The following is a 57157-nucleotide window of genomic DNA, read 5'->3' as shown; positions in this document are numbered from 1 at the left end:
CACCTGTCCACGTTGACCGTCCGTCACGAGTTGGCCTGGGTCCTGGCCCGCAGGGGCCGTTCCAAGGACGCCGCGGCCCTTTTCGCCGAGGTCCTGGCCGTCCGCCGTCGACGCCTCGGCGAGGACCACCCCGATACGAGGGCGACCACCCTCGCTCTTGACCGCCTGAGCCAGGGCCGTGAGGTCGACGCGCGTCATCTCGTCTGAACGGGGTGTGCTTCGGCTGCCGACCTGCTGTCCTGGCTGTCCGGGACCTCTTCGTGGAACGAGTCGAATTTCAGGGGGCGTTGCACCGTGTCGATATCCGCTCAGCAGCTCTTGGCGGCGATGGACGATCTCGGCCTCACCGAACGGCCGGTCATGGTTCACTCGTCCCTCCGGTCGTTCGGCGAGCCCGTCGAAGGCGGTGCGGACGCGTTGCTGGACCTCTTCCTCTCACGCGGGTGCACCGTCCTGGTACCGACGTTCAGCGAATCGCAGTTCGGCGCGGTGCCCCCGGCCACGATGCGACCCAACCGCAACGCGATCGACTACGCAGACCTGCCCGCCGACGCGCCGCCCGTTCAGCAGGTCCCCGAGTACACGGTCGACTCCACCGTCCTCAACGTCGGCAACGGCGTCCTGCCGGCGCGACTGCTCGCCCGCCCGGACGCCGAGCGCGGGCTCCACCCGCTCAACTCCTTCGCCGCGCTCGGGCCCTGGGCGCGTGAACTCGCCGCGGCTCAGAGCCCGGCCGATGTCTACGGCCCGATACGTCTGCTGGCGGAGCGCAACGGCGTGGTCCTGCTCATGGGGGTGGGACTGAATCGGATGACAGCGCTCCACCATGCGGAACAGTTGTCCGGCCGCAGGCTGCTCGTTCGCTGGGCACGCGACGCCGACGGCCGAGTCCTCATGGTCGAAACGGGGTCCTGCTCCGAGGGGTTTCCCCGGCTGGAGCCTTCCCTCCGGCACCTCACCCGCACCACGCAGGTCGGGCGATCCCGGTGGGCGGTCCACTCGGCGAAGGATGCCCTCACCGCCGCGAGCGAGGCCATGTCCGCCGACCAGATGGTGACCCGTTGCGGGAACCGGGCCTGCCTCCGCTGCCAGGACTCGATCGCCGGCGGCCCCACCGGCCCCGCCCCCCTCGGCTGACCGCGCCACCCCGCACCGTACGAAACCCGGATGACACAACGCGTGATCCGCCACCTGTCGACCTGGCGCGGCGCTGCCGGGTGGCGCACGGTCGGCGGGCCTGTTTCGCTGGGAGTGACACCTCTCGGTGCATGGATCGAGGCTCGATCATGAATGAGACAGGCGCACTGCGACGCCGCCTCCAACAAATGCGTGAAGAAGCCGCCGCGACACAGGCGAGAGCCGAGCGGACCGGCGATCCTGAAGAGCGCGGTCGGCTCGAGCGGAAAGCTCAGCAGCTGAAGTTCGACAGCGAACAGGAGAGCATGATGGCCGCCGGGGACATCTACCCCGCGGAGTAACGGGGTACGGCAGTTCCGTACGGTCGAGCCGGTAGGCGACCGACCTCGGTGCTCGAGAGGTCGGCCAGGTCCCCGATCCGCCTCAGCGACGGGCCCTCGCAGAGCGACCGCGGCCGGCCCCCTCTTTGGCCGACGCTTGCGGGACGGCCCGTGTCGGCGTCTCCGAAACCCTGGCGAGGTGGGCGTGTGCCCGGTCGAGCAGCGGGGTGGGCGCGGGGTGCGCCTGGAGTGCGGGCAGCAGGAGGAGCCACAGGTCGTGCAGCCTCTCCTCGATCTGTTCCCGGCCGTCCAGGGCGTCAGAGACCATGTGGAGTCCGAAAAATGCGTACACGACAACGTTTCCCGCTTTTCGGGGGATCACGGACGGGGTGAGTACGCCCTCGCGCCCGGCCTCTTCCAGCAGGCCGACCACTGTCTCGATCCAGCCCTCGAACGGAGAGGGGAGGGAGGCGTCGACGGACTTGCGTTCGGCCCAGAGCCGTGAGCCGCCGCGTACCACGACATCGTCCCGGAAGGCGCGGGCGACCGAGAAGCTCAGCGCGACAAGTTTCTCCAGGGCCGGGATGTCCGCCTCGCGGTGACGTCTGATCAGCGCGGGCCAGGTGTCGAACAGTTCCTCCATCACCGCGAGGGCGAGATTCTCCTTGCACGCGTAATGGAAGTAGATCGCGCCGCTCGTCCGGCCGGAGAGTGCGCTGATGTCGCTGATACTCGTGCCCGCGTAGCCCCGCTCCTCGAACAGTTGGGCAGCCGCCTCCAGAAGAGAACGCCGTGTTGCCTTTGCCCGTCCCTGCACATGCACCCCGATGCCGCGCCGTCCCGTTACAGCACGGAAATCTAGTCCATGAAGCCGTCGTGATCGAAAAGACGGAGTGCGGACCCGAAGGGTTTGAGTTCTTCTGGTCATATGGAGAATTCGGTGGGTGTATTCACCGGTGAATCCCGGCTGAGCTGGTCACGGACCGTGCCTCGTGAACTGGTGCACCGCAGGTCGGCGGCGGAGGTGCTGCTCACCGACGTACGTCCCGGCAGAGGGCGGGATGTGTTCGACGCGGCGGCCTCCTGGCCGAGATCACATCCCACGTTTCCCCGGGACGGTGCTGACCTGCACAGTCCGCTGATCGTCATCGAGACGATGCGCCAGCTCGGTATCTATCTGCCGCTGCGTCATTACGCGGTGCCACCCGAATTCCGGCTGCTGATCACCGACCTGTTCTTCCGGATCGATCCGGCCAGGGAACCCCGCGCCACCTCGAATTCCACGGACGTGACCTGCCGCGCGCGAGTGACCGGCGTACGCAACGGGGCGGACGGCACTGTCACCGGACTGCGTATGGAAATCTCAGTCCGGGCCGGCTCTGGGGTTTTCGCACAGGCGGGCGGCGGAGCGCGCTTCCTGAGCCCGGAGCGGTACGCCGCGATACGCGGCGCCGGGGCGACCGCGTTTCCGCCCGCGCCCACCGGTCCCTGTGACCGGCCGGACACCGCGCGGATCGCGGTGGCCGACCCGCGCGATGTGATGATCGCGGTCGACGACGGCGCCGTGCGGCTGCGGCCGGCCGATCCGCGGCACCCCTTCTTCTTCGACCATCCCTCGGACCATGTGCCGGGCATGGTGCTGCTGGAAGCGGCGCGGCAGGCCGGCGCGCTGGCGAGCGACGGCCGGTGCGTGCGCCCTACCGCCGGTCGGCTGAAAGCCCTGAGCTTCGCCGAGTTCGCGCCGCCCGCCCGCGTGCTGGCCGTGCCGCACCACCGGACCTGCGGTTTCCGTGTCCTGCAAGGGGGGCGGTACGTCGCTTATGGGGCCCTGGAGTACCGGTAAGCACATTTTCATACCTATGTGTCACTCCTTGACTACATTTCGTAATGCTTCATACCGTAGTGATCGTTATGTTCCTGAGTGGGTCCGGAGAAACCTTCCTCCCGCATGTCCGCCTACCGGGAACCGATCCCGCCCCCGGGACCGGCGGCCGACGCGACGACCGCGCCTGACGGCACGGTGCTCGGCCCTCCGCCCTCCGCGGGCACTGCGGAACGGAACAACTCGCATGACCTCTGAACGAGTCCTCTCCTGGACCCCCTCGGCCATCGTCTTCGACTGCGACGGCACCCTCATGGACACCGAAAGACACTGGCAGGACGCGAGAGAACACGCGCTCGGCGAGTTCGGGCTCACCTCGGCTCCGGGCTTCGCGGACCGCGCCAAGGGACTGCACTACACCCAGTGCGGCCGGCTCATGGCCGAGGAGGCCGGACGGCCCGACCTGGCGGCGGACCTGACCGGCAGCCTGCTCCGGATCTTCCGCGACCTGGTCGCCGAGAACCCCGTGACCATGCCCGGAGCCCGTGAACTGGTCATGACCGCCGCCACGTTCGCCCCGCTGGCCGTGGCGAGCAACTGCCCGCGCGAGGTCGTCGAGTCCTGCCTGGACACGGCAGGACTGCGTGACCACTTCGACCACATCGTGGTCCCCGGCACCGGAATCCGGCCCAAACCGCAGCCCGACGTCTACCTGGCCGCCGCGCGCCACTGCGGGACGGACCCGGCCGACACACTCGCCGTGGAGGACTCCCTGTGCGGCGTCGAAGCCGCGTCACGGGCCGGCATGCGGGTACTCGGCGTCGGCCCCTGGCCCGGAGAGCGGACCACGGCCATGGTCGACCTGTGGGTCACCTCCCTCGCCGAACCGGACCTCTCACGGTGGGCCGACGCACGCATCCCCCGACAGACCACGCGCTGACGCCCTGCCGGGGGCGAGGTGGGCCCGCCCCGCTGCCGGCAGGCAGTTGCAGCCGTGACCGCCGACTGGGAGGCCTCAGACGCTCGGCTTCCTCCCCTGTGAACAGGGGAGGAAGCCGAGCGCCGAAACCGGTTCGCTCGCCTTCACACGGTGAATCCGTCGAGGGTGCTGTACTGACCGGACAGCTTGGTCACCACGATGGTGTGTCTGCCTGAGGAGAGCAGACCGGACGTGTACACCGCGACGTTCGCATGTCGTACGCCGTCGCTCGGCAGTGTGGTGACGACCTGCTGCGGTCCGCCGTCGATGCTGATGCCGATGTTTCCCTGGTCGGTGTTCTGCTCGCCGTACACCGTGACTCTGGTGCCGGTGAAGGTGAGCGACGCGGTCGACCCGTTCGACGTCGCGTAGTGGACGTCGTTCCGATGGTCGCCGTACGAACGGCCGTCCGCGTACGCGTATCCGCTGTAGGTGATCGCGCCGTCGTCGTCGTTGAGCCGGATGGACCCGGGGACCTGCGGGGTGACGGAGATCTGCCCGGCCGAGGTGCCGGCCGGAATCGGGACGATCATGAATCCGCTGGACAGACGGGTCACATCGGCGACCGGGGTGGTGCCGATGTACACCGGCGTTGCCGGGCCGAAGCCCTCGCCGGCGACGAGGACCTCCGTCGCGTTGGCCGTGGGCGATACGTAGTAGATCTTCGCGGGGACGGACGGGACCGGTGTGAAGGAACCGGAGCCCGCGCCCGCGCCGCGCAGCAGGGCGTTGGGGAGGTCGGCCGGCCTGGGGTTCGCCGGGATGGTCGTGTTGCCACTGGCGTGGGTGTCGACGGGCTGGGCGCAGGGGTACGACTGAATGCCGGCGGAGAAGTAGTTGCCGGTGATCCAGAAGTGGCCGGTCGGACTACAGCCGCCGTGTGACTTGTCACCGGCGCGGAAGGCGATGTTCCCCTGCCAGTTGATCCATTCCGAACCGGCGTCGTTGTAGTAGGTGAAGTTCGTCGTGGGGCCGTTGTAGGCGACGTTGCCGGTGACTTGAAGGCCCTTGGCCAGCGTCTGCACCGGGTCGATCGTGCCGTCCGTCTTGTACACGTACTGCGCCTGGTGTCCCTCGACGTACACAGCGCCGCCGTCGCTGCGGACGGACAAGTAGTCGTGGAGGATGTTGTTGCTGATCGTGTTGGAGCTGTTGATGTTCGTGGTGTTCTGCGGAGTGGTCGCCTGGTTGACGTGGCCCTGGATGACTCCGGCCGTGATCCCGGTGTAGGGCAGGTCGTACAGGTTGTTCCGGGTGATGGTCGTGTTCCGCGAGAACAGCAGGGTGATACCGCTGGCCGAGGGGTAGTCGGTGCCGATGTGGTGGATGACGTTGTCCGCCACGGTGGTACCGGTCAGGATCTCGTTGGTGCCGATGGTGGCGGTCTCACTCGCCCCGTTCGGGGTGCAGTTCTGCTTGATCCCCGCGGCGTCGGACGGGTTGGTCGGGAGCGGGTCGTAGGTGCAGCCGAGCAGGAGCGCGGTGGAGGCGATGTCGGTGAACTCGTTGCCCTGGATGAGGGTGTTGGTCGCTCCGTACATCACGCCCAGTCCGGCTCCGCCGAGTCCGGTGAACCGGTTGCCGGTGAGCGTGATGTTCTTGGAAGCGGTGATCGAGACGTTCGCCAGGGGCTGGGTCAGCGATCCCCAGGGGCAACTTCCCGCGGGGTTGGAGAAGTTGCACATGCCCTGGTTGTTCGCGGCGGTCATCCGCAGATTGCTCTGTACGTCGGAGAACCCGGCACCGGTCGAGGGCGCGTTCCAGGTCGCGTGCGAGAACTGGAGACCGCTGAAGGTGATGTCGTGGATGGGGGTGGCGAGAGTACCGGCGCCCCGGACCAGCGTTTCGAGGCGCGGCAGTTCCACGGTGAGGGAGGACATCTGCTGGCCTGCGGAGGGTCGGTAGTACAACGTGCCGCCGGGGCCGTCCAGGAACCACTGCCCGGCACCGATCAGGGCCTGCGCGTTCTCGATGCGCGCGGGCATGGTGTTGGGCGACATGGACGGCAGGCCACCGCTGGCCTGCGAGTAGGACGCGCGGGCCGTCACGTTGGTCCAGCACGGCTGGCTCATCCTCAGCGCGCCGGACGCGGCGGTGAAGCTTGCCACGCGGCATCTGGAGTCGGTCCACGGCCCGTTGCCACCGGGGTAGCCGAACTCCACTCCCGCGACCTGGCTCGCGGTCAGCGAACCGAACCACGCCATGGCCGCCGGGTCGCCGGAGATCGTGTAGCCCGTCGACGTGCCGGTCCACGAGCCCCGGAATCCCAGGCTCGCCGGCGTCGCCTGCGCTATCGGGGCCTTACGGCCGTCGACGTACAGCTGACGGCTGTTGCTGGAGCTGGGTACCGGAGCGGACCACACCCCGCTCGATCCGCGCTGCGTCCAACCGGTGACCTGTGAGGCCCCCGAGATCACCGGATGCGCCCCTGGCGCGGACCTCCACACCACCGGGTGGCCGGGCGTGCCGGAGTCCGCCGGGCCGAGGGACCAGGTCTTCGACAAGCGATACGCGCCGTCGGCCAGCAGTACGGTGATGTCTGCGGAACCGTCCGCGGCGAGATGGGTTCGAACCGCCTCCTGGGCACCGGACAGGGAACACGGCGCCGAGGAGGAACAGGTCGAACCGGCCCCGGACGGCGACGCGTGGAGCGTCACGGAGGCGGCGGTGGGGGCGGCGGTGGCGGGCTGGGCTACGGGTGCCGTCAGAATCAGACCGAGAGCTGCTGCGATCGGGCCGACGCGGCGCAGCAGCCTCCGCGTGATCGAACCTTGTGGTGACACGGGCGGGTCCTTCCCATGTACGTAGGCGAGATGGTTCTGAGCGACCGGAGGGTTGACGTGCAGGGCCGGGCCGGGCAGCGCGCATGTTCGTCGAGGGCGTCGGCGCCCCAAGGAGCCGCACACATCCTATGTTTGGTGAATGGTCGGGCTGCCCCCTCTTCCTGTCAAGGGCCTGCGCAAGCATGGCGCACCAACGCTTCTGTTGCGGCAAGGGTGTTGAGCGTGCCGTCGCCACCGCACGCATACAGCCCCACCCGAAGTGCCCACAGGCATCGATTCATCGGGTGTCTGACTTGTCGGCTCAGGCTATGCCGTGCCCGCGCCGACAGCCTCCACCGCGGCGGGCTCGTTGTCCCGTTGACGTTCGGTGGGCGTGGTGGCGGTACACGTTCGCGAGTGGCGGCGGACACCCGCGTCCCCGAAAGTGCCGTTGGCGATTCGACCGGTACGCGGGTCGGTCGGGACCGCGGGCGTCGCGGATGGCGCGTCTCATTGCTCGTGGACGAGGACCGGCACGCCGGGAGCGAACGCTTCGACGGCGGCCTGAAGGCGCTGGGGGTCGAGGCGCCAAAGGTTGATGGGTCGGCTGGCGAGGAAGAGCTCATGCTCGACCTGAGGAGCGAGTTCGGCCGTCTGATCCGGCCGAAGTCCAGCATTCATGCCCGGCAGAAGCGGTGCTCCCGCCCGTCGCTGGACACCGACGTAGTCCATCGACGGGCCGGCCATGCGCTGCTGCCACACCACGAACGACGTTATGTCACCCCACGGCACAAACGCCGTCTGCACCTCGTATCGGGCCGGAGCGCCGCCGAGCAGCACACCCTCGCCGTCGACGCGGAATGCGACCAGACGCTTCCATCCGGCCCCCGACAGCAACTGAAAGAGGGATCGGGTGAAGTACGCCTCGTACACGACGTGATTCGAATCAGGCATGGCCAGAGGCTATCGGGACGACAGCGCCCGTACGGAAATGGAGGCAGCGGGGAGTGCCCGCCAATCCGTCCGCCGGAGCCGTCGGGACAGAGCGGGATCACCGGGTCTCATGGCCCCTTTGACGACAAGGGCGCCCAGGTGTACCGGACGCGCACGCCCAGGTCGTGGAGCCAGGCGACCTCACGCAGCCGGAGTTCGTGCGCGGGCTCCGGGGCGATGGTGCTGGGCCAGCGGACGAGTACCGCGGTGACGTCGCCCGTCTGTGCCAGCTGTCTCACCCGCTGCCACCCTCTGCGCCGGGCCGGGTCGGGTTCACCGTACGTATCGGTGACAACCTCGGCGATCGCCAGTCCGCGCTCCCGGGCGTATGCGTGGCCTTCTGACTGCGCGCGTTGCGTGGCTCCTCCTGGCGCGCCCCGGGCTCGGTCGGCGCACACGTACAGCACGACGGGTGGAGCGGCTTCCTCGTGGGGAGTCATGGGCGCCTTCTGCAAATGGATCGGGGAGGAGGGGTCCCACCGCGCGAAGGGAACTCAGCGGTGCCGTGCGATCGCTGCTGTTGGACGGAGCAACTCGCCCGTAGGCGGCCAGCCAGTCCTGGCCACGCCCATCCGGGCCGTCGCTGCCGGGACCGACGCCGTGTGCCGGCGTCGCCCACAGCGTCAGAGGTGGGCCGTCAACTCCACCCAGACGACCTTGCCTCCGGCCCACCTCGAGCGCGCGGATCCCCAGCTGTACGCGAGCTGCTGAACGAGCAACAGCCCTCGTCCGCTCTCCTCTCCGGGGCCGGCACGCGTCTCGGGCGGGCGCACCGGGGTGTCGCCCTCGTCGTGGAGTTCGATGCGCAGGCGCCGCTCGTCGCCGGTCAGGGTGAGGCCGCACAGGACATGACCGCTGCTGGTGTGCAGTACGGCGTTCGTCGTCAGCTCGGAGACCAGCAGTACCGCGTCGCAGCATGTGTCGCCGGGCAGCTTCCACGCACGGAGCCGGTCGCGCACAGTGTCCCGGGCGGCTCTCGCGCTGGTGGGCAGGGCGGGCAGGCCGAACCAGTACTCCCGGCGCGACACGGTCCCGGCTAAGGAGGAGGTCGAGGCCCGGGCTGGGGGCGTGGACAGAGTCACGGTTGTCGCCTTCCAGCGCCTTCCGGTGGCGGGGCGCGGTGGGGGGTGGGGGGATGCGGGACGCAACTCGAGCGGTGCAGAGGTGTACGCCGAGACAGTCACGCGGCAGCGGGCCGACGACGGCATGACAGCACATGCCCTCTCCGGACCGGATCTGCGCGTCACTGCTGTGACTTGACCGCTCACACGTCCACTATGCGCGTGCTGACGCTCAGGCTGCAACCGACTCCCTGATAATTTCAGCGGTGCTTGTATCACCCTGGCGTCGACATCAAGTCGCTGTCAGAATGGCCCTATTGACGGTCCCTCAGGAGGTTGGGCGTGAGCGAAGCCCGTTCCGGCACCAGCGCACCGACAGTCCTGCGCATGATCCTCGGCCGTCGGCTGCAGGAGAAGCGGCTCGCTGTCGGTGCCTCGCTGGAGGACGCGGCGAAGGCTCTGCGCGTGACCACCCTGACGATCCGCCGGCTGGAGAAGGCCGAGGTCGCTCTGAAGCCTCTCTACGCGGAGAAGCTGCTGGAGACCTTCGGCGCGGACCGCCAGGAGATCGACGAGTTCGTCGACCTGGCCGAGCAGGCCAACAAGCCCGGCTGGTGGCACTCCTATCGCGATGCCGTCCCCAGCTGGTTCACCGCCTATGTCAGCCTGGAGGCCGGCGCCAAGACCCTACGCACGTACGAACCCCAGTACGTCACCGGTCTTCTTCAGACCCCCGACTACGCGCACGCCGTGCTGCGCGGCGGGTTGCCGAACGGCAGCGAGGAGGAGCTCGCACGCCGCGTCGAGCTACGTCTGCGCCGCCAGAGCCTGCTGGATCAGGAGGACGCCCCCACGTTGTGGGTGGTCATGGAGGAAGCCGTCCTGCACCGGGTGGTGGGCGGCCCCCGCGTGATGCGAGAGCAGCTTGAGCGGCTCCTGGACGTCTCGGAGTTGGCGCACGTCAGCCTCGACATCGTGCCCTTCACCGCGGGTGCGCATGTCGGAGCGTGTGCCCCGTTCACATATTTCCGGTTCGAGGAACCCGAATTACCGGACATCGTCTACAGCGAACTCCTCTGCGCCTCGGTCTACTTGGACCAGCGCGCGGACGTCGTCTCCCATCTCGAGGCACATTCCCGCATGGCGCTGCTGACGTCGTCCGCGGACAGCAAGGCGCTCCTGAACCGCATGCGCAAGGAGTACTCATGACGATGACCGACGAGGGCGTCTACAACGGCATGCCGGCACACAGCCTCGGGGAACAGGGCTGGGAATGTCCCTGGAGCGGGCCGAACGGTGGTCAGTGTGTCGAGACGAAACAACTCGCCGACGGCCGCGTGGCCGTACGGCAGTCCGCCGACCCGGCCGGCCCGGCGCTGATCTACACGCCGGAGGAGATCACCGCGTTCGTCCGCGGAGTCAAAGAGGGCTTGGCCGATCACTTGACCGCCGGGTGATCCGACGGTGAGCGGAAGGGACGACGGCACCGTCCCCGTCCCTGGCCTGCGGGCCGACAGACACAGGCATGAAGGGGAGAACATGACCAACAGGCAGGCCGGCCAGGATCTCGACACGAGCAAGGCGCACTCGGCCCGGATGTACGACTACTTCCTCGGCGGCAAGGACCACTTCGAGATAGACAAGGAGGCGGCCCTGGTCGCCGCGCAGGCCCACCCCGGCATCTACGTGACCGCGCGCGAGAACCGGGCGTTCATGCAGCGGGCCACCCGGGTCCTGGCGCAGGAGTACGGCATCCGCCAGTGGCTCGACATCGGCACGGGCATCCCGACCGAGCCCAACCTGCACCAGATCGCCCAGTCCGTCGCGCGCGACGCCCGCGTCGTGTACGCGGACAACGACCCGCTCGTCCTGAAGTACGCCGAACGCCTCATGCGCAGCACGACACAGGGACGCACGGCCTACGTCCAGGCCAGCGTCACCGACCCCGATGCGCTGATGGCGGCCGTGGAGGACGCGGGGGTGCTGGACTTCGACCAGCCCATCGCCCTGTCCCTCAACGCGCTCATGCACTTCATCACCGACCCCTACGACCCGTACGCCATCGTCCGCCGGCTCCTCGACCCGCTCCCGGCGGGCAGCGCCCTCGCGATGAACCACTGCACGCCGGACTTCGACCCCGTCACCTGGAACAAGGTCGCGGAGGTCTACACGAAGTCCGGGTCGCCGGTGCAGTTCCGTTCGCACAGCGAAGTCCGCCGCTTCTTCGACGGACTCGACCTGGTCGACCCCGGTATCTGCTGCTGCCACCGCTGGCGCCCCGCCGAGCCCGCCACGCACGGTGCCGAGATCACGGACGCACAGATCAGCCTGCTGGCAGGCGTAGGCATCAAACGCTAGCCGGAGCCCGGCGACTGGGCCTGCCACGGGCTGCCGGGGCCTGGTGCGCGGGGTGGCGGCCGGGCAGGCTAGTTTGCTCGGATGAGTCTCCTTGATGATGTGGCCGAGCGCGACGGCTGGCGGTGCTGGGTGTGTGACGAAGCGGTCGACCCCAACGAGTCGGTGAACGACCTGAGGGGCCCCAGCGTCGACAGCCGGACTGCCGACCGGAAGGCCAAGGTCTCCGAGCGGCTCGCGCACCGCGGATGCAACTCTCGCAAGGGCGCGGTCAAGGTGGTCATCGCCTGGCCGGACCGCCTCTACGTGGTCGAACCCGCGCCGCTGATCACGGTTGCCGGGAGGCTGGAACGCAAGGGGGGCCGCGAGATGGTGGGCCGTTGTCCGACCAGGCGGGACGCCCAAGAGGCGGCGGATTGGCTGGTGGACCGGTTCTCCCGACTCGTACCGGGGCTGCCCGTGACCGCCGACATCGAGCCGGGCGGCGGCCAGTTCCTCGTCACCCTGGCCACCGGCCGCCGCTGACCAGGAATCACCCGCGCACACTCACGTCGAGCTGAACAGCTACGGGGCGATGTCGCCGGTCGCCGCAGCCATGACGGGGGCCGAGCGGGAAACACAGCGCGTTGCTCCGCGGCCTGGAGCACGTCGCGCTCCCGCCGTCACTCCTTCACGCCGTGGCCCACGCCCTGTATGACAAGGGCGTACGTCCCCATGGGCCGACGGAAAGTCCGCGAAGGTTCGATGTCGCCTACGGCGTCAACAGCCGGGGCATGTCGGCGACAACGTCCACGGTGCGGACCGCCTCACCGGTCGTCTGCGCGAAGATCCAGAAAGAGCCGATGCCTTGCGCACTGCCCAGGTGAAGCTCGCAGCCTCGGGCCGTACCTGGCGATGACCGAGGGTCGGACGGTCAAGTCGAGCGGCGCCTTCTTCGGCAAGGGATGGGGCACAACCTCCAGAGTGGACCTGGCCGATGTCGTCGCCGCCGGGGAGCAGACAGCCAAGAGCCCGCGGAGCATCGCGCGGAACCGTCGATGCCCGGAGCGCTGGCGCGGCCCGTATCGGTGGCCAGGACATCGCGGGAGAGCCGGCGGGAACACGCGGCGTCGGACACGGCGTGGACCGTATCGACACGACGCAGATTCCCGAGCCCGGTCTGGTCGGTGTTCGTCAGGGATTCTCACCTCAAGAACTCGGCCAGCGTTTCACGAGCCGCCGGTGACAGCCGCTCCCGGTCCAATTCGCTCAAAGTGAGAAGGAGGGTCTCTGTCCGGCCGGGTGGACGATACGGGTGACTCCGGATCCGTGGGCATGTGACGTTTCGAGGGTGGGGTGCGCTGGGTACGACGGGCCGCCCATGAGACGGGTGCGCCGCACGTGAACTACTGAGGGGTGGGGCATTTGAGCCCGCGTACGTCGCACGCGTACCGAAGTCTGAGCATGAAGCGCCGGGTGTGGCTGACCCTCGGCGTCGTCGTTCTGGGGGGCGCCGGAGTGGTCACCGTCGCCATGGCCGATCCGCCGGAGAACCCGGGCAAGGCCGGCGCCGAGAAGCGGTCGGCGAAGGTTCACACGGTCCAACTGTCCAAGGGTGGGGCCAGGGAAAGGGAGCTGCCGAGCACCAGCACGGAGCCGTTCTCTCTCGTGGGCATCGGCTGGGACGGCGCCACGGCCGAGATCGACGGCACGGCTCAGGTGCGTACCCGGGAGGCGAGGTCCGGCAAGTGGTCCGGCTGGCAGTCGCTGGAGCTGGACTCGCACGGACCGGACGAGCCGGAGGGCAGGGCGCGTGGCGCCTCCGAGCCGCTGTGGGTCGGGCCGTCCACCGCGGTGCAGGTACGGGTGGAGTCGGACAAGGGGCTGCCCAAGAACCTGAAGCTGCACATGGTCGACCCTGGAGTGAGCGCGACCGAGGCCAAGAACCCGGCCGACCCGGTCCTGGACAACGCCGCGTTCGCGGTGGAGGAGACCGCGACCCCGGCGCCGAGCGACACCACGTTGCCGGGCGACCCGGTTACGCCGACGGGCGGTGCCACCCCGGCCGAGAGCGTCACGGCGACCGGCGACCCGGCCTCGACGGAGTCGGCCACGCCGACGGATGTCCCGACGGAGAGCCCCACTCCGACGGACACCGCGACGCCCGGTCCGAGCCCGACGCCCACCAAGCCGACAGCGCCGCCGTCGACCGTGAAGCGCCCGCCGATCATCGACCGCGCGCAGTGGGGCGCGGACGAGACGATGGTCGCCGACCCGGCGGAGTACATCGACAAGGTTCAGGCGGTCTACATCCACCACACCGTCGGCTCGAACAACTACAGCTGCGCCGAATCGGCCGCTCTGGTCCGCGGCATCATGACGTACCACGTCAAGACGGAGGGCTGGAACGACCTCGGCTACAACTTCCTGGTCGACAAGTGCGGCCGGATCTTCGAGGGCCGCGGCGGCGGCGCCGACCTGCCGGTCAAGGGCGCGCACACGTACGGCTTCAACAGCTACTCCACCGGCATCGCGCTGCTCGGTGACTTCGAGGGCGACGCCGCCACCGGCAAGGCCGCCGGGCGGCCGACCACCGCCGCGCAGCAGTCCGCCGCCCGTGTCGCCGCCTGGAAGCTGGGCCAGTACGGCGGCAACCCGAAGGGCTCCGTGACTCTCGTCGCCCAGGGCGACACGGGCAAGTACACCGAGGGCCAGCAGGCCACGATGAGCGTGATCTCCGGCCACCGCGACGCGTTCGCCACCGCGTGCCCGGGCAAGAACCTCTACGCGAAGCTCCCCGCGATCCGCGATTTCGCCGCCGGCCCCGGCCGTAACTCCGCCATCCCTAGTGCCGACTTCAACAGGGACGGCATCAACGATCTGGTGGCCGGGCTGCCCCGGGTCGCGAGCAGCGACGGAAGCGTCACGGTCCTGCCGGGTACCACCGACGGACCGAGCTCCGCGGCGCGGAAGACCATCAACCAGAGCAGCCCCGGCGTCCCCGGGACCTCCGAGGCCGGCGACCTCTTCGGCTCCGCCAACGCCTGGGGCGATGTCAACGGCGACGGATACGCCGACCTGATCGTCGGCTCGCCCGGTGAGAACGGCACCACCGGGCAGACCGACACCGGCGTGGTGGCGGTGCTCCACGGCCCCGGCCTGAACAGCGGCACGGGGTACTGGACCAACGCGACCACCCGGGCCGCCGGCGAGAAGCTCGGCGCCACCGTCACCTCCGGTGACTTCAACGCCGACGGCAACGCGGACATTCTCTCCGTTGCTCCGGGCAAGCCGGGCCGCTGGTGGGCCTGGGACGGCAAGTCCGGTGCGGCCAAGTCCGGTTACCTGAACTCGACGGCGTACACCGCCGCCACGAGCTACACCTCAGCCGTCAGCGGCGACTTCAACAAGGACGGATACGCGGACGCCGCCGTCGGCTTCCGCGATCCGGGCGGTGTCGGCCGACTGCTGTGGCTCAAGGGCTCCGCGACCGGGCTCCAGCGCGTCGGTGTCCTGGAGGCGCGAGGCGGCCGTTCGCTCGCGGCGGGCGACCTCAACGGCGACGGCTACACCGACCTCGCGGTCGGCCAGCCGAGCACCACGGAGTCCGGGCACACCCTCAAGGGCGGCGCGGTCACGGCCGTCCTCGGATCGGCGACGGGACTGACCTCGACCGGACGCAAGACGTTCGGCCAGGACACCACCGGCGTCCCGGACACCGGCGAGACCGGCGACGACATGGGCGCCTCCGTCTCCGTGGGTGACGTCAACCTCGACGGGTACGACGACGTCCTCGCCGGCCTGCCGGGTGAGGACATCACCCGAAGCGGTGTCGCCCAGACCAACGCAGGACAGGTCATCCTGCTGCGCGGTTCGTCCACAGGCCCGACCGCCACCGGCTCGGCCGCGTACCACCAGGACACCGCGGGTGTGCCGGGTACCACCGAGTCCAACGACCGCCTCGGCTCGTCCGTCTCGCTCACCGACCTGTCGGGCTACAGCCGGGCCGATCTGGCCATCGGCGCCGACGGCGAGGACGCCAACAACGGCACAATCCTGCAGTTGGACAACAGCAGTACCAGCGGCATCGTGACCAGCTCCGGCATCTTCTACGGCACCACGGCCCTGGGCGCACCCGCGGGCATTCGCATCGGCCAGGTACTGACGCCTTAACACCGGACTCACCTCGAACAGCCGCAGGGCCGGATCCGGTCACCGAGAAAGGATGTTGGCCTTCGCACCCCGGTCTCCGCGACAACACACGGAGACCGGGGCTGCATCGTCGCGCTGACGAAGGGCGTGTCGGCCACGAACTCGCCCGTGAGAACTGCCGTCGTGCGCGCCCCCGGTGGGTCTTCCGTCCCGTGATCCGAAGGACGACGCTATTGCCTTCGCCAGCCAGGCGGATCAGGTCCATCGGCCCCTGAGTCATCCTTGCCCCTCACGCCGGTGCGGATGCCGCGTAACCACTGTCGCAGGTGAGCCACGTCATGGGTCTGTGTGTAGGACCCTCAGCGACGGCTCCCAGCTTCGCCTGCTGCCGGCACGGTGTGGACCGACTTCGTCAGTCGGTCGGCCCGGTGGACCGACGGCCGGTCATCCGGCCCACGGGTCGATCCCCTGCTCCAGGAGGCGTTCTTCCTCGCTCCCGCTGAGGAACAGCGCGGGATGCCTGCCCACCCCGTCGGCACCTGCCGGCCCGTGCCCGGGGAACTGAACATGCCGAGGTTACGACCGGCCGGGGTGTTGGAGATGAACGTGTCGACGGTGATACCGGCGCTGCCGTGCGGGTTGGTCCCCTGCGCGTAGACGGCGAATCCGGTCGGTACCGTCCGGCCGCCCCGGTAGCGAGGTGTCACTCCGCCGGCCGGTGCCCGTCGAGTTCTACGGAGCCGACGGGGTTACCGCCGCCGAAGGCGTAGCGGTTGCTGGTGTACGGGTCGTTGCCGAGGTTCATGTCCTCAAGGGCACCGTTGTACATGTCCCGGCTGGTGAACCGGTTGAGCCCATAGTCCCGGAATCCCATGTCGTAGGTGCCGGACTGCGCGTCCCAGCGCTTGGCGTTGAAGCGGTAGGGGTTGTACGCCTCCTTGGTCGTGTCGGCGACTTCCGGCTTGTCGATGCCGGTGAACTCGTCCTTGTCGTCGGAGCCGTATGCGGTGTAGCCGTAGGTCGACTTGGTGTCGCCGTCCTTGTCGGTCAGGGTCTCGACGTCTGTGTGCGAGTTGTAGCCGTAGAAGCCGTCCTCGCTGGTCCCGTCGGAGTTGTGCTTGACCTGGGAGAGACGCTCGCCCCACGGGCTGTACTGGTAGGACTTGGTGAGTTCCCCGGCGACTTCGTCGTCTTCAACGCACCTGTATCGTCCGCCTTCTGGGACTCCACGATGTGGTCGAATCCGTCGTAGACACAGCGCTCAATGACCTTCCCACCCGCGGTGACCGACTCCTGGCGGCCGAACGGGTCGTAGGTGTAGTTGGCGGTCGAGCCGGCCGAGTTGGCGGTCAGCAGCCGGTTGCGGTCGTAGCCGAAGGTCGTGGAAACGCCCTTGACCGACTGGCTGATGACATTGGCGTTGTCATCGTGGACATAGGTGTCGGTGCCCGCGCCCGTACCCGTCTTGACCGACTTGGCGAGCCGGTCGGCCGGGTCGTAGGTGTAGTCCGTGGTGGATTCGAGGTACGCCGCGTGGTTGTCGGCGTTCATCTTCTTCGCCACGTCCTGTGCCTTGTTGCCGTTGGCGTCGTAGGCGTAGGTGTGTGAGGAGACGAGAGTGCCGGAGCCCTTCTTCTCCGTCGTCGACTTCAGGGCGCCGTTCAGGTAGTAGGTGGAGTCGACCATGTTCTTGTTGGCCTTGGTCTCCTGGAGCTTCTGGCCTCGGTCGGTGTACGTGTACGAGCTCACCTTCGGGGAGACATCGGCCGCGGTCTTGCCAACCGACACCGTCTTGACCTGCTCCCTCAGGTCGTAGGTGTACTTGGAGAACTGGTCGGGGTGGGTGACCGTCTCCGACCGGCCGTTGACGTCGTACGTGTACGACGTGGTCTTCTTCTCCGCGCCGGCCAGCGCCTCGGTCACCTTCGCGACCTGGTTCAGGCCCGTGTAGGCCAACGTGTAGGCGTCGATCTTCGCGCCGGACGAGGTGTCGTCGATCGAGGTGAGGTTGCCGTTGACGTCGTAGGCGTAGGCGAAGGCGTTCTTCTCGCTGTCGGTCTCACCGCTGGTGCCGCGCACCAGCTTGACCGCGTCCGCGACGACCGCTCCCCCGCTGTTCTGGTCGAGCCTGAGCTTGCTGTCCTCGCCCTGCTTGAGGGTGTGGTCGCCCAGGCTGACCCAGGTGCCGGTGTTCGCCGTCTGGTCCTTCGTCGCCGAAGGCTCGGTCGTCGTGCCGTGCGTGAGGGTGTACTTGGCGGTGGTCGCGGCGCCGGTCACCTTCGGGTACTTCACGTACGCCGTGTACGTGCCGTCCTTGGGGATGTTCAGCGTCCAGGTGAAAGCGTCCGTGCCGGTGCCCGCCGCGTGCGTACGGTGGTTGTAGCCCTGCTGGCCGGTGAGGTCTCCCGTCGCCCATGTGCCGGTGGTGGAGGTGTGCTGGGTGTCGGAGTTGTCGACCAGAACGACCGACTTGCCGACCGGCACACCGTCGTCGGACTTGGACTTGAGTTTGCCGTCGGGGTAGTACGACCACGCCATGGTGCGGTCCCAGGAGCCGCCCGCCGAGGTCAGCGTGCGAGCCTACTGCCGGCCGAGCTCGGTGTAGTCGTAGGTCGTGCTGATGTCCCACGGATCGGGTACGCAGTTGCAGTTCCAGGTCACCCGCGCCGTGGTGGCCGAGAGCCGTAGCATCCCGGGGACAAACCAGGCACGAGATACATCCGCTTCGGGTCGCCCTCATAAAGACTGACGCGTTGGGCGACGCGGAGGTCCTGCGATACGGGTGGGGAAGCCCTCCTGTTCTCTCGGTCCCCGACCCGACCCGATCGGATCAGGTTCGATCAGGTCAGCTCAGGTGGAGCTTGAGCTGATGGTTGTGTTCTGTGTGCTCGACCACGACTCCGGTGACCGCCTCACCCAACTCGGGCCAGATCACCGTGTAGCCGTCATCGCCGTGACGCATTCCCGCCACGTCCGCGAAGGCGCAGCTCAGTTGCACACCCTCGACCGAAATGAAGATCCCGAAGGAAGCGACCTCGTCCACCGTGCCGCGCACCGTCGACCCGCGGGGGAATTGCTGTTTGATGGCAGCCCATTCTTCGCTTGCCATCCGTACCACGTCCTGTCGTATGAGCGTCGGCTTCCGGGCATTCAGCAGGATGCCGGCGGGGCGGTCCGTCGCACAGAGCCGCCGGCGACCATCGATCCGTCAATGAAGCGGCCCTGACGTCGCACCCAGCGAGAACCGCCGGGAGCCCTATCCGTTCAACGTTGTCAGCCAATAGGCGCGTTGTGCTCAGGCCCGGTCACCCCATGGGTCGATCCCCCACTCCATGCCCCGGGCCGTACATCTCCAGATCAGTCATAGCTCTCGGCGCCCCGCCGCCTCCCCCGCGTCCCTTGAGACAGGCTACGACGTCTGTTTACCGGTGCCCTGAGCGTTCTCCGAACTCCTGCCTCGCGAGGGAGAGGCCGCCGGGGGACTGTTCGACTGCCCCGGCGCGGCTGTCTTGGCCGGCTTCTTGGGCGCCGAAGGAACGTGCTCGTCCGTATCGGACAACGTGGCGCAGTAGGCGTCAACGGCGCCCTCTCCGCCTGCGGCGTCCGCCAGTTGCTGGAACGCCGTACCCCGGTGCTTGCCGTTGCCCCTGCTCCACGCGTGGCACAGCGCCACTTGACTCCGGGGTACCGGATCCTGCGCCGAAGCTGAGGCCGAGGGCTTCGGTGACGGGGTGCTCCGGCCTGTCGCGCCGGGTGTGGTGCCAGGGGTACGCGGGGCATCCACACCTGGCCGAGACGCGGTGCTCTCGGCAGGGCCTTCGGCGGGACGGGACGGATCTGGGAACACGTCGGGAACGGCCGCCAGTGCCAGCCCGCCGAGCGTAGCGGTGGCGAGGGCTGCCCCGAGCGCCGCCTTCAAAGAGACAAAGGCCGCGAATCGGCGCCGGGCCGGGCGCCAGTCGTCGCGCCTTCGGCGACGCCGCGTCGCGACGCCTCGGCCTGCGACGGTGGCTTCTCGGAATGCCGTGAGCGCCCTCTCGACCCCCCCTGGCTCGACGTTGCCCCGAACAGCATCCGCGAGCGCCTCGATCTCGGGCGTGACGAGTGTCGCGTCCGTCGCTTCCGCCTTGCGTTTCATGTCTCGTCCTTCAGCGTGCCCGACGCGGCGGTCGCCACGTTCTCTGCCGGGCTCCCCGAGGTCAACTGCTCGGCCAGCCGCTTCAGCCCCCGATGGGCGGCCGTGCGCACGGCGCCCGACCGCTTGCCCAACACCCGTGCCGTGGAAGGTCCGTCCAGCCCCACCACCACCCGTAACAGCACCGCTTCCGCCTGGTCCGGCGGCAGCCCGGCGATCTGTCCCAGCGCCCACCGCGTCGACATCGACTCCAGCACCGCGTCCACCGTGTCCGCCCGCCCCGGCAGTTCCAGCACATCCTGCTCGATAAGCGCGATCTGGGGTCTTCGCTTCTGCTTACGAAGGTGGTCCAGCGCCCGGTTTCGCGCGATGGTCGCTGTCCAGCCGCGAAATCCCGCGCCGTCGCCCCGAAAACGCCTCAGGTCCCGGGCGATCTCCAGCCAGGCGTCCGAGGCGACATCCTCCGCGTCGTTCCCGACCAGCCCGCGCAGGTATCCGAGGAGTCCTGGATGCACGAGCCGGTACGCCGCCGCGAAGGCGTCCTCATCCCCCTGCTGAGCAAGCGACACAGCAATCCCGAGCTCCACGTCTGACGCATGCGTACGACGCTGATCCCCACCCCTACCCACACATGCCTCTTCGGTCGCCCAGCGTTCTTTCCCCCTCCTCACAGCGCCGTGGCGCACAGAAATGTCACAGCATGCGCAACTTTCGCTTCACCGGCCATCACGACCCTGAAGACCGACTCATCGCGCGGCCTTCATCGGTACGCGGCCGTGCAGCAGGAAGTACATCTGCTGCACGGATTCCTCCGGCCCGGCCGCAAACCGTTTGGCCACCTTTCCAATCGGATTCCACACCCGGCCGTCGGGCATCCGAACTCCCACCACTTGGCCGAAGAGCTCCCGCTGCCCCCTGTCGAAATCCACCCACTCCGCACCGGCCCGCCTTACGAACACCTCGCCCGCGTACGCCCCGAGCCAGAACAGCTCGCGCGCCACGCTCCCCTGCTCCGGCCCGGCGCCGCGGAGCCCATCGGTGATCCGGTCCACCACACGCAGGCTCGCCACGGAGTAGTCCAGAGGCAACCGGTTCCGCACCGTGACCCTCCGTATGAACTCAGCCACCCCCACGCGCATCTCACCGGCCGACAAGAGACGTCTTCGTTCCCCACCCGGACCCACCGCAGCCCCCAATATTCCTTCGCTTCCGAGAGCCTCACGCGGACACCCGGCAGGGAACCCATTTCATTCCCTCCCCCAACCAAGCGAGACGGCGTCCTCAAACGTCACAGTGACAACCGGCGAAGAAGGCCCCGACCAAGAAGGCTATGAAGACGACCGCCGGAGGTAAGCCCCGCTCCGCACAGCGGTCTCAGTCCAGCGCACCGAGTGCCTTGTCCGGCTCGGCATCGTGCACAGGGCGGCACCCCGCCGCGCGTGAGCGCCTCGACCGCCTGCTCTTGGGTGATCGCCTGCATGAAGAAGGAGTTCCAGCACTGCGTGGTGTGGACCAGCACGGGAAGAGCGTGCTTCCCGCGATGCCCGGCCCCAGCAGGCCCGCGAGGGGATCACGCCCGCCAACCTGGCGGTACTCAAGAACGGCCGCGCCAAGGCGGTGCGCTTCGCGACACTCGCCGCGCTCTGCGACCGGGGAACCGGCCAACTTCCACACGTATTGACGGACGTCTGGGCGTGCCGAGGTCCGGCTGTAGCACCTGATGGGCATTGACACGGTTCTCGTACTCGCCGCGGGCCTTGCGCTGTGCCGGGATGGTCGGGGCGTCTTGGGTGCCGTCGAGGGGCTGGCAGGCGAGGAGTTGGCGGTGGACCCCACCGAGCTGGACGACGCCGAGCGGGCCGCGCTCGGCCACGGCGTGACGGTACGGCGCGGCCATGGCTACACGCTGCGCGTCACCGCCTCGCCCGCGGGCGCCGAGGAAGTCGGCGACCTTGCCAGGCATGTCGAGGGAGACGGGCAGGATGTGGTGGAGGTGAGGGTTATGGCGGGGGTGCTGTCGGAGTCGACGCCGAGCAGGCGGCGATCTCGGGCCGGGCAGCCTAGACTCGACGGGCGACCTTGCGAAGGAGTTGCGCGGTGGGCGACGAGTTGTTCTATCGACCGAGAAACCCCCTGGTGAGCACCGTCGTTGCGTACTTGGGCGGGCCGTCGCCGAGCCGCAAGGCTGACCCGGCGGTGTCTTTCGACGCCAACGGAGTCGAGTACCACGAGTCGTACGGACGTGGGCCCTCTACTCGCCTGAGGTGGGAGGAGGTCCGTGCGGTCGCGGTTCTGCCCGGGCCGATCAGGGACCGTCGGGCGCTGTGTGTGTACCCGCTTCACGAGCTACCGGCACCCGATATCTCAGCGGACGCGCAGTGGACCGGTACCGGGCCGGCTCTCGCGAGCGCTTTCAGGATGTGGTTCGGAACACCGATCTCAGTGCACTGGCATCACGTGCGAGGGCCATCGCTGGGGAGACTTGCCAAGCGCCTGCCGGCCTGGACGGAAGGCCGGATAGAGCTGACTTGGGGACGCCCGGTCTGAGGCGGTGCGCACCGCGAACGTACACGTCCAATCCACCACCGCCGTTGTCCGCCGCGAACAGGACGTCCAGCCGAGGCGCCCGGCCCGTACGGCCGTGTTCGCCGTCATGAACCCTCGCCCTCGGAAGTGCGGGGGTGTCCGGCACCTGGGCAAGCCTTCCGCGACCACAGCCGCGCGGCGGCTTGCCCGACGGTCGACGACGGCCGCGCAGAGGTGGGGGGGGCGGTGACCCCTCGATGGTCGCCACCCAACGGGCCCTGGCCGCCGCATCCCTGCTGGCCTCGGTTCCGGCGGTTCGAGGAGCGGATGCCCGAGGGGCTGACGGACAACCAGTGGACGTGGCCGCTGCGCCGGCATCCGTGGCGGAAGCATCTGCGGCTCTACCACCCTGCCACCTGTGACGCGGATTTCCAGGTTCTGCGGGTGTGTGACCGGACGGGCTGGGACGCGGCGGTGCTGTCCTGGAGCGTCTGCACGAGGTGCCGCCGGGGTCATATCGCGAAGATCTCCATCGCGGAGCACTGGCAGCGTCAGGGTCTGGGCAGGTAGTTGGTCCTCCGGGCGATGCGCGGCGCGGAGCCCTATCACTGGACGACTACCGGGCAGTCGTCCGACGCACAGAAGTTCTTCCCCCGGTCTCGCCTGGGAGACGCTGGTGCTGCCTTCACGCCATGAGAGCCCGTCTACGACCACATGAGGGCCGCCCGCTACGGCTGTCCGACACCGCGCTTCGAGCGCCGGCAGACCAGCTCCGCTGTGTTTTCAGCCCGTCGTACGGCCCTGGGCCTTCGAGGTGAGGTCGCTCAGGTTCGCCGGCCGCGTTCGGGCCCGACCTGGTCGTGCAGCCGCTGAGGGGTGGCACGAGCACCAAGGTCACCGCCGTCTGCACGGACGTCGCCGGCGCGAGCACGCGGTTACTCGACTCCTACGAGGGGCTTGGTACGGAGCGGTTCCCGCACCGTTTCAGCGGTTGCGTGGGGTGACCAGTCCGGATTCGTAGCCGAGGATGACGAGTTGGGCGCGGTCACGGGCGTGGAGCTTGGCCATGGCCCGGTTGATGTGAGTTTTCGCCGTCAGCGGGCTGATCACCATGCGGTCGGCGATCTGGCCGTTGGAAAGTCCCTGCGCGACCAGAGCGACTGCCTCGCGTTCGCGGCCGGTCAGCCCTTCCAACTCCGTGGCGGCGTCGGTGTGGAGGGGCTGGGTGACGTAACGGTTGATCAGCTTGCGGGTGATCGACGGTGCGAGCAGGGCGTCGCCGCGCGCGGCGACGCGGACGGCGTGCAGGAAGTCCTCCGGCAGAATGTCCTTGACGAGGAATCCCGCGGCACCGGCGCGCAGTGCGTCGAAGACGTATTCGTCCAGGCCGTAGTTGGTCAGGATCACGACGTGCACCTTCGTCAGTGCCGGGTCCGCGGCGATGCGCCGGGTCGCCTCGATGCCGTCGACCACGGGCATCTGGATGTCGATGAGTGCGACATCGGGCAGGTGTTCTCTGGCGAGGGCCAAGCCCTCCTGGCCGTCGGCGGCTTCGGCCACCACCTCGATGTCGTCCTCAAGGTCGAGGAGTGCGCGGAACCCGCTGCGTAGGAGCGCCTGGTCGTCGACCAGCAGGACACGGATCATGACGTGCGGTCCACGGGGAGTTCGGCGTGGACGGTGAAACCGCCCTCGCCGCGCGGTTCGGCGCGCAGCCGGCCGCCGAGGGCGGTGACGCGCTCACGCATTCCGAGCAGCCCGACGCCGGGCACGTGGGCCATGCCGGGGGTGGCCCTGCCGTTGTCGTCGATACGTACGGTGAGGGTGTCCGGACCGTTGTCGATCCGTATCGACGCCGTAGCCGCTGCGGCGTGACGGGCGATGTTGGTGAGCGATTCCTGGACGATCCGGTAGATGGTCCGGTCCACCGCCGCCGGCATGTCCTGTCGTGGGCCTTCGATCGTCAACGTCGCGTCAAGTCCGGTCCTCCGGGCCCTTTCCACCAGTTCCGGGATGTCGTCGAGACCATGCGGCGGGGCCTTGTCGTCGTCTCGTAGCGCCTCAAGGGTCGCTCGCAGTTCGCGGGTCGCCTCACGGGCGGCCTGTTGGATCGCCAGCAGGGCCTCCGGTATCTGCTCGCCGCGTCGCCGGGCCACGTGGACGGCGACTTCGGACTGCACCTTGATGATCGAGATCTGGTGGACGAGTGAGTCGTGCAGTTCCCGCGCGATGTGCAGCCGTTCCTCGTCGGCGCGGCGCCGCGCGGTCTCCTCCCGGGTGCGCTCGGCCTCCTCCGCCCGCCGTTCGGCCTGCCGCAGTGCTTCTCCCGCGGCGCCGGCCGCGATCAGCCAGGCGATTTCGAGGGCGCCCCGGGCCTGCGCGAATGCCTCGCCGGTGTCGTGCAGACCCGACGCCAGGGCTGCGAGGGGCAGAGCAGCCAGCAGCGCCACGGACGCCGCCACTGTGACGGTGCGATGTCCCGCCCGCACCGCGGCGTACACCGCGAACAGGAACGCGACGGCCGGCACATCGAAACCGGCCGCCTGATAGCCGACCGCACACAGCCCGGTGGCGGCCAGGACCGGAACCGGAGCCCGGCGGCGCGCGGCCAACGCCAGGCCACCGGCCGCCAGAAGGACATGGCCGAGCAGGGTAGGACTCGTCGCGGAGTTCTGCCCGGATATCCCGGTGGCCAGCAGCGTCGCCGCCACGCCACCGGCGATCGCCCAGTCTCTGACACCGGCCGGGACACTGGGCCGTCCTGTGCTCATGCGCGCACCGTAGCCGGATGCCGGCGCAGGCGAGTCCCGCCCGGGGATGAACGGTCGCCTACCGCGCTCGCGGTAGTTCCACGGCGCCTGCGGCATCCGCCTCAGCCAGGAGCGCCGTCCGCGGCAGCGGGAAGTGTCTCCAGCCGCTGGACGACCGAAGGGGGACCAGCCCACAGGCTTGAGCGACGTCCAGTCGTGAACGAAGGAGCACCTCATGTGGGTCCGATTTGCGCTTTCCGGGTCCGAGGCCGTGCACGTCGCGGCCCAACCGGTCGCCGACGCCGGTGTTTACGCCATGAGCGCCGGGCGACTCGGGGCCACCGTGGCCGCGCTGGTGGGGCTGACCGGCGTGGTCGTCGGGGGGCTGGCTCTGGCCCGCCCCGCCGGTCGTTTCGGCACCGGCGCAGGGCGCCTCGGGGCCGTCGTGGCTCTGGTGGCGGGACTGATCGCCATGACCCTCGGGGGGCTGGTTGTGGCCACCTCCGACAGCGGTATCGGCACCGGCAACGGGCGCGGCGGAGCCTTCGTGGCCCTGCTGGTGGGGTTGATCAGCACGGCCCTCGGCGGACTGGCCCTGGCCCGCTCCCGCCGCGCGGTCGACCGGCTGAGCGGCTGAGCGGCTGACGGGCTACGGGCGATAGCGCGGGACTGCCGCACCCGGGGCGCCCACAGGGCGACCAAGCCCGGGAGGCAGTCCCTGGCCAGGACCGCAAGGCGCTCAAGGAGGTGGCACGCGAAGTCCTCGGCAACGACGCCCGTGACGGCCTGATCCACAAGAGGAGGAACGGGAGCAGAAGGAAGAAGGAAGAAGGACGGCGCGCTTACAGACCCGCGAGGCCGGCACCTCACGGATCCGAACGCGAACCACGACGTGAGTGCGGCTGTGCGGGTCTACGGCCTGTGGGCGGCCACGGCGCGGCGGACCGCGAAGGCGGCGGCTCCGACAGCCAGCACGGCCGTCCCCGAGATGACCGATTCCAGCGGCAGGGCGAAGGCGAGCACCAGGCAGCCGGCCAGCCCGAGAGCGGGGACGATGCGGGCGGGGCGGCCCTCGTCCGGGGTGAGGGTCCAGGCGGAGGCGTTGGCGATGGCGTAGTAGGCCAGCACTCCGAAGGACGAGAAGCCGATCGCCCCGCGTACGTCGGCCGTCGCGGCGACGGCCGCCACCACGGCACCCACCGCGAGTTCCGCCCGGTGGGGCACCTTGAAGCGCGGGTGTACGGCGGCCAGGGCGTGCGGCAGGTGCCGGTCGCGGGCCATCGCGAGCGTGGTGCGGGAGACGCCGAGGATCAGTGCCAGCAGCGAGCCGAGCGCGGCGACCGTCGCCCCGGCCCTTACCACCGGCACCAGCCAGTCGGCCCCCGCGGCCCGGACCACGTCCGACAGCGGCGCGCTCGCGTCCGCCAGCCCCTTCGGTCCCAGGACCGTCAGGGCGGCGACCGCGATGACGGCGTAGACGACGAGCGTGATGCCGAGCGCGATCGGGATCGCCCTGGGGATGGTGCGGGCCGGATCACGGACCTCCTCGCCGAGGGTGGCGATACGCGCGTACCCGGCGAAGGCGAAGAACAGCAGCCCCGCTGCCTGGAGCACGCCGCCAAAGGTGCGTCGTCACCGATGACCAGCCGGCCCGCGTCCGGCGCGCCGGAAGTGAAGGCTGCGACGGCCACCGCCGCGAGCACCGCCAGGACGACGGCCACGATCACGCGGGTCAGCACCGCGGACTTTTGCACCCCGGCGTAGTTCACCGCGGTCAGCGCCACCACCGCGGCGACCGCCACCGCGTGCGCCTGGCCCGGCCACACGTACGAGCCGACGGTGAGCGCCATGGCCGCGCAGGAGGCGGTCTTGCCGACGACGAAACTCCATCCGGCCAGATAACCCCAGAAGGCGCCGAGCCGCTCGCGCCCGTACACGTAGGTGCCGCCCGAGGCCGGGTAGCGGGCCGCGAGCCGGGCCGAGGAGGTGGCGTTGCAGTACGCCACCACCGCGGCCAGGACCAGGCCGAGCAGCAGTCCGGAGCCGGCGGCATGCGCGGCAGGGGCGAGAGCGGCGAAGATCCCCGCGCCGATCATCGAGCCCAGGCCGATCGTCACGGCATCGGACAACCCCAGCCGCCGCCCCAACTCCTGCGGCATCCCCTCGCCGGTCGACGGCCTGCCCATCAGCTCACCCCTGTTGGCCCGGCCGGCTCTTACGGCTCTCGATACCGGCAGACGATATCCAACCCTGCCGAGCGGGGAACCCGGTCCGGCGCCGGACCCTGTTGGTGCTGCGCGAGGCTCCGGTCTACCCCTCCCACCTGGCCGACGCCCTTGGCATCCCACGCATCCGCCTGTCCAACCACTTGGCATGTCTGCGGTCGAGCGGCGGCCACCGCGTGGCGTGACCGTACGCCGGCTGGCCCCCAGGACACCCCGGCGCTCGCGGCACCGGAGCCGGACGCCGGTTGGTTACACGCCAGTTGGGGTGAACCGGTCGGGCTCGCGGCATCCGGTCCGGGCTGGGGCGCCTTCGCAAAGGCCGCATCCTCACCGTGGCCTGTACGTCCTTCCTCGGCAGCGTGCATTCAAGTGGAATGGACAGGCGGCCGTCGGTGAGCAGGTCCGGCTCCAGGCCGTGACTGGCTTCGAGGCTGGCGAGAAGCCGGGAGATCGCTGCCGCGTTGCGGGTCTCGGAGCGGTCGGTGGAACGCTGACGGCGCCAGTGGCGCGAGGAGGGCCTGGCCGGCCCCGGCTGTCAGACGTGCAGATAGCGCGGCTGGAGCGGGAGTTGGAGTGCGGTCCGCTGGCCCACGGGTGGGCCGATCAGCGGTGGACGCTGGCCCGGGTGAAGACGATGATCGGCCGTGTGTTCCACGTCTCGTACACGGTGGAGGGTACGTGGCGGCTTCTGAGGCGGCACGGCTGGTCGTGGCAGCAGCCCGCCCGGCGGGCGATCGAGCGCGACGACGACGCGGTGGAGCTGTGGAGGCGGGAGGTCTGGCCGCGGGTAAGAGCACCGCGGCGGTGAACAACGCCTGGGTGGTCTTCGAGGACGAGGCCGGCCAGTCGATGACGCCGCCGCGTGCCAGGACCTGGGGCCGCCTGGGCGTCACCCCGGTCGTCCGCGTGCGCGGACGCGGTTCGGGTCGGGTCTCGATGGCGGGGATGACCTGCTACAGGCCCGGTGAGCGGTCTCGTTTGATCTACGCGGTCCGTGAGTACCGGGGCCGTAAGGACGAACCGAAGGGTTTCGGCTGGAAGGACTACCGCGACTTGATCGTCCGTGCCCACAACCAGCTCGGCGGCCCGATCGTCCTGGTGTGGGACAACCTGCGCATGCACCTGGTCGCGCCGCTACGGGAGTTCTTCGCGGCCAACACCGCCTGGCTCACCGTCTTCCAGCTACCGGCCTACTCACCGGACCTGAACCCGCAGGAGTGCGTCTGGTCGCTGGTCAAACGCGACATCGGGAACCTCGCTGCCGTGGACCTCAGCCAGATCACCCGAGTCGTGAAGCGTCGCCTCAAAAGGATCCAGTACCGACCGGAGCTGGTCGACGGCTGCCTGACGGCCACGGGTCTGATGCTGGAGGGCTGACGTGCTTCAGTCCTCCCAGTTCGCGTAGTTACCCATCGCGACGTCGTCACACAGCGTTTCCCATAGCCCGTTGTGTGCGAGCGCGGTGTCATCGAGGGCGGCCAGGAGCCCGCGGAGGTCGCCCGCCGCCTCGTCGAATCCTTCCTCCTCGCCTTCTTCGTAGAACGGGAAGCGGGCGATGGTGGCCGCGACGCACCGGTGGAAAGCTTCGAGGTCCCTGTTCACGTGATTGGTGGTCGAAGACTCGGCCATAGGGATGTGCACGATGCGGCGCGAAGCCACTTCGATGGCGATGTGTCCAAACAGGCCGCTGGTCCCGAAGACGACCAACCCGCTCTCGTCCATCCCGCCGAGGACTGCCGCCTCGGCCAGCGGTTGGTACTCATAGCCGATCAGCCCCGCCGGTACACCGCTCTGTCGCAGATCGGCGGCGATCTCAGCGGGCACCATCGGTGAGCAGCCGATACGGAGCACAGAGTACTGAGGCAACGGCAACGGCGGCAGGTCTCGAATCACGCGGACATCATCCTCGTACTTCCGCGTCATGGGGAAGCCGCGAGCCGACCCCACCACCGCCCAACAGACCCCGACATCACGGATTCAAGTTCAGTAGTATCTGGGCTGCCTTCAGACCGCCGTTGGACGTTGGGAAGTGAGCCGGTATCACGCTCGACCACCCATGGGATCCGCGCCCACGCAGCAGCTGCGGGGAGAAGGGAATATGGCAATAAGTCCGACGGGTGAAGAGACAACCGCCCGCCCTCACTGATGAGCCCGTCACCACCTCATCCTGAAATGATCAGTAGGGCACAATGGGCCCGTTATCGTCTGTCGGTGAGAGAGGTGCCAATTGAGTAGGTTGCTGGACGCTTGCGAGACGACAGTCTCCCCGAGTTATCGCCTGTTTGGGCTGGTGGACACAACTGTCGACGCATTCACTCCGGATGCAGATCGCTCCAACTGGCTGCTCCCCGCCCCCGGCATGGTGTACCTGCAGGTGCCCTCCGAGGTGATCAACGCATTCATACGTCTGGAATCCTGGTCCACCGCACCTCCGGTTCCTTCTGCCCGGTGGTCGGGTCGCGAAGAGGCAGAGGTAGTACTCCCCGAGGGGGAACTAGGCATTGCGACGATCGACAACGGGGTGGCGAATACAGATCTGGTACTGCCTTCACCGGGTACGTACAAAACGCGGTGGCAGTGGGCATTCAACCCCGAACGCGGCCCTTTCACCTCTCCTTTGGCAGGCCCTCGAAATCCCTTGGCGGCACCTGCCGGCCACGAAGCTGAGCTGAACGGAAAGGATCAGTTCTGCCTGGTACAAATCTGGCGAGTGGGTGCCGGAGTTGAGATGGAGTAACCGGACTGCGGGGCCGCCCCTGGTGGGCCGGCCCCGCAATTTACTTCACCTGAACACGAGAATCACTCAGTCACCAATAGTGACCGTGAAGGCTTCCCAGTTCAGGATCCGGTCGCTGTGGTACCAGGCACCGAGCCGACTGCCCGCTTCCTGGTTCTCCGTCGAGTCGATGTACCGGACCGAGAAGTCATCGCGGTACTCGTCGCCCTCATATTTGTATCGCGCGGCCCCCTCGGCGGTGGACGCGAAGGGATATTCGTCGCAGTCCTTCCCCTCCGCCGGCCCACCGGGCACCGCAGCGCTGTTGCAGGTGGAAGAGACAGTGCTGCGGTTGGCGTCGTAGCGTTCCGCGTACGTAGCCCCCGCTGACCTCGTGATGCGGTGCAACGGCTGCAACGGTTCCCCGCCGGGCAGCTTCTTGCCGCTCTTCGTCGGCACGGTGTTGCCCGGATTCTTGCGCGCCTCGTCGATGTGCCTGGCCACTGCCTCGACTCCGGTGTATGCCACCGGCGGCCCGGCATGGCTTGTGTCGCTCTTGTCGTAGCGGAAAGAAGGCGTTGCGTCGGGGAAGACAGAACCGACCTTGGCCCAGGGGTTGTAGGCAGCGCTGTCGAAGCGGATCTCTCCCTCTTCGCCCTCGGTCGGAATGAACTGGCCATAGCCGGGGAGCGTGAACTCGAAGGTCGGCGTGAACTTACCTACAGCTACCTGCTCACCGCCCTCCACGCTGGGCAGGTGTGGCGTTGACGACCACAAGTCGAATTGCGTGTCACCGTTGATTTTCCACTGCGTGGGAGAGTCTTCACGCTCTTCATAAAGTCCGGAATAGCAGGCTTCGGCCTCGTTGGCGTCAGCATTTCCGGCATTCCATGACCCTTCGCACGGCAAGGTCGCCTTCAGCTTGGCACCGGGCTTCGCGAACTCCCCGCCCAGCCAGTGGACGTCGATGTTCAGATCGAAGTCGGCGTGGCGAGTGTATTCACTGCCGTCCAGACCGCCGATCTTCCCTCTGCCGATCAGGGTGTTCGTCGCGATGAACTCTCCCTGCAGGTAGCACCCCGGCGGCCACAGACCGCACTTGATGGCCGGCATGAGCGTCAGGGTCTCCTGGCAGTAGGAGAACCGGTTCTTGATGTAGCCGGCGGCGTTGTCCGAGTCATCGGCGTTGGAGCATTCGTCGACGTCGGCGATGTATTCGTACTGGTCCGCGGGCTTCCTGCCGCCAGCGAATTTCGTACTGGGTGTGGTGTAACTGCGCTCCCAGACAGCCCTGGTGTTCTGGGCCGCCGGGGCGGAGGGGCCGCGGGTCGGCTTCAGACCGAGGGCTTCGAGGTTGCCGTCCCTGGCAAAGACCTCCTGCACCTTGCTCGGGTCGGCAATGATCTTACGATCTGTGATCGTGTAGGAATCGCCTGGCTGAAGCGAGGTGGGCTGCCCGGCGGCAGCCGTTTCGACGACGAACTGGGTCCAGGGGGACCAGTTGAGGTTGTAGTGGGTGCCGTCGTAGGCGTTGGTGCGAAATTTGTACGTCCTGCCGTCCTCGAGCTGTCCGGCCGGGACGGTGACGGAGGCCGGTGTGCCCGGCGCGACGGAGCCGGACACGAGCAGGCCCTCGCCCGCCGGGGTGGTGATGGGGGTGTCGGTGGCGGCGTCGTAGACCTGGAAGGTGCCGCTGACCTTGTCACCGTCCGCGTCGGTGAAGGTGTCCCGCAGCGTGGGGGTGAGTGTGTTGACCCCCCAGACACCCGCGTACGACTTGAACGGCGCGCCGGCCTGCCGGTCGGTGCCGTCAGAGGGGCGGTAGTTGTAGGTGACGGACAGCTTGGGCTGGTTGGCCGTGTTGTTCGCGGAGTTGACGCGCTTCCACGCCCGGGTGTCGTCGGTGGTGGCGCGTAGGCCCATGTGGCCGCGGGTGGCCTTCGCGGACGCCCAGGCCTGGACGAGGGTGTCGACGTCGGCGTTGATCCAGCCGTCCGGCTGGGCGGCGCAGTCCGGGGAACCCTTGGTCTCCGTGGAGGAGTGGTACTGCGCGTTCCAGGTCGGCTGAGACGTCCAGCGCGAGGACGTGGAGGGGGCACTGGTGTCCCAGACCGTCCAGGACTGGGCGGTGCAATCGGTGTTGCCGGAGTGGAAGTTCCACAGCGACAGGTTGGTGTCCACGATCAGCGCGTCCTGGATCGGGGTGGTGTTCCAGGTGATGAAGGAGCGTGCGGTGCGCGGGGTGCCGTCGGGGTTCTTGGTGCCGGGGTTGCCGAGGTCGAGTTCGACGTCGCTGGACCAGTCGACGGTCTCGCCCTGCTGCACGTAGGTGTCGAAGGTGTTCGACAGGGCGGAGGTGGACGGGTCGACGGTGACCGGGTACTTGGTGTCCGGGTCGGCGAGGTAGTCGGCGTCCGGGGTAACGACCAGGTCGATCTTGCCGGTGCCCCTGTTGACGACCTTCATGTCGACGCGAGTCCGGTTGGTGTGCTCGCCGGAGGCCTTGTCGACCGAGGCATCCCACATGACGGGGGCGGGCATCGTGGCCCGCTCGGCGCCGGTGCGGGCGTCGGTGAAAGTGACCGAACCGTCCTTGTTCGCCTTCGCCTTCAGCCCTTTGGCCTCGACCGGGAGCGTGTAGGTGTAGGCGCCGGTGGGCCGCTCGGCGAGTTCCACGAACTGCTCGAAGCCGGTACGGGTCGCCTCGACGATGACGTCCGCGCCCGGCACCGCGTTCCTGTAACGGGCACGGGCACCGTCCAGTTCCGGCTTCGGCAGACCCCCCTTCCACCTCAGCGTCACCGCGCTGTCGCCACTGCCCAGGGTGACCAGATCACGGGCGGTGTCCTCCTGCCCGGCGCGCAGCGACTTCGGCAGAGTGCCGCTTCTGCCGCCCAGACGCAGGCCGTTGGGGTGCGCCTTGGAGACGACGCTTCCGTCGGCCGCTTCGGCGAGAGTGGCGTCGGCCTTCTTCCACGTACCGTTCTTCCAGACCCGTTCCGGGCCGGCGGTCAGCTCGGTGGTGAGGGTGCCGTCCGGGTTGGCGACGGTGTAAGTGGTGGGAGTCGTCTCGTCGGTGACGACGGTCTTCTTCCCGGTCTTCTCCGCCCGGGCGATGGCCCAGGCGATAGAACCCTTCGTGTGCTTGGCCGCCCAGGCCAGGTCCGACTCCCGGATCTCCTGCTCGGAGGGACCAACCAGCTTGGCCTGCTCGGTCCGCGGCTCGGAAACCGGTGCTGCTGACGCGCTGCCGCCTGCCACGAGCGCGGCCTCGGCAACCAGGAGAAGCGCCGCCCCAGCCGCGAAGCGCGCCCTGCGACGTGACGCTTGCTGTCTGTGTGAAGACACGAAAGCGTGTGTCCTTCCCTGTAGAGAAATGCGACACATGTACGAGCGCAGGACACTACTCAGACACAGCGAGCAGACACAGGCAGTTACCGGCCGTGGCTCATAACCACCCCATCAAGCCCGCGAGTTGAAGCGGAATTCTTCTTCCAAACGCGTTAATGATCACACCAGCCGTCCCCACCGCGCCGCCCACGGAGCTGTGGCTCTACCTGGGCGCCCCCGGCAGCTTCAATGCCGGGGGCGAGGCGTTCGTCGTGAGGCCGGCTACAGCCCGATCTCGATCTCTTCGACGTCGGTGAACTCCACGTCCAGGTCGTGGGCGCGGCGTCCGTTGTCGCGGAAGTAGTGCTGGCCCAGGCCCTGCGCGGCGATCTGCAGGAGCTGGTTTTCGGTGGCGCCGGCGTCTCGGGCGTCGAACAGGCGCTCCGCCCAGTGGGGGGACAGGGCCTGGGTGATGTGGCGGACCCGGGCGTCGTCGGTGGTGCCGGGTGCGGCGGTGAATCCGAAGCGGGCCCGGGTGAAGACGACGATGCCGTCGGAGGAGGCGGCCTTCTTCTTCGCCTTGGCCCGGATCTGCGGCTGCCAGCGCTTCTTGACCTCGCGCTCTATGCGCGCGGCAAGACCGCGGCGGGGCCGCTTGAGCTTCCCTGCGACGTAGCGTTCCACGGTGCGCTGGGACACCCCGAGCGCCTGCGCGGCGGCCCTGGTGCCCTTGAGCTGTTTCACGAGGTACTTCATCTGTGCCTGCGCGGACTTCGGGATCGGGCGGGTGAACGCCCCCTCCAGTGCGCGGTCCAGGCTCTCCCCGAGCGAGTCGACCATCGGTTACTCCCCTTCTCCGGCGCTCTGGTCGGTCTTGATGCTGTTGGCGATGTTGAACACGCCGCCGCGTTCCTCGAATTGCTGTTCCGCCCACAGGACGGTCTGGGTGCCCTGGTGCTTGACCATCCCCGGCGAGATGCCGAGCCGGAACGTGCCCGGTACGGGCTTGCCCTCGTCGGTGAGGGGCAGGACGTCCAGCGGGGACGGGCCGGGCGAGGGGTGGACGATCGCGTCGGTGCCGATCGTGACCGGGTACAGGCCGGCGGAGGCCGCCGTCCTCAGCAGCTTGCGGTGCAGACCCACGCGCTGCGCCGCGAGCACGGCGGCCCGGATATCGGGGCGCCACGTCTCCCGCTTGAGCGCCGGGTACTCCTCGTAATACGGCACCTGGCCCCGGCTGCGCTGCCGCAGCTTGCCGATACCGCCCTTCGCGGTCGCCTTGATCGCGGTCGCCAGCAGCGCCATCGTCGGGTCGACCTGCTTGGAGCGGACCATCGCGTCCAGGAACTCCTGGCCCTCGAGGTCGGTGGTGACGCCCATGTCGGCCATCGTCGCGATGTACGCGTCGCGCAGCCGCTTGTACCAGCGGTCCAGGTAGCGGCCGGTCTGCGTGCGCACGTAGGCCTCGATCGGCGCGACGTCGAAGCCGAGTTGCACCGCGTAGACGACGGTCGGGGTGGCGTACCAGGCCGGTCCCGTCGGCCGGTCGTCCTTCGGGGTGAACGGTGACGGGAGCCGGCTGACGTCGACGGTGCGCCCGAACACGCGGGCGAGGTCGACGTGGGAGAGATCGACGAGCCACGAGCCGGGCAGCGCCGCGTCGAACGTCGGGTTGCCGGTCAGGTGGGTCGGCTCGTTCAGCCCGACGGTGAGCCCGTTCGCGGCCGCGGCGAACGACATGTTGATGTCGACCGTGACCAGGAACTGGTTCGCGCATTCCTCGTCGGTCAGCGGCCGGCACCAGTCGTAGGGCTCCTCCATCAGCATCTCCGACGGGGTGCGCATGTGGTGCCGGGCGAACTTGCCCTTGAGGACCGGGTGTTCGTCGGGGACCTCGCACTCCACCACGAGGTAACGGCGGTGAGGGCGTCGTCGTTGTACGCCCGCTCGAACACGCCGGTGGTCTCGTCCTTCTGCGCGCGGGTCGGCGGGCGCAGCACGACCATCAGCTCCAGGCCGGTCGTCGCGGTCGTCCCGCGCGGCGTCATCACCCGCTCGGCATAGAGACCGAGGTGGCGGGCGAGGTCGGCAGGGTGCATCGTCGGCAGCTGCGGGGCGTCCCTGCGGTCCCACTCCCGCGCGTCCAGCGCGTTCCAGGGCAGGATGCACAGCTGGACACAGCGGCGCCGGGAGCCCTCCGGGTGCGGGCCACTCCCGAGGACCAGTTGGTCACCGCGGCGTGGGAGCGGCTGAGAGTCTGGCTGAGGCTGCGCGCGCCGGAGTCCTATGCATCGCTGCGGCCGGGCGCCTCCGATCGCCGGATCGAGCAGGCCGAGCAGCGGCTGGGCTTCCCACTACCCGCTCCCCTGCGTGCCCTGTGGACGCTGAACGACGGTGTCACCGGCTCCGGTGCGGGCGCGTTCCTCAACGGGCCGATCGAAACCGCCCTGGAGACTCGTGAGTTCCTCGCCGACGAGATGCCGGGCTGGGGCCCATGTTGGGTTCCCTTCACCGCCGACACGGTGGACGAGCCACCTCGGTGCCGGTGCTGCGCCGCGACACTGTGACGCGAGACCAGCAAGACGTCGCCGCGAGTACCGGTACGGCGACCGGTGCCCGGAAATAGGATGTCGATGCGCCCGAACTCCGCGACGTTGCGCGGTCGACGACCAGGTCGAACGCCGTATCGACATCTCCCAGAGTGTCCCCCAGCCGCAGCCCGCCGACCACACCCGCCACTTCAGCATCCGTGGACAGGGCACTGAAACTGTGGAGCGCGCCAACCCCCTCCCGCACCTCCTCCGGACTCAGCCCGGTGTGCGCGGCCACGTCACTGTCGGACGGGACCCCGGCGAGGGGTTCGGCGGACAGCTCCGCGCGGGCGACGCGGACCGTGTTGCACAGCTCCTGAACCCGCCGGGGCACGTGTACGGACCACAAGCGATCGCGGAAGTGCCGTTTGATCTCACCGGTGATGGTGGGAATCGCGTAGCTCGCGAACGCGTTACCCAGATCCGGGTCATAGCGATCCACCGCCTTCACCAGGCCGACCGCCGCCACCTGCCGCAGGTCCTCCAGCGCCTCACCGCGCCGACGGAAACGGGAGGCGAGACGGTACGCCATGGGAAGCCACGCACAGATCACCTCCGCCCGAAGCCGCTCCCTCTCCTGCCCGTCCGCCGGCCCGGCCGGATCCACCAGCTCCGCCAGACGACGGAAGCCCGCCGTGGTGTCCGGATCATCCAGACCCTGCCCGTCGGCATCCACCAGGGGCTCAACTCCTCGAAACCGGGCCGCGCATCGCGAGACGATGCGGCGCGACAGAGCGCGACGTAGCGATCGGAAGGCTGCGTCGTCGTGAACCCATCGATCAGTTCAGCGACGGTTTCGGGCACGCCGTCGTGCGCGGCGTGGGCGGCCCCGGCCACCGTGACCAGTTCGCCACTCGGCAGGAGTTCGGTGACGTGCGCCGCCCATGCCGTGTCCGCGAGCGGATCGTGTGCGCCGCACTCCGAAGCTCTGGAAGAGGACATGCTCCCCGTCGGGATGGCAGGCAAGATCGCGAAGGGCATAAGAACCATCATGCTGGCTCTTCCCGATCGGGGTCCAAGGTTCAAAAACACCTTCGTGGACATGTCGCCATGGCCATTTGCCGACCTGCTCAGCATCCACCCCCAAGACAGCCGAAGGCTGAGCCACCCTCGCCGGCGGAACTGGTCCGAATACGTGGCGGCGCGACGGGCTGCCCCACAGGACTAGAGATCGTCTTTAAAGTGACGAACAGAGGCGCCCGCCCCGCGTCCCGCCGCAGGCACCCGACCGTCACTTCCGGCTCACTCGAGGGACACGCATCGTGGCGTTCGCGCCACTTGGGCCCGCTTCCTCCATACCGGGGACGAGCGCCCCGCCCTCCCACGTACAGCACCCGCCTGTACACACGCACCCACGCACTTCACCGCCACTCCAGGAACACCGTGTCGTTGGTCAAAGACTCAGCGGAGACAGGAATCGCGGTTCCTTCCCCCGAGGTCGACACCACCCTGAAGTCGCCCTGTCCCAAGGGCTGCCCGGAGCGGTCGTTGGGCAGGTGAACGGAAGCGATGAACTTCTCGCCGTCCGCCGAGACCACCATCCCCTCGACGGTCCTACCGTCGTCATCGCGGACCACGGCGACAGCGGCGCCCTCGGCGCGGCCGCTACGAGCATCCAGCGTCCGGAAGTTGCCGGACTGTGTACGGCACAGCACCCGTTCGTCCCCGACCCAGCCGACGATGCCGACGCACCCACTGAGCAGGGTGGCGGAGCGGCCTGATGCTGCGGTGAGCGGTCCTGAGGAACCCAGGGTCTGGAAGACGTGCCCGTAAATCTTCGGCGTGGTCGCGGTGAGGCGATGGCCGTCGGGAGCGAGGTGGACCATGTTCGCCTGCACGGCGTGCGGGGGCTTCCCGGTGACGCTCAGGGGGAGGTCGTGCCCGGTCGCCGTACCCTCGTCCGACAGGCGGTGATCACTTTCGGTGGACCGCGAGCCGATCCTGCGCTCACCGTTGGCGGTGATGTACGTGAACCACACGCCGCGCCCGTCGGGTGCCATCACGGCGTTCTGCTCCTCGTCGCCCCTCTCGTCGCTGAGGCGCACGAAGTCGTCGGCGTTGCCGCCGCTCTCCACGAAGCCGGCGTGTGTCGTCCTGCCGTCGGGGTCCCGGAGCACCACGGCCATGCGTGTGTACGCCAGGTCGAACAGGGCGCGGACCCGTGGAGTCACGTACTCCAGATCGTCCACGGCGTAGGGCGACGGGCTGTCCGAGCTCACTCCGCAGAGGTCCACGAGGGGGCTGTTGACCTTCTTGGCGTCCTTGTAGTTGGTGAACGCGGCGTCGACCGGGATGAAGAAGTTCCGGGTCTCGCGCAGTTTCCACCGCTCGGGATCCCAGGCCTGTACGTTGACCCCGGCGTAGCGTGCGCCCACGCTGCAGGTCGCGGTGACGACCGTGCCCTCGCGGGTGAACGGGCTGTCCGGGAGGGTGTATCCGCGGTTGCCCCGGTAGGGCGCCGAGGGACCCGACTCCGGCCCTTCCTCTTCCTCGGACGGCGAGGAGTCGCATCCCTGGACGCACAGGACAGTCAGCACGGCGACCAGGACAGCCGCCTTGCCCCTCAGAGCAGCCCGTAACAATGCTCCTCCTCGAGTTTGTCGTGACACGACGTCCAGGGCATGGCGCCGAAGATCCAACTCTGCCGGGGACTCGCAGGGACGGACTCCGTGCGGATGCGAAGCGGCTCGCCCTTGTCGTCCTTCAGCTGGATCCACCGTCCCTCCGGCCGATGGGTGTCCTTGTAACGGACCTGGACGCCCCACTCGCATGTCTGCCCAGGCGGCGCGATCACCTCCGCCCGGAGCCCGCCCGAGGACTGACCGTTGCCGACCTCCACGAAGCGGTTGCCGAAATAGGGCTCGCCCTGTCCCTCGGTGTCGTCGGTCAGCACCGGTTCGTCGGCGCGGGGCGGAAGGTGGAGCCGGATTCCCTCGTAGGCGGCTCCGCCCTGTGGCGGTTGGCCGATGACGGCCTGCGCGGTGCTCTCCCTGCACGTGAGGTCGGTGACCTTCCAGTCGTCGATGGTCACCGCGTACTGGCGTGTGCTCATCACAGTCATCTTGAACGTGTCCGTGAACTCCATGCGCCCACTGGAGGTCTGCTCCTCGATGTACCGCTGCGGAGCGTGCTCCAGCAGCGGCGCGTAGGCGAGCGGGCGGCCGCCCAGCGACTTCAAGTAGGAGAAAACATCCGGACTGCTCTTCATCCTCCGGACTTCGTCGTCGGTCAGCGTCCGGTCGAGCACCATCGCCCACTCGCGGGGCTCACTCTGCTCAGGCTGCACGGACACCGTGAAGGGCGGCTGGGCGGCGTCGTAGGCCTTGTTGGATTCGTTCTCCCTGGTGGTGCTCGGCCCGATCATGACGTAAGCAAGCAGCGCCCCGCCCAACGCGCCCAGCACACCGCTCACCGCCGCCACCGACAACCACAGCCTCCTCTTGCGCCGGGAGGCTCCGGCAGGCACTCCAAGCGCTTCGGGGAGGACCGTCCGGAGGCCGTCGGCCCCGCTGCCCGCGCCGGGGGGAATCGGGGTCGGGGGCGGCACGTCAGGGGGTCGCGTCGGCGGGGACGGCACGAGGGCGGGCGGTGAGGTACTGTCCGGTGTTCCGCTCTGCCCTGCCGGCTCCGGAGTGGTACTTCCCCCGGCGTTCCCGGTGGTGTTCGGCCGGGGTTCCGGTGTCCCGCCCGCTGACACGGTCGCCGTCATGCCATCCCCTCACAACGTGATAGGTGGTGTTCCCGCTCGGCTGCCCGACGTAGAGCCCCACACAGAGCACCAACCGTCCCTCACCAACACCATAGGGACAACAGCACTGCCTGTCCGCCGAGTTGGCGCCTTTCGTCCCAGCCCCACACCGGCACCCCGCCTCATGTACAGCCCACTCCCGTACAGGCGTCGCTGCTGGTGACACGCCGGTCGCCGCCGCCACGCTGGCGGCATGCACAGTCCTTCCCCTCAGCGGCACCGGCTGATCTCCTCCGGTCAATGCCGTGGCGATCGGCATGCACTTGGTCGGCAGAAGCGGCCTGCTCGGGGCGAACGCGGCCCGGGTCGCAACGCGGCAGGGGATGGCCGCCTCCACTCTGGCCAAGACCGTGCTGACCAGCGCCGCCCTGGCCGCCACGGCCGACGCCCGAAAGATGGGTCGCGGCACGAGCAGAGGCGAACCTGGTCTTCCAGGTCATCTCAAAGCGCTACGAGAAGGGATCGATCATCCTCACGTCGAACAAGACCTTCAGCAAAGCGCACATGTTCCGGCGAACCCGTGCGAGGTGCTGCCGAACTGCGACAGGTTCGACGAGGCATAGCGGGAACTCTCGCAGTCAGATGTCCTGTGGCCATCCGCCAAGGGCCCCCGTCAGATGCTGGTGAAGCTCCGGATCATCCGTCGCCGCGGCGAGACGATAGGCAGTCGGTCCGACACGCCAACCCGAATCATGATCGAAAGGCGGTCGCTGTCCCGCTGCGTTATGCGCGAGCTTGGCCACCAGTTCCGCGAGTGCAAAGTACAGAACTTGTCCCTCAGCCATCGGGTCTTCGCTGCTAAGGCTCCGTCGCCGGATTCGGTCGAAGAATTCGCGGCCTCGCGGCCACTGGTCTTCACGTTCTGCCAGGATCAGGGCCTCGTCGATCTCTGGTGACCGCCCCATCTTCCGGGCCGCTGCAGCAAGAACGCTGCCTGCCCAAACAACAGGTTCCTGCTGTTGCTGGAACAAGTTCCGCCCCCAGATATAGAGACGCTCATTCGTCGACAGGTCAGCCACGATCACTCCAATTCTCATGGAGGAAGTAGCGGAGATCGGCGGCGAGGGCGGACATCTGCTCACCGGCTTCGAGCCATGTGGTGACGGAACCCTCCCAGCCGCCGGCGGCAGTCGGCCATGGCCGAAGAGTCCAGGTCAACCCGACGTGCCCGCCCGATCGGAAGACTGCTCTGAGGGTGAGGTCGTGATCGTTGTTCTGCCAGACGCGCTCTCCGTCCCACCCTCGGAAGTCCCGGGCCAGCTCCTCCAGGAAGGGCACCAGGTCCGCGTCCCAGATCCATGCAACTACTTCATCGACACGGGCATTCAGCCCGGGCGCGCATGCCTCAATGGCGTAGTGCACGCAGTCTTCGTCCGGACGGAAACGGTCACAGAACCTCACCATGACCGCCAGGTTGTCCTGGGAGTGGACGACCACCTCGGTCAACTCGTTGAGGCCAACGTCGTGAGTGCTCATCCGCAGAACAGTAGGTCAGCCGGTCGCCCGCCGTCACCGTGATTCCGGGCCGGGCAGTCGGCCGGGATCGACGCGGTCGGACAGATAGATCATGGTCGCTTCGGGGTCCGTGCTGAACGCGGCGGCGACGAGTTTGGGGTGAAGAAGAGGATGGCCCAGACGTCTTCGGCGCTGGGCCGCTGGTCCGGGTACTTGGCCAGGAGCCGGCTTGACGAAGCAGTGGCGTTGACGCGGTTGGTGGGTCCGTCGAGAGGCCGTCGCCGGCCTCGGCCCACCGGACGCGTCCACGCTCGACCCGGACCCGCCGCCCGCGGAGCAGCGCCGGGTGCGCGAGGTGTGGCAGGCGATGCGTACGGAGATGGTGGCCGGCCAGTACCTTGACCTGCTCAGCCAGGCCATCGGCTCGCGCTCAGCCGTCCGGGCGATACGCGCGGCGTGCCTCAAAACGGCCATGTACACCGTCGAGCGGCCCCTCGGCGCGGCGCTGGCTCGGGAGGACAGACCTCTGGTGGGATCCACCAGCACGATCTTTCGCGAGCGAGCGAAATGGAAAACGTCATCTCCGCGGTGGAGCGGATGACGGGTCTGGAAGTCGTGGAGGTCAACATCGCGGTCAGCGACGTGAAACTGCCCGGCGAGGAAGACGATGACTCACAGTCACAGCTGCGCTGACGCGGGCGACGGGAAGAGGAGCACACGATGAACGGAGCGGCGGCCGGCCTCGTGGCGGGTATCGCGCTCGGATTCGCCGGGTACTTCGGCGGCTTCGGAGCCTTCGTGGTGGTGGCCGTACTGGGGATCATCGGATTGGTGGCCGGGTGGTATGCCGACGGCGACATGGAAACCGGCTACTTCTTCCGCCGGCCCCAGCGCGACGACGACCTGCGACGCCGCGATCGCTACGGCCGGCCGCGATGACCCGTAAGGAGGGCGCTCAGACCGCGATGGCCGAGCGCGGGGTTCGACAACTACCTCCCGGATGAGACTGCGGGATCCGATGCAGCCGACGCCCGCTGCGCCGCCCTGGGTGCGACGGTGAGCGACGCGCTGGAACTGCCAGTCTTTCCGGACTCCGGCGCGGGCGGAAAGGCCTGGAAGCAGCTGCTCACGTCGGCGGCCGAGGCCCAGGCCCTACAGTGCCGCTCCGGCTACGACCTAGATGCCCCCAACGAAGACGCCATGGTCAGCACGCGCTATGGGCGGGCCAGAACAGCGCTAAGACAGCTCTTGCCACACTGATTCACATCGGAAAAAGAACTCCACAAACGGCTGAGTCCTCACACTGCATCTGCCGAACAACTGGCCCTGGCAGCATGCGTGGACGCAACCCTTCGCCACTGTCCACCCGCCGCCCGAGGCACCCTGACGTCACCGACCACCCGCTCCGTGTACCCCGACGAGGCGCCCGCACGGCTTCGACTCGCAGACCGAGCGGTGGTGGAGGAGACACTGAAGACCGCGATGCCGGCGCCGCGTCGCTCAGATCAGTCATGCCGCCAGGGTATGGATCGGCGGACAAGGCGGGTTCACTTTCGTGATCCGTTCCAACAAGCTCGCAGCCCGCATCGAGCCGCTCGCACACCACGACGCTCACTGGCTGCCGCACCAGCTCGTACCAGCCGTGCACGGCGATGGCGCTGTCCGCCGGTCACGGCGAGTTCCTCCTGCTGCTGGTCGGGTTGGCGTCAGGTCTGCCAGGAGCGGATGCGGTCGGCCACGTCATACGCGTCGGTCCGGCCGGTGTCGATGTCACGTGCGAGGTCGACCAGGGCGCCGTACGGCGGGGTGATGCCTTCGCCGGCGGCGTTCATGTAGGCCACGGCGATTGCCGAGCCGAACAGGGCGTTGCGGGCCGGGAGGGGTCGCAGCCGAATGATGGTGTGCATCAGTGCGGCCGCGCGCCGGGCGTTGTCGACGGTGACGCCGACCTGTGGGGTGTTGACGCGGTGGCGGCCTGGTCCGCGCGGGAAACATCTGTTCTCCGCCGCGAGCCGGCGCGGACCGATCAGCGGCTGCACCGTGATCTCGGCTGTGAGGACCGCCGCCTGGCGGTCCAGCGGAATGTCGAGCGTGCCGCTGCCCTGGCGGAGCCGTTCCGTCGCATCGCCCAGCCGCACAGCCGGGCGCCGGGCGTGGACTACCGCCGACTGTCGGCCGACAAACACCGGTGGTCTGTGCCGAGTTGATCGCTGACCGTTGTACCTGAGCGGCATCGTCCGCCGGGAGAACCGAGCGTCGCCGCGATGTCGGCGCACGTACTGTTCGGCCTCGGCGAACCAGGCGCCAAAGTTCGACAAGATCGACTACCGCGAGCGCCATGCGGTCGAGTGCGGCATCAACCGTCTCAAGAGACACCGGGCCGTCGCCACGAGGTACGACAAACTTGCCGTCCGCTACGAGGCCACCGTTCAGATCACGGTCATCAATGAGTGGCTGTGACCGGGATTTCCGAAGCTCAAGACTGACCTGCGTACTTGCCGTGCTTGAGGCGGCCGAATGCGAGACCTCTCGGCTGGCCGGGCGGTAGAATCCGCACGTGCGTTGATCTTCTGGGCAGCGGCCAAGCGCCGCCGCAGACGGTGCGGGCGACCCTGATGAGTTGGGGCCGCCCGTCTGGCGTACCCGTCATCACAACACCGGAGATCACGCAATGAATGCTCAGCAGCCCCTCACCTACGATGCGTTTGTCGAACTCGCCGCCGCTGATTCAGCTGTCGTCGGCCTTGTCCTCAAGGGTTCCCAGGCCCACGAGGGCATGACCACCGAGCACTCCGACCACGACCTGTACGTCGTACACGCCAATGGCGCTACGACGGCCTTCACCCGGTTTACGGGGCACCGCACCCCAGAACTCGACCTCGTCATCCTTTCCCTCGACGAGTTCCGCGCCGTCGGAATGCCCGGCTTCGAGCGGTACGCCCTCGCCCGCGCCCGGATTGTGCTCGACCGGCTCGACGGAGACATCGCCCAGATCCTGGCCAGCAAGGCACGGCTCGACGCCGATGAAGCCTTCCGGGAGGCGGGCGAGTGGCTCGATGCCTACGCCAACTCCCTCTACCGCTCGGTCAAGAACGACCGCGACGGGCATGCGCTCGCGGCCCGCCTCGATGCCGCCGACAGCATCCGGTTCCTGCTGGAGTTGTTCTTCGCTCTCGACCGTCGTCCCCGTCCCTACAACAAGTACCTGGAATGGGAGCTTGCCCAATTTCCGCTGCCCGGCTGGGACACCGGCATGCTGCTCGACGCTGCGGACCGCATCTCAGGAACGGGCGACGTGTCCACTCAGCGTCGTCTCTTTGCCCAGGTCGAGCCAGTGGCCCGCCGGGCCGGGCACGCCGCGGTGCTGGACGCATGGGGTGAGGATTTGGACCTGATGCGACCGCAGTAGGAGCGCACCGCGGGAGCTCCCACACCGCCACTTTGGCGGTCTGAGTTTGACGTTTAACCTTGACGGCTGGCCGGCGTCATCGAAGGGGCTTCGCGACGTGTCCCAGCGCGATGAGGACAACACCGACAACGAGAACGACAGCGACAACCAGGAAAGATGCGGAGCCCAGGTTCAAGCTGGTCGGTATCAGGATCGCCCCTGCTCCCCAGAGTCTGGGTCGCCGTACTCGCTGCTGGAGCCATCGGCCGGGCATACGGCCGAGGAGCAGAGCGTGCACCCCGATGACCCCCAAGATGATGACCAGGGCGAGCAGTACCAAGCCCAGCACAAGGAACGCGAACATTTCCCTTCCCCCCTGCTTCTGGCTGTCACGCCATTGCAATCCAATCCGACTGCCAGGGGAGCTTCAATGCCGGGGCGGTGGTGAGGCTTGGCGTCGGGGCTTCGTACCGACTTCGTGGTGGGCGGGGCGGGTGTATGCCTGGCCGGTCGTGAGAACTCTGCCCACGTTATGACGGGCAGCGGGGCGACGGTTTTTCGAGCCGGGCGGGCGTCCGGGGCCGGGGCGGGTGGGTTTCGGTGCACCGGCTGGAGAACCCGCTTTCGCGCGGAGGTTCCTGAACCCGCGTCGGACACGCGCGGGGGTGAGTTTGCCCGGCGGGGCCGGCTTTTCCCACGGCCGACGGAGATCGGAGGCCAGCGGGCGGGCGAGTGTGAGCTGGGTATGAGCGGCGATCACGAGCCAGGTCCAGCGGTCCGCCGCGGCCGAGGTGCGAAGCCGCGGCCGGGTCCAGCCGAGGGTCTGCTTCAGCATACGGAAGGTGTGTTCGAGGTCGAAGCGGCGGAGGAAGGACTGCCAGCAACGGTCGACGTCCGCCGTGGTGGCGCCGGTACCCGACCACCACAGCCAGACCGGCTTGTTGACCCCGCCGGAGGGCAGGTGCTCGACGGCCAGACGGATCACGGTGCCCTCGATGACAGGTAACGGTCCGTCGTAGTCGAGCCAGGTGGCCCGCCGGGTCAGCCTGGGGTGCAGCCGGTCCCACACCTGCGCGGTCGCCTTCCCGTAGAGGCGAGTGTCGGTGACGGTCACGGCCTGCTCAGTGCCCCAGGTACCAGGGTCGCCGAAGACGAACTCGCCGCCGTGCTTGGGTGGCCGACCGCCCTTGGGATTGACCAGGAAGAACTCTTCGCGTGAGGGTCTTGGCCGGCGCATCACACGGTCGGAGCGGAGCCGGCTGTCGGCGTACGGACTTTTCTCCCCAGTTGCGTACGGACGAACGTCCCCAGCTCTGGACGCGGGTGGGGGCAGCACCGCAGAGGATGTCGGTTGAGATCGCTGCCCCGACCAGGGACACTCGCGCGATGAGCCGCAGCACATCGTCTGAAGCGATCGAGCGAGGGTGGGACGAGCCCTGGTATCAGGTCCGTATGGAGGGTTTCGAAGCGTCGTTCCTGCCCAGCGATGGCGAGGACTTGGACGAGGTCTGCAACGTCGATGTCTTCGTGACTCTGAGGGATGGATCTCGTTGGACCGCGACCGTGTTCACCGTCGCGGAAGTCGAGCGCCTGATGAAGCTCTGGGCAGGGACCGAAGAGGCCCTCGGGGGCCGGTACTTCTGGGTCGCGGACGGGCTGATCGTCCGTGATTCGGGCATCGACTGCATGACCGGCGTGATCGCCGGACTGATCGAGAACGGCGAGTTCCCCGAGATCTTTCAGCGGGTGATCAACAACTGATCAAGTGTTCGGCCGCCGGAAGCGACGTGGGTTGTCAGGCCACGTCGTTGTCACGCTCGATGGCCTTGAGGCGGTTCTTGAGCCGGTAGCTGGGGCCGTTGATGGAGATCACTTCGCAGTGGTGGAGGAGTCGGTCGAGGATGGCGGTGGCGAGGACCTCATCGCCGAAGACCTGGCCCCATTCGCTGAAGGTCTTGTTCGAGGTCAGGATGATCGAGCCCTTCTCGTAGCGCTTTGAGATGACCTGGAAGACCAGGTTCGCCTCAGCTCGTTCGAGGGGCTGGTAGCCGACCTCGTCGACGACGAGAACGCTGGGCCGCAGGTAGGTGCCGAGCTTGTTCGTCAGGCGGCCGGCGCCTGTGGGCCTGAGCCCGTCGCTGCGGCACCCAGGTGGTGAAGGCGGCGTCCATCTCTTCGATGGAGGAGAAGGACCGGCCGGACAGGACGTGGTCACGGACGATGAGGACCTGCCGTTCGACGCGGCCTTTGCCGGTGGGCCGGTAGGCGGCCAGGACGTCGATGTCGAAGTCGTAGTGGCCGGCGAACCCGACCGCTACCGGGTGCAGCGGGACCGCTTCGCCCGGCGCGACATGGCGGCGGACGACGGTCTTGGTTCGGTCGTAGACGATCATCATCGGGACGCTGCCGAAGTGGGCGAAGGCCCGTCGGTGGCAGTCGAAGAATGACTGGAGGTCCTGGCTGGTGGTGAAGCAGCAGAACGGGTCGCGCGAGTACGACAGCGTCATGTGGAAGGAGTAGACTTTCGGGATGCCCATGTGGGCGAGGATCTTGCCCTCATCGCCCCAGTCGACCTGGGCCTGGGCGCCGGGAATGACCTCGAAGCGGCGGTGCATGCCGACGAGTTCCTTCGGCGTGATGCCGAGTTCCTCGGCGATGCGGGGCCGGGCTTCCTGAACATAGAGCTTGACGCGCTGGTAGTTGCCGGTAAACCCGTACTCCGCGGCCAGCCGCCCGTGGATCACCGCGGCCTTCATCAGGATCTCTGCCCGCAGCATCGAGTCGACCAGCGGCACGAACTCGTCAATCACCCTCGCCTTCGAGCGCCCGTTCGGCGACCGGCGCGGCGGGGTCGCCGGACCTGGTGCCTACAGATATTTGCGGACCGTCTCCCGGGCCACCTCCGAGAGGCTGATCGCGCCGGACTCCAACAGACTCCGGAAACGCCGCAATTCCAACCATCGATGCGGATCCAGCACCATCGTCAACCGCCTTCCGCCGCCTCTCACCGACCAAGCAGCAGAGTGCCGATCCGCAGGTCTCAACGCATCAACAACTGTCCTTTTTCATCCGTACGCGGGTGGGGACGTTCACGTGTACGCCGACAGACGGTGTCCGGCCGTCGCTTCGGTTCTTCGCCTCGGCCACGATGGCCCGGCAGGTGGCCAATGCGGCAGTCGGCGCCGGTGCGGTCCGGTCGTCGAGCCAGAGCGCGAACTGCCCGAGCAGTGCGTCGATGTCCGCGTCCGCGCCGGCGGCGACCAGCGCCTCGACCCGGACGGGAAGCACGTCGGTCGCCCACAGCCACAGGCCCTTCCGCGCGATCGTCGCAACCAGCGATACCAGGCTCGCCCTCGATGAGCACCAGCGATCGTCCGGACTGCAGCGCCCGCGTCACGCCGACGAGGGCATCGTCCCGGCCGACGAGGGCGGGAATCTCCGCGGCAACCGTGACAGCACCGGACGTGTCGCCTCGTTTCGCGCCACTTGCGGGGCTCGAGCCCCCGCGGTCTCGTCCGATCGGTGTCACCATCAGACCTCCGGGCTCTCCTCGATCGTGGACGCGGAGGCGTAATACTGCACACCACCGATAGGAGGCTAATCAACGTTGCGCAACACTGTGAAGGAGTCCCTGTGGCGCACGGGTCAATGTGCGGGCAGCACGGAGGTCGTTGCACAGGACTGCCCAGTACTTGAACCCTGACGGGCGAGCGCGCGACCACACGCCACCCGTCGGCGCGGTACCGGGCCGAGCCACGGCCCCGCCAGCCGGTCGGGCTGACCACACGCCGCGCTCGACCGCTCCGACGCGTGGGCCACCTTCAGCCCGACCCCCGTATTGATCTTCTGCACGAGCCGGATGAACAGCTCCAACAGCGAGTCGGTGATCTCTGTCTCCCGCACGTAGCACAGCGCGGCCAGCAGGTTGTAGCGCACCGGGGCCCACCGCCGCCCGGAGGTCCGAGGGGTACTCCTTCGATGCCCGTGCCCGCTAGGCGGGCACCAACTTCTCCCAGCGGCGCGGTATCGAGGACTCACGGTCCGGATATCTGGACGTGTACCACGCCTTCGACATGCTCTCGCCGTGGATGGTCGGCCGGATCGGGGACATCGCGGGCGCCGACAACTTCTACGCCAACGTCAACACGCCCGACCAGGCGCACTGCGACGCCAACGGGATCGACTACCAGCCGTGCGTCCTGCCCGGCGACCTCCAGTCGGGCCACCGCGCGCACGGCGACTTCATGTGGCGGCAGTTCTACAACATGTGCCGGATCGGCGTTCAGGGCATCTACATCTCGATGTTCGACGAGTTCAACGAGGGCAACCAGATCGCCAAGACCGCGGAGACCGCCGCGCAGGTCCCGGTGGGGTCCGGGATCAGGGCCCTGGACGAGGACGGCACGGCCTGCTCGGCGGACTACTATCTGCGGCTCACGGGCGACGGCGGGCGGATGCTGAAAGGCGAGTTGGCGCTGACCGCGACCCGCCCCACACCGCCGGTCGTGGATGGCGGTGGCCCCAACCCGCCGACGGGCGACCTCGCACTGCGCAAGGCGGCGAGCGCGAGCAGCCAGACACAGAACTACGGGCCCGGCAACGCCGTGGACGGTGACGGCAACAGCTACTGGGAGAGCGCCAACAACTCGTTCCCGCAGTGGATCCAGGTCGACCTCGGTTCCGCCCTGCCGGTGCGGCGGGTCGTCCTGTCGCTGCCGCCGAACCCCGCCTGGGCCACCCGCAGCCAGACGCTGTCCGTCCTCGGCTCGACGAACGCGACCAGCTTCACCACGCTGAGCGCCCCGGCCGCCCGTGTCTTCGACCCGTCGAGCGGCAACACGGTGACGGTCACCTTCGCCTCGGCGGCGTCCGTCCGGTACGTACGGGTGCAGATCACCGGCAACACCGGCTGGCCGGCGGGTCAGTTGTCCGGACTGAGCGTCTACGCGGACTGAGGCTCCGTCGGCGGGCCCGGACCCGGGGAGGACCCCGGGTTCGGGCCCGTCCGCGCGCGGGGCTCGTGCGGTGAAGCGCTGTGAAACGGTCCATCCCACCCATTGCCCCTCAACCAAAGGCTGCCATAGCGTCCCTGTCGATAGAAATGAATCCTTTCATTTACTGTCGCCGACCGCGTGGACTCGTATCAGCCCGCCGAGGGAGACTCGATGACCGACGGCACGCCCACCCGCAGGAGCCTCCTTCAACTCGCCGCGGCCACGGCGGCGGCCACGGCGGCCGGCGGAGCGGCCACCTTCTGGCAACCCGCGTACGCGGCCGATCCCGGTGACCCCGGCCCCGGTCCCAACTCCGGTGCCACGACCGGTGGTTCCACCGGATTCTCCGCCGCCCGCTTCGCGCGGCCCGGCACCGGCAGCATGCCCCTCGTGCTGTGGTTCTGGAACGGCACGGTGACCCCCGCCCTGGTGGACGAGACACTCGCCGACATGCGGGACAAGGGCGTGACCGAGGTACTGGTCTTCCCTTTCGACACCCCGGCGCTGCGCCCCGCCTTCTTCACCGAGGCGTGGTTCGACATCATTGAGCACACGCTCCGCGAGGCGGACCGTCATCACATGCGACTGTGGCTGTTCGACGACGACTTCTTCCCCAGCGGCCGGGCGGGCGGATTCGTGGTGAACGGCGGCACGGTCGGCGACCGGACCTACCGGCCCCGCCCCGATCTGCGGGCGAAGAACGTCGGCAGGAGCAGCGTCGAGGTCGAGGGCGGCACCTCGGTCACGCTGTCCGCCCACGCCCTGACCGTCGCCGGCGGACGCCTGGGCGTGGACGCCGCCTCGTACGACGGTGTCCGCGTGCTCGCGAAGGGCACCGGGTGGGGCGACTGCACGGTGACCGCCAGGGTCCGGGTCGAGCGGGCCAACGCGGGCCTGATGGTGCGCTGTTCCGACGCGAGGAACGGATATCTGGCCGACCTGCGCTCCGACGGCGGCATCGACATCTGGCGCCAGAAGGACGGCGGCTTCACGCTGCTGCGCCAGGGCGGCGCCGTTGACGGATTCGACGCCGACGCCGACCACGAACTGACCGTCTCCGTAAGGGGATCGGACATCACACCGGCCCTGGACGGCGCCGCCCTCACCCCGGTGACCGACAAGACTTTCGCCACCGGGACAGTCGGCGTACGGGCGACCGCCACTCAGCGCTCGTCCTGGGACAGCCTCACCGTCGTGGACCCGGCCGGCGCCACGCTGTACTCGCAGACATTCGAAGACCCCTCCGCCCTGGACGACTTCGAGACCCCCGCCGACCTCGGGGACGTGGTCGCCGCCGCGGCCCGGCCCGCCGGTGCGACCGGTTCCGGCGCGCTCGCCAAGATGATCGACCTCACCGAGGCCGTCCACGGCGACGGTGTCTGGACGGCGCCCGCAGGGCGGTGGCAGGTGGACAGCTACACCTCCCGGCCACTCGCCGACGCCACGGGCAGCAGGCGCGACTACCTCGACCTCCTGGACGACGAGGCGGTCGACCTCTTCATGGACACCGTCCCCGGCGAGTACCTGCGCCGATTCCCGTGGGCCGTGGGCGGCGTCCTGTGCGGCTTCGCCGACGACGAGCCTTTCGTCGCGTCCGCCGACGCCGGTTGGGGCAGACCTCCCTGGTCCCCGAGTCTCGCCGGTGAAGTCGGCCGTCTGGGTGGCCGGGCCGGTCTCGGGATCGTGCTCACCGCGGTCCATGACGACCTCGGCGACGAGGGCGACCGGCTGCGCGGTGTCTTCTGGCGTGCCGTCTCCAACCGGTTCGCCGCCGCGTACTACCGGCGCGTCGGGACCTGGATGGAGGAGCGCGGTCTCGAACTCGTCTCCAACCCGCTGTGGGACGAGTACGGCCCCGCCGAGCAGATCAAGAGCACCGGCAACCTCAACACCGCGCACCAGTGGGCCCAGATACCGGGCACCGACCTGATCTTCGACCACCTCCAGCGCCAGTACCACCGCATCCTGCCGCGCTGGCCGGCCAGCGCCGCCCATCAGACAGGACGGCGACGCGTCTATCTGGAGGCCATGGGCGGCACCGGATGGGGAGTCACCCCCGCCCTGACCCGCGAGGTGATCGGCTCGTTCGTCGTCCGAGGCGTCAACAAGGTGCTGCTGCACGCCCGCTTCTCCGACGCGGACAGCATCGTCTACCCGCCGCCCTTCCAGCCGGTCAGCCCGTGGTGGGACCTCTCCACGCCCCTCAACGAGTGGATCGGACGGCTCGTGGAGGCGGCGCGCGCGACCGGCAAGGCCCGTACCGCGCTCGTCCAGCCCCAGCGCGCCGCGGAATCCGTTCAGGACCGACCCGAACAGACCACGCTCGACGATGCGTTCGTGGCCGCCGTCCACGCCCTGGAGGACGTCCAGATCGACTTCGACCTGCTGGACGAGGGAGCGCTGGACAAGGACCCCGCGCTCGTCCAGCACGCGCGCGTCCGTGGGTCCCGACTCGCCGTCGGGCCCCAGGAGTACGGCATCGTCGTCCTGCCCCGGACACCCGTGCTGTCCGTCGGTGCTGTGGACGCGCTCACCAGCTTCGTGGACGGCGGCGGAGTCCTCGTCGCCGTGGGCGACCTGCCCACGCGCGAACCGGCGGGCCGGAACGAGGAGTTGGCGCGGGCCCTGGACGGACTCTTCTCCGGCGGGCGGCCGTCCCGCGCCCACCGGGCGAAGGACCCGGCGGAGGCGGCCGCGAAGGTCGCGTCGGCCGGCGGCGGCGCCGCGACGCTCGCGCCCGTCATCGCGGAGGTGCGCGTACTGCGCCTGGAGCGCGCCGGTGAGCAGGCGTTCCTCCTGCACAACGAGCGGGCGGAACGGGCGGAGTTCACCGCGACGTTCCCCGCGCTCGGCGTCCCGGAGGTGTGGGACCCGGACACGGGCCGCGCCGCGCCCGTCGGCGTCTGGCGCCGGGCGCCCTTCCCCGGTGGGCCGGCCGGCGGGAAGGGGACTGCCGTACCGCTGGTTCTGGAGGCGAAGGCCGCGATCGCGGTCGTCTTCCGCACCCCGTCCCACGGCGAGCCCGCGCACGCGGTCGAATCCAATGCGCCGGTGGAGCGACTGACGGTAGAGGGACGCACGGGCACCGCCACCGTTCGGGTGATGTCTCCGGCCACCGTCCGCGTCGTCGCACGGCACGGCGACCGCCGGTACGAGGGCACCCTCACCGTCGAGGACCCACTGACCCCCGTACCGCTGGACGGCGACTGGGGCTTCCGCTTCGACCGCGACGGCGCCCCGAACACCCGCCGCCCGCTCGGCAGTTGGACGGACCTTGACCCCGCCCACTCCGGATCCGCAGTCTACGAACGCGAGTTCACCCTCGACGCGCGGACCCTGTCCGGCCGAGTGTGGAGCCTCGACCTGGGGGACGTGCGCGACGTCGCCGAGATCATGGTCAACGGCAGGGAACTGCCCGCCCGGCTGTGGGCGCCCTACCGGTGCGACGTCACCTCCGCCCTTCGCACGGGCACGAACGTCGTACGCGTACGCGTCACCAACACCGGCGCCAACGCTCACGGAGAAGCCCGGTCGTCGGGGCTGCTCGGCCCGGTCCTCCTGCGTCCGGAGAGGCTCGAACGGGTTCGCCTGTCGCGTACGCCCGGCTGAGTACGATCGCGGCCGGACGGGCAGACCATGTCCTACATGGCAGTTCGTTGGTCCTACCGGCAGAAGGAGTGACTGCTGGTGGGGTGCGGCCGATGACCCTTTTTCGTTTCCGAGTTACGGGCGGTCTGTACTGGTTGGCATCGGCGGAGCTGGGAGGCTTTCAGCACGCCAGGTCGCTACGGCACCGGCTGACACGATCAGTCCCATGCCGACGAGCACCGATGCGGAGAGACTCTCGGCGAGTGCGAGGGCGCCGATGAGTACGCCCATCACTGGATCGAGGGAGAACAACGTCGCGACCACTTTGGCTCCGGCCATCTTCACGGCCTGGAAATCCAGGGTGAAAGCGAGAGCCACCCCGACGACGCCGGAGACAACGACCAGGCCCCAGTCGGATCCGTTGACGCTTGGGGCGGCGGGAAGGGAGAAGGGGAGGAGCAGGATCGCCGATATGCAGACCGACACGGCCAGTCCCTCCAATCCGGAGGACGCCCTGCCCACGCGCTGCGCGAAGACTGTGTAGCAGGCAAGGGCCAGCGCCGAGAGCAGTCCGAAGGCGATTCCTGCCCACTCATCTGTCCCGCCGGGTTCCGTGACCAGGACTACGCCCGCCAGGCCGACTGCCGGGAGGAGCGCTTCGCGCCAAGCGCGCGCCGAGGCGACCGCCACGACGAACGGACCGAGGAACAGCAGCGTCGCCGCCACGCCGAGCGGGAGGCGGCCCACCGTGCAGTAGTAGGCCACGTTCATGACGGCCATCGCCGCGCCGTAGATGACCATGCCGGCCCAGTCCTGCCGCATGTGGCCACGAACCCTCGGACGCACCAGCACCATCAGGACGAGGGCAGCGCAGAGCTGCCGCAGCCCGGCGACGGCGGGAGCACCCAGCCGATCGAAAAGTGTCGAGGCGAGTGCTGCCGAGGCTTGCACACTCAGGCAACTGACGAGGACCAGGCCCGCCCCGATGAATGCTTGGGTACGGGCAGGTCCCGTGGTGGTCGGTTCGCTCACGTGCGCACCTCCGGTAGGAGGCAAGAGGCGCTCAATCTTCCCTTACCTCACTGAAACGATCGTTTCACTGTAACGCTCGTTATGCTGGGGCGCATGGACCAGGACACCGCTGAGGCCACGGCCAGACCGTCCGCCAGGGACCGATTGCTGGACGCAGCCGACGAGCTCTTCTCCCGGGACGGCATCGCCCGCACCAGCGTCGATCAGGTGCTGCACCACGCCCACGTCGCCCCCGCCACGCTCTACGCGCACTTCGGAGGAAAGGACGGCCTGATCGCAGCCGCGCTGCAACGGCGCCTGGACCGCTGGGAACAGGTATGGAAGGAAGCGGTAGACGCCGCAGCCACCCCCGCCGAAAGGCTCCTGGCCCTGTTCGACGCAGTCTCCGCCTACCGGGACCGGTACACCCCGGGCCGCGGGTGCGCCTTCCTCGCGACCAGCATTGAGCTGCCTGACCTCGGCCACCCCGCCCGCGCCGTGATCGAGGCGGAGTCCACGCTCCTTCTCACGCGGCTGAACCAGCTGGCGGAAAGCGTCACCACCGAGAAGCCCGCCACCCTGGCAGGCAACGTACTGCTCGTGTACGACGGAGCCATGGCCAACCTCCAACGAGGACGGACACCAGAGCCGCTCGGCCACGGCAAGGCGCTGGCGAGATACCTGATCCAGAACGCGATCGAGACCGAACAGTAAGACCGTGCCCTACATGGCGAGTTGACGGTTGTGCTGTTCATGGCAAGTGGACGGTGGGGATGGATCGTTCCGGACGGACTGTGCGAGATAGCACGGCCGTTGCTGCCGCCGGCCCCGAACTCGCCCCGGCCGCGTAAACGGTCCGCGCCCTTCCAGCGCCAGGGAAGGGCTGGACGACGGTGCACGGCCCGCGCACCCGCAGCAAGAGGCCGGCGCAGCCCCGGCGTGACAGCCGGGCTCCGGGCGGGGCCGGAGCCACGGTGAAGAACGACGTCGCCCGGGACGCCCGGGCGTCCCGGGCAGTATGCGCGGCAGCCAGCTGCGAAACCGCTTGGGTAGGTGCGGGTGTCTTCGCTATCTCAGACCGAAGCCGGCGGAGCAAATGACTCGGCGGCACGGCGGTATTCGGCGTTGATGCGCCGGTCAGCTCCACCTCGCCGAGAGCACCGGTCCGCAACTACCTGTCCAACGCAATGCGGAAGGCCCAGACCCGGCACGAAGCGGCACGGTACGCCCGCCAGCATGACTGGCTGTGAACACGCAGGGCCTGGTTCAGCGCGGAGCGATGCCCGCCTCCTTGGCACGCAGCGCCTCCTCGAGGGGGCCCGCACCAGGGCCCGCCAGCCAGCGGTCGAAACGCAGCAGGAAGGGGAACTCAGCCCGCAACGCGTCGAGTTGCGCGTTTCCCGCCAGCCTGCCGTCATCGACGAGTGCTGCCAGCTTGCACAGGACCTCGTCCTGTGCAAGCTGGGTCGCCGGCAAGCGGCTGTAGCCGATCGTCCGGCCGGCGGCTCTGGTCAGATGCCCGGCCAGGGTGTTGCCGGTGAGAGCGTCACCGGCGATCTCCACCGTGCGGCCGACGTAGCGGTCGGGTGAGCCGAAGACCGCGGCGGCGACGCGGCCGATGTCGCGTACCGCGATGAACTGCATGGCCTGGTCGGGGCGCATCAGGAAGGACAGGTGCCCCCGGTCGAGACCCACTTCGGGGGTCACCAGGAGCTCCATGAACGTGGCCGGCCGAATGATGGTGCCGGCGATATCCAGGCTCCGGACATGGGCCTCGATACGGCTCTTGGTGTCGAGATGGTCGACGCCCGTTGCCGAACCCGCGGTGACCGCCGAGCTGTAAACGAGGTGAGCGACTCCGCTGCGCTCGGCGATGTCGGCCACCGCCGTGCCGAAGCGGACCTCGTCCTCATTCGTCACACCGGCGCCCGCCTGGCCGGAGTTCGGCTGGACGCTGAAAACGCCGTGGGCACCGGAAAAGGCCGCGCGGAGCGAATCCGGATCGCCGAGGTCACCGCGGACGGTTTCGACGCCGGCGGCGGAGAGGGACCGGGCCCGGTGGCCGGAGGGGTCGCGCACGACCGCGCGCACCGCCCAGCCGTCGGCCCGCAGCGCGGCTGCGACCGATCCTCCCTGCTGCCCCGTGGCACCCAGAACGACGACGGTTCTGTTCATGTTGGTCATACCGACCACGCTGCGCTCCCGGCGATCACGGGCGTGTGCCTGATGAACATCGCTGATTCTTCCCGCGGTCCTGAGAAACGAGTAGCAGATGTGCTGGTCACAGCCGTGCTCCAGAATTCGTAAGGGATGGTTCCCACCGTGTCCTTTACGTTAGAACCTGACGCCAACGTCAGGTGCAAGCAACGTGGAGGCGGGTCAGGGGGCCGGGATGCGGATCGGAGAGGTCGCCGTGAAGGCAGGCGTCAGCGTCAGGGCACTGCGCTACTACGAGCAGCAGGACTTGCTCCATTCCACCCGGAATCCGGGTGGCCAGCGCCTATATCCGGCCGGCGCCGTCGAACGGGTCAGGCTCATCCAACGGCTCTACTCCGTGGGCCTGCCAAGCAGAACCATCCGCGAGGTGCTGCCGTTCGCCGACTCCGGTGAAGTGTCACCGGAACTGCTGGAACTGCTCACGGCCGAACGCGACCGCCTCGACCGGCAGATGACGGACCTTCGGGACGTGCGCGACCGGCTGCACCACTGCATCACCGAGGCACACGCTCACAGGACAGGAAGTTCATCCTGAAACCAGGGGGCAGCCAGTTGCGGCAGGTCCTTGATCACCGGGACGGGCAGGGTCCGCATCACCGCGACCACGATGCCCACGAAGGCGAGCACCGGGACGAGGGCCCCGCTCGCTCTGGATGTGGGCCGGTCGGTCGACGTGTGCGTCATGAGGAACAGCCTCCTGGCCGAGAGGTGGGTGATTCCGTGTCGGATACCGGTGCGCCCCGCTCAGCCCGTGGGCTCCCCGGGCTGTCGCAGGTGGCGACGGTCGCCCCCCCCCCCCCCCCCCCCCCCCCGGGGGGGGGGGGGGGGGGGGGCGGGGGGGGGGGGGGGGGGGGTTGGGGGGGGGGGGGGGCGGCGGGCAGCGCGTGAGCACCGTTAAAGCGCGGCCGGTAGAGAGAGCAGAG

General features: G+C 68.6%; 48 protein-coding genes and 13 pseudogenes (1 of these 61 only partly in view). 30 read left to right on the top strand and 31 right to left on the bottom strand.

Going from position 1 to position 57157, the window contains the following annotated elements; all coding sequences use genetic code 11:
- From ACFWHU_RS27740 to ACFWHU_RS27730, 3 genes are all read left to right on the top strand, one after another.
- On the top strand, positions 1–207 hold the end of the coding sequence (locus ACFWHU_RS27740; RefSeq protein WP_387228065.1) for a tetratricopeptide repeat protein. The gene continues 2091 nt to the left of window position 1, outside the view; the window shows 207 of its 2298 coding nt (coding positions 2092–2298); its start codon lies beyond the left edge, outside the window; its stop codon occupies positions 205–207.
- 87 nt (positions 208–294) lie between these two features.
- Positions 295–1137: an AAC(3) family N-acetyltransferase gene (locus tag ACFWHU_RS27735; protein WP_385799279.1), complete on the top strand. Its 843-nt coding sequence runs from the start codon at positions 295–297 to the stop codon at positions 1135–1137.
- Between the two features lie 131 nt (positions 1138–1268).
- Complete coding sequence (locus ACFWHU_RS27730) at positions 1269–1478, top strand: DUF6381 family protein (protein WP_387228063.1); 210 nt, start codon at positions 1269–1271, stop codon at positions 1476–1478.
- 82 nt (positions 1479–1560) lie between these two features.
- Here ACFWHU_RS27730 and ACFWHU_RS27725 read toward each other — a convergent pair whose 3' ends face one another.
- Positions 1561–2274, bottom strand: a complete 714-nt coding sequence (locus ACFWHU_RS27725; protein WP_387228061.1) for a ScbR family autoregulator-binding transcription factor — start codon at positions 2272–2274, stop codon at positions 1561–1563.
- Positions 2275–2397: 123 nt separating this feature from the next.
- Between ACFWHU_RS27725 and ACFWHU_RS27720 the strand changes: the two genes are divergently transcribed.
- Both ACFWHU_RS27720 and ACFWHU_RS27715 read left to right on the top strand, forming a co-directional pair.
- Entirely contained in the window at positions 2398–3300 is a 903-nt protein-coding gene (locus tag ACFWHU_RS27720) for a ScbA/BarX family gamma-butyrolactone biosynthesis protein (RefSeq protein WP_387228059.1), read from the top strand.
- A 226-nt stretch (positions 3301–3526) separates the two neighbouring features.
- Positions 3527–4219, top strand: a complete 693-nt coding sequence (locus ACFWHU_RS27715) for an HAD family hydrolase (protein WP_385799287.1) — start codon at positions 3527–3529, stop codon at positions 4217–4219.
- A 143-nt stretch (positions 4220–4362) separates the two neighbouring features.
- Here ACFWHU_RS27715 and ACFWHU_RS27710 read toward each other — a convergent pair whose 3' ends face one another.
- The 4 genes from ACFWHU_RS27710 to ACFWHU_RS27695 all read right to left on the bottom strand — a co-directional run bounded on the left by ACFWHU_RS27710 (position 4363) and on the right by ACFWHU_RS27695 (position 9095).
- The gene (locus tag ACFWHU_RS27710; protein WP_387228057.1) at positions 4363–7041 is read right to left on the bottom strand and encodes a hypothetical protein; all 2679 of its coding nucleotides are present in this window, start codon (positions 7039–7041) and stop codon (positions 4363–4365) included.
- A 489-nt stretch (positions 7042–7530) separates the two neighbouring features.
- A complete protein-coding gene (locus ACFWHU_RS27705) occupies positions 7531–7953 on the bottom strand; it encodes a hypothetical protein (protein WP_387228055.1) in 423 nt (140 codons plus the stop codon).
- Between the two features lie 128 nt (positions 7954–8081).
- Positions 8082–8252: a hypothetical protein gene (locus ACFWHU_RS27700; protein WP_385799293.1), complete on the bottom strand. Its 171-nt coding sequence runs from the start codon at positions 8250–8252 to the stop codon at positions 8082–8084.
- 384 nt (positions 8253–8636) lie between these two features.
- A complete protein-coding gene (locus ACFWHU_RS27695) occupies positions 8637–9095 on the bottom strand; it encodes an ATP-binding protein (RefSeq protein ID WP_387228053.1) in 459 nt (152 codons plus the stop codon).
- Positions 9096–9416: 321 nt separating this feature from the next.
- Between ACFWHU_RS27695 and ACFWHU_RS27690 the strand changes: the two genes are divergently transcribed.
- From ACFWHU_RS27690 to ACFWHU_RS27670, 5 genes are all read left to right on the top strand, one after another.
- Positions 9417–10283, top strand: a complete 867-nt coding sequence (locus ACFWHU_RS27690) for a helix-turn-helix transcriptional regulator (RefSeq protein ID WP_387228051.1) — start codon at positions 9417–9419, stop codon at positions 10281–10283.
- Positions 10280–10531, top strand: a complete 252-nt coding sequence (locus ACFWHU_RS27685) for a DUF397 domain-containing protein (protein WP_385799298.1) — start codon at positions 10280–10282, stop codon at positions 10529–10531. The genes ACFWHU_RS27690 and ACFWHU_RS27685 overlap by 4 nt, the downstream gene beginning before the upstream one ends.
- An 82-nt stretch (positions 10532–10613) precedes the next feature.
- The gene (locus ACFWHU_RS27680) at positions 10614–11432 is read left to right on the top strand and encodes an SAM-dependent methyltransferase (protein ID WP_385799299.1); all 819 of its coding nucleotides are present in this window, start codon (positions 10614–10616) and stop codon (positions 11430–11432) included.
- Between the two features lie 81 nt (positions 11433–11513).
- The gene (locus ACFWHU_RS27675) at positions 11514–11954 is read left to right on the top strand and encodes a hypothetical protein (RefSeq protein WP_387228048.1); all 441 of its coding nucleotides are present in this window, start codon (positions 11514–11516) and stop codon (positions 11952–11954) included.
- A 918-nt stretch (positions 11955–12872) separates the two neighbouring features.
- The gene (locus ACFWHU_RS27670) at positions 12873–15581 is read left to right on the top strand and encodes an FG-GAP-like repeat-containing protein (protein WP_387228046.1); all 2709 of its coding nucleotides are present in this window, start codon (positions 12873–12875) and stop codon (positions 15579–15581) included.
- A gap of 697 nt (positions 15582–16278) precedes the next feature.
- Here the strand turns inward: ACFWHU_RS27670 and ACFWHU_RS27665 are convergent.
- The 5 genes and pseudogenes from ACFWHU_RS27665 to ACFWHU_RS27645 form a co-directional block, all read right to left on the bottom strand.
- A pseudogene (locus ACFWHU_RS27665) lies at positions 16279–18194 on the bottom strand (RHS repeat-associated core domain-containing protein); the annotation flags it as partial.
- A gap of 211 nt (positions 18195–18405) precedes the next feature.
- Entirely contained in the window at positions 18406–18669 is a 264-nt protein-coding gene (locus ACFWHU_RS27660) for a hypothetical protein (protein WP_385799305.1), read from the bottom strand.
- Positions 18670–19694: 1025 nt separating this feature from the next.
- Positions 19695–20324 carry an RNA polymerase sigma factor gene (locus tag ACFWHU_RS27655; RefSeq protein ID WP_387228044.1) on the bottom strand — a complete coding sequence of 210 codons (630 nt, stop codon included), beginning with the start codon at positions 20322–20324 and terminating at the stop codon, positions 19695–19697.
- Between the two features lie 117 nt (positions 20325–20441).
- A complete protein-coding gene (locus ACFWHU_RS27650; RefSeq protein ID WP_387228042.1) occupies positions 20442–20747 on the bottom strand; it encodes a hypothetical protein in 306 nt (101 codons plus the stop codon).
- A gap of 236 nt (positions 20748–20983) precedes the next feature.
- A pseudogene (locus ACFWHU_RS27645) lies at positions 20984–21223 on the bottom strand (DUF6233 domain-containing protein); the annotation flags it as partial.
- Between the two features lie 32 nt (positions 21224–21255).
- Here ACFWHU_RS27645 and ACFWHU_RS27640 point away from each other — a divergent pair.
- From ACFWHU_RS27640 to ACFWHU_RS27630, 3 genes and pseudogenes are all read left to right on the top strand, one after another.
- Positions 21256–21426 (top strand): annotated as a pseudogene (locus ACFWHU_RS27640) (helix-turn-helix domain-containing protein); the annotation flags it as partial.
- Positions 21416–21835, top strand: coding sequence for a hypothetical protein (locus ACFWHU_RS27635; protein WP_387228040.1), 420 nt, complete (start codon positions 21416–21418; stop codon positions 21833–21835). The pseudogene ACFWHU_RS27640 and the gene ACFWHU_RS27635, both read left to right, overlap by 11 nt.
- A 713-nt stretch (positions 21836–22548) precedes the next feature.
- Positions 22549–22791 carry a hypothetical protein gene (locus ACFWHU_RS27630; RefSeq protein ID WP_387228038.1) on the top strand — a complete coding sequence of 81 codons (243 nt, stop codon included), beginning with the start codon at positions 22549–22551 and terminating at the stop codon, positions 22789–22791.
- A gap of 414 nt (positions 22792–23205) precedes the next feature.
- On the opposite strand, the gene ACFWHU_RS27625 is transcribed toward ACFWHU_RS27630, so the two are convergent.
- Together ACFWHU_RS27625 and ACFWHU_RS27620 are read right to left on the bottom strand one after the other, a co-directional pair.
- Positions 23206–23868, bottom strand: a complete 663-nt coding sequence (locus ACFWHU_RS27625) for a response regulator (RefSeq protein ID WP_387228036.1) — start codon at positions 23866–23868, stop codon at positions 23206–23208.
- Complete coding sequence (locus tag ACFWHU_RS27620; RefSeq protein ID WP_387228034.1) at positions 23865–24992, bottom strand: sensor histidine kinase; 1128 nt, start codon at positions 24990–24992, stop codon at positions 23865–23867. Before ACFWHU_RS27620 ends, ACFWHU_RS27625 begins: the two co-directional genes overlap by 4 nt.
- A gap of 214 nt (positions 24993–25206) precedes the next feature.
- Here ACFWHU_RS27620 and ACFWHU_RS27615 point away from each other — a divergent pair, with 214 nt between their 5' ends.
- Positions 25207–25608: a DUF6223 family protein gene (locus tag ACFWHU_RS27615; protein WP_387228032.1), complete on the top strand. Its 402-nt coding sequence runs from the start codon at positions 25207–25209 to the stop codon at positions 25606–25608.
- A 275-nt stretch (positions 25609–25883) separates the two neighbouring features.
- Here ACFWHU_RS27615 and ACFWHU_RS27610 read toward each other — a convergent pair.
- Positions 25884–27157, bottom strand: a pseudogene (locus tag ACFWHU_RS27610) (APC family permease).
- Positions 27158–27198: 41 nt separating this feature from the next.
- Between ACFWHU_RS27610 and ACFWHU_RS27605 the strand changes: the two are divergent.
- From ACFWHU_RS27605 to ACFWHU_RS27595, 3 genes and pseudogenes are all read left to right on the top strand, one after another.
- Positions 27199–27363: pseudogene (locus ACFWHU_RS27605) on the top strand (ArsR family transcriptional regulator); the annotation flags it as partial.
- A gap of 374 nt (positions 27364–27737) precedes the next feature.
- A complete protein-coding gene (locus ACFWHU_RS27600) occupies positions 27738–28004 on the top strand; it encodes a winged helix-turn-helix domain-containing protein (protein ID WP_387228030.1) in 267 nt (88 codons plus the stop codon).
- Positions 28005–28045: 41 nt separating this feature from the next.
- Entirely contained in the window at positions 28046–28573 is a 528-nt protein-coding gene (locus ACFWHU_RS27595; RefSeq protein ID WP_385799346.1) for a transposase, read from the top strand.
- 6 nt (positions 28574–28579) lie between these two features.
- Here the strand turns inward: ACFWHU_RS27595 and ACFWHU_RS27590 are convergent, their stop codons facing one another.
- From ACFWHU_RS27590 to ACFWHU_RS27575, 4 genes are all read right to left on the bottom strand, one after another.
- Positions 28580–29089 carry an SUKH-4 family immunity protein gene (locus tag ACFWHU_RS27590; RefSeq protein ID WP_387228028.1) on the bottom strand — a complete coding sequence of 170 codons (510 nt, stop codon included), beginning with the start codon at positions 29087–29089 and terminating at the stop codon, positions 28580–28582.
- Between the two features lie 910 nt (positions 29090–29999).
- A complete protein-coding gene (locus ACFWHU_RS27585; RefSeq protein ID WP_387228026.1) occupies positions 30000–33260 on the bottom strand; it encodes a DNRLRE domain-containing protein in 3261 nt (1086 codons plus the stop codon).
- Positions 33261–33524: 264 nt separating this feature from the next.
- The gene (gene tpg / locus ACFWHU_RS27580) at positions 33525–34082 is read right to left on the bottom strand and encodes a telomere-protecting terminal protein Tpg (protein ID WP_387228024.1); all 558 of its coding nucleotides are present in this window, start codon (positions 34080–34082) and stop codon (positions 33525–33527) included.
- Positions 34083–34085: 3 nt separating this feature from the next.
- On the bottom strand, positions 34086–35150 hold the full coding sequence (locus tag ACFWHU_RS27575) for a hypothetical protein (RefSeq protein ID WP_387228021.1): 1065 nt from the start codon (positions 35148–35150) through the stop codon (positions 34086–34088).
- Between the two features lie 12 nt (positions 35151–35162).
- Between ACFWHU_RS27575 and ACFWHU_RS27570 the strand changes: the two genes are divergently transcribed.
- Positions 35163–35306, top strand: a complete 144-nt coding sequence (locus ACFWHU_RS27570) for a hypothetical protein (RefSeq protein ID WP_387228018.1) — start codon at positions 35163–35165, stop codon at positions 35304–35306.
- Positions 35307–35443: 137 nt separating this feature from the next.
- On the top strand, positions 35444–35809 hold the full coding sequence (locus tag ACFWHU_RS27565) for an SMI1/KNR4 family protein (protein WP_387228016.1): 366 nt from the start codon (positions 35444–35446) through the stop codon (positions 35807–35809).
- On the opposite strand, the gene ACFWHU_RS27560 is transcribed toward ACFWHU_RS27565, so the two are convergent.
- The 3 genes from ACFWHU_RS27560 to ACFWHU_RS27550 form a co-directional block, all read right to left on the bottom strand.
- Positions 35751–36509 (bottom strand): sigma-70 family RNA polymerase sigma factor, encoded by a 759-nt coding sequence (locus ACFWHU_RS27560; protein ID WP_387228014.1) that lies wholly within the window; start codon positions 36507–36509, stop codon positions 35751–35753. The two genes, ACFWHU_RS27565 and ACFWHU_RS27560, sit on opposite strands and share 59 nt — an antisense overlap.
- A 685-nt stretch (positions 36510–37194) precedes the next feature.
- Positions 37195–38370: a hypothetical protein gene (locus tag ACFWHU_RS27555; RefSeq protein WP_385799334.1), complete on the bottom strand. Its 1176-nt coding sequence runs from the start codon at positions 38368–38370 to the stop codon at positions 37195–37197.
- A gap of 26 nt (positions 38371–38396) precedes the next feature.
- The gene (locus ACFWHU_RS27550) at positions 38397–39260 is read right to left on the bottom strand and encodes a hypothetical protein (RefSeq protein WP_387228011.1); all 864 of its coding nucleotides are present in this window, start codon (positions 39258–39260) and stop codon (positions 38397–38399) included.
- Between the two features lie 729 nt (positions 39261–39989).
- On the opposite strand from ACFWHU_RS27550, the pseudogene ACFWHU_RS27545 reads away from it, so the two are divergent.
- Positions 39990–40079, top strand: a pseudogene (locus tag ACFWHU_RS27545) (ATP-binding protein); the annotation flags it as partial.
- Positions 40080–40159: 80 nt separating this feature from the next.
- Here the strand turns inward: ACFWHU_RS27545 and ACFWHU_RS27540 are convergent.
- Together ACFWHU_RS27540 and ACFWHU_RS27535 are read right to left on the bottom strand one after the other, a co-directional pair.
- The gene (locus tag ACFWHU_RS27540) at positions 40160–40600 is read right to left on the bottom strand and encodes a hypothetical protein (protein ID WP_387228009.1); all 441 of its coding nucleotides are present in this window, start codon (positions 40598–40600) and stop codon (positions 40160–40162) included.
- Positions 40593–41057 (bottom strand): DUF6228 family protein, encoded by a 465-nt coding sequence (locus tag ACFWHU_RS27535; RefSeq protein ID WP_387228007.1) that lies wholly within the window; start codon positions 41055–41057, stop codon positions 40593–40595. The genes ACFWHU_RS27540 and ACFWHU_RS27535 overlap by 8 nt, the downstream gene beginning before the upstream one ends.
- 307 nt (positions 41058–41364) lie before the next feature.
- On the opposite strand from ACFWHU_RS27535, the pseudogene ACFWHU_RS27530 reads away from it, so the two are divergent.
- The 3 genes and pseudogenes from ACFWHU_RS27530 to ACFWHU_RS27520 all read left to right on the top strand — a co-directional run.
- A pseudogene (locus tag ACFWHU_RS27530) lies at positions 41365–41556 on the top strand (polyprenyl synthetase family protein); the annotation flags it as partial.
- A gap of 44 nt (positions 41557–41600) precedes the next feature.
- Positions 41601–41729 (top strand): annotated as a pseudogene (locus ACFWHU_RS27525) (Asp23/Gls24 family envelope stress response protein); the annotation flags it as partial.
- Positions 41730–41756: 27 nt separating this feature from the next.
- Complete coding sequence (locus tag ACFWHU_RS27520; protein WP_387228004.1) at positions 41757–41975, top strand: hypothetical protein; 219 nt, start codon at positions 41757–41759, stop codon at positions 41973–41975.
- 767 nt (positions 41976–42742) lie between these two features.
- Here ACFWHU_RS27520 and ACFWHU_RS27515 read toward each other — a convergent pair.
- Positions 42743–43066, bottom strand: coding sequence for a toxin Doc (locus tag ACFWHU_RS27515; protein ID WP_387228209.1), 324 nt, complete (start codon positions 43064–43066; stop codon positions 42743–42745).
- A 641-nt stretch (positions 43067–43707) separates the two neighbouring features.
- Between ACFWHU_RS27515 and ACFWHU_RS27510 the strand changes: the two genes are divergently transcribed.
- On the top strand, positions 43708–44445 hold the full coding sequence (locus tag ACFWHU_RS27510) for a hypothetical protein (protein ID WP_387228002.1): 738 nt from the start codon (positions 43708–43710) through the stop codon (positions 44443–44445).
- A 406-nt stretch (positions 44446–44851) separates the two neighbouring features.
- Here the strand turns inward: ACFWHU_RS27510 and ACFWHU_RS27505 are convergent.
- A pseudogene (locus tag ACFWHU_RS27505) lies at positions 44852–45682 on the bottom strand (transposase); the annotation flags it as partial.
- A gap of 128 nt (positions 45683–45810) precedes the next feature.
- Here ACFWHU_RS27505 and ACFWHU_RS27500 point away from each other — a divergent pair.
- Complete coding sequence (locus ACFWHU_RS27500) at positions 45811–46185, top strand: hypothetical protein (RefSeq protein WP_387228000.1); 375 nt, start codon at positions 45811–45813, stop codon at positions 46183–46185.
- A 34-nt stretch (positions 46186–46219) separates the two neighbouring features.
- Here the strand turns inward: ACFWHU_RS27500 and ACFWHU_RS27495 are convergent.
- The 4 genes and pseudogenes from ACFWHU_RS27495 to ACFWHU_RS27480 all read right to left on the bottom strand — a co-directional run.
- A pseudogene (locus ACFWHU_RS27495) lies at positions 46220–46540 on the bottom strand (ATP-binding protein); the annotation flags it as partial.
- A 1-nt stretch (position 46541) separates the two neighbouring features.
- Positions 46542–47405 (bottom strand): annotated as a pseudogene (istA, locus tag ACFWHU_RS27490) (IS21 family transposase); the annotation flags it as partial.
- A gap of 67 nt (positions 47406–47472) precedes the next feature.
- A complete protein-coding gene (locus tag ACFWHU_RS27485) occupies positions 47473–47712 on the bottom strand; it encodes a hypothetical protein (protein ID WP_387227998.1) in 240 nt (79 codons plus the stop codon).
- A 357-nt stretch (positions 47713–48069) separates the two neighbouring features.
- Complete coding sequence (locus tag ACFWHU_RS27480) at positions 48070–48360, bottom strand: hypothetical protein (RefSeq protein ID WP_387227996.1); 291 nt, start codon at positions 48358–48360, stop codon at positions 48070–48072.
- A gap of 80 nt (positions 48361–48440) precedes the next feature.
- On the opposite strand from ACFWHU_RS27480, the pseudogene ACFWHU_RS27475 reads away from it, so the two are divergent.
- Both ACFWHU_RS27475 and ACFWHU_RS27470 read left to right on the top strand, forming a co-directional pair.
- Positions 48441–49379: pseudogene (locus ACFWHU_RS27475) on the top strand (discoidin domain-containing protein); the annotation flags it as partial.
- 210 nt (positions 49380–49589) lie between these two features.
- Positions 49590–53027, top strand: a complete 3438-nt coding sequence (locus tag ACFWHU_RS27470) for a glycosylhydrolase-like jelly roll fold domain-containing protein (RefSeq protein ID WP_387227994.1) — start codon at positions 49590–49592, stop codon at positions 53025–53027.
- A 114-nt stretch (positions 53028–53141) separates the two neighbouring features.
- Here ACFWHU_RS27470 and ACFWHU_RS27465 read toward each other — a convergent pair whose 3' ends face one another.
- On the bottom strand, positions 53142–54038 hold the full coding sequence (locus tag ACFWHU_RS27465) for a DMT family transporter (protein WP_387227993.1): 897 nt from the start codon (positions 54036–54038) through the stop codon (positions 53142–53144).
- Positions 54039–54131: 93 nt separating this feature from the next.
- Here ACFWHU_RS27465 and ACFWHU_RS27460 point away from each other — a divergent pair, with 93 nt between their 5' ends.
- On the top strand, positions 54132–54731 hold the full coding sequence (locus tag ACFWHU_RS27460) for a TetR/AcrR family transcriptional regulator (protein ID WP_387227991.1): 600 nt from the start codon (positions 54132–54134) through the stop codon (positions 54729–54731).
- A 418-nt stretch (positions 54732–55149) separates the two neighbouring features.
- Positions 55150–55267: pseudogene (locus tag ACFWHU_RS27455) on the top strand (LuxR C-terminal-related transcriptional regulator); the annotation flags it as partial.
- Positions 55268–55283: 16 nt separating this feature from the next.
- Here the strand turns inward: ACFWHU_RS27455 and ACFWHU_RS27450 are convergent.
- On the bottom strand, positions 55284–56201 hold the full coding sequence (locus ACFWHU_RS27450; RefSeq protein WP_387227989.1) for an NmrA/HSCARG family protein: 918 nt from the start codon (positions 56199–56201) through the stop codon (positions 55284–55286).
- Between the two features lie 208 nt (positions 56202–56409).
- Between ACFWHU_RS27450 and ACFWHU_RS27445 the strand changes: the two genes are divergently transcribed.
- Positions 56410–56769 (top strand): MerR family transcriptional regulator, encoded by a 360-nt coding sequence (locus ACFWHU_RS27445; protein ID WP_387228207.1) that lies wholly within the window; start codon positions 56410–56412, stop codon positions 56767–56769.
- On the opposite strand, the gene ACFWHU_RS27440 is transcribed toward ACFWHU_RS27445, so the two are convergent.
- A complete protein-coding gene (locus tag ACFWHU_RS27440) occupies positions 56745–56918 on the bottom strand; it encodes a hypothetical protein (RefSeq protein ID WP_387228216.1) in 174 nt (57 codons plus the stop codon). The two genes, ACFWHU_RS27445 and ACFWHU_RS27440, sit on opposite strands and share 25 nt — an antisense overlap.
- Positions 56919–57157: the final 239 nt, after the last annotated feature.

The sequence above is a fragment of the Streptomyces sp. NPDC060366 genome (genome assembly GCF_042725135.1).
Taxonomy (GTDB): domain Bacteria; phylum Actinomycetota; class Actinomycetes; order Streptomycetales; family Streptomycetaceae; genus Streptomyces.
Note: the sequence above shows the minus strand (reverse complement) of the source record. Positions and strands in the feature narration are given on the sequence as shown.

Coding starts and splice junctions, on each gene's coding strand:
- ACFWHU_RS27730 (WP_387228063.1), top strand. CDS start 1,269: ATGGATCGAGGCTCGATCATGAATGAGACAGGCGCACTGCGACGCCGC.
- ACFWHU_RS27715 (WP_385799287.1), top strand. CDS start 3,527: ATGACCTCTGAACGAGTCCTCTCCTGGACCCCCTCGGCCATCGTCTTC.
- ACFWHU_RS27685 (WP_385799298.1), top strand. CDS start 10,280: ATGACGATGACCGACGAGGGCGTCTACAACGGCATGCCGGCACACAGC.
- ACFWHU_RS27680 (WP_385799299.1), top strand. CDS start 10,614: ATGACCAACAGGCAGGCCGGCCAGGATCTCGACACGAGCAAGGCGCAC.
- ACFWHU_RS27675 (WP_387228048.1), top strand. CDS start 11,514: ATGAGTCTCCTTGATGATGTGGCCGAGCGCGACGGCTGGCGGTGCTGG.
- ACFWHU_RS27670 (WP_387228046.1), top strand. CDS start 12,873: ATGAAGCGCCGGGTGTGGCTGACCCTCGGCGTCGTCGTTCTGGGGGGC.
- ACFWHU_RS27660 (WP_385799305.1), bottom strand. CDS start 18,669: ATGGCAAGCGAAGAATGGGCTGCCATCAAACAGCAATTCCCCCGCGGG.
- ACFWHU_RS27635 (WP_387228040.1), top strand. CDS start 21,416: ATGGGCATTGACACGGTTCTCGTACTCGCCGCGGGCCTTGCGCTGTGC.
- ACFWHU_RS27630 (WP_387228038.1), top strand. CDS start 22,549: ATGCCCGAGGGGCTGACGGACAACCAGTGGACGTGGCCGCTGCGCCGG.
- ACFWHU_RS27625 (WP_387228036.1), bottom strand. CDS start 23,868: ATGATCCGTGTCCTGCTGGTCGACGACCAGGCGCTCCTACGCAGCGGG.
- ACFWHU_RS27620 (WP_387228034.1), bottom strand. CDS start 24,992: ATGAGCACAGGACGGCCCAGTGTCCCGGCCGGTGTCAGAGACTGGGCG.
- ACFWHU_RS27615 (WP_387228032.1), top strand. CDS start 25,207: ATGTGGGTCCGATTTGCGCTTTCCGGGTCCGAGGCCGTGCACGTCGCG.
- ACFWHU_RS27595 (WP_385799346.1), top strand. CDS start 28,046: ATGACGCCGCCGCGTGCCAGGACCTGGGGCCGCCTGGGCGTCACCCCG.
- tpg (WP_387228024.1), bottom strand. CDS start 34,082: ATGGTCGACTCGCTCGGGGAGAGCCTGGACCGCGCACTGGAGGGGGCG.
- ACFWHU_RS27535 (WP_387228007.1), bottom strand. CDS start 41,057: ATGAGCACTCACGACGTTGGCCTCAACGAGTTGACCGAGGTGGTCGTC.
- ACFWHU_RS27520 (WP_387228004.1), top strand. CDS start 41,757: ATGAACGGAGCGGCGGCCGGCCTCGTGGCGGGTATCGCGCTCGGATTC.
- ACFWHU_RS27510 (WP_387228002.1), top strand. CDS start 43,708: ATGAATGCTCAGCAGCCCCTCACCTACGATGCGTTTGTCGAACTCGCC.
- ACFWHU_RS27500 (WP_387228000.1), top strand. CDS start 45,811: ATGAGCCGCAGCACATCGTCTGAAGCGATCGAGCGAGGGTGGGACGAG.
- ACFWHU_RS27470 (WP_387227994.1), top strand. CDS start 49,590: ATGACCGACGGCACGCCCACCCGCAGGAGCCTCCTTCAACTCGCCGCG.
- ACFWHU_RS27460 (WP_387227991.1), top strand. CDS start 54,132: ATGGACCAGGACACCGCTGAGGCCACGGCCAGACCGTCCGCCAGGGAC.
- ACFWHU_RS27450 (WP_387227989.1), bottom strand. CDS start 56,201: ATGACCAACATGAACAGAACCGTCGTCGTTCTGGGTGCCACGGGGCAG.
- ACFWHU_RS27445 (WP_387228207.1), top strand. CDS start 56,410: ATGCGGATCGGAGAGGTCGCCGTGAAGGCAGGCGTCAGCGTCAGGGCA.
- ACFWHU_RS27440 (WP_387228216.1), bottom strand. CDS start 56,918: ATGACGCACACGTCGACCGACCGGCCCACATCCAGAGCGAGCGGGGCC.